The organism is Actinomadura decatromicini (assembly GCF_008121305.1).
Lineage (GTDB): Bacteria > Actinomycetota > Actinomycetes > Streptosporangiales > Streptosporangiaceae > Spirillospora > Spirillospora syzygii.
In genome coordinates this window covers 964,165-1,020,023 of sequence record NZ_VSRQ01000003.1, presented here as the reverse complement: position 1 = coordinate 1,020,023, position 55,859 = coordinate 964,165, and the positions used below count along the sequence as shown (strand labels likewise).

The window sequence follows — 55,859 nt, the reverse complement described above, 5'->3', positions numbered from 1 at the left end:
TCGCCGTGACGAGCGTGATCTGGTCGGGCAGGACGCGCGGCGTGACGGCCGCGCGCAGCACCCCGAACGCCTTGGACAGGACGAGCACCCCGAACGCGGCGGGCAGGAACGTGACCTGGTCGCCGTGCGGGAGCGCGCTCGCCATCGCCCAGCAGAGCAGCGCGCGGATCACGAACGAGCTGGCGATGGCGTACCGGCGGACGTGCCGGGCCCGGTCGAGCGCCGGGCCGATCAGCGGCGCGACCAGCGCGAACGGCGCCATCGTCACGACGAGGTAGAGCGCGATCTGGCCGCGCGCCTGGTTGACGTCCAGTCCGAAGAACAGCGTGCCCGCGAGCGCGACGGTGACGAGCGCGTCACCCGCCGCGTTGAACGCCGACGCCTCGATGAGGCTGCCGAGGCCGCTGCGCCCGGCGCCGTTCGCGTGCGTGACCCGGCGGGTCAGCCGCCCGGTCCCGAGCACGGCGGAGCGGGCGCCGCGCAGCGGCAGCGCCGATCGTCCGGCGGCGGCGTGCACGGCCCGCCCGAGCCGTGTCCGGTCACCCATGCGCCCTAACTCTCCCTGCGGTCGTTCGGGCCGTTCGCCGAGGTGCGCGCCCCCGAAGCGATTCGGCCGGTACGGCGACCCAACTGAGACTACGTTCCCCACGGCGATGCGGGCTCACCTCCGTTCCGGCGGTGGGGGTTTTCACGTTAGGGACGGGCGGGGTGCCCGGACACGTCGTTCCATGGGCGAGAATCGACATGTGAGCCCATTGCGTCAGACCAGCCCCGCGCGGTCCGCGTCCGCGCGCACCACCTCAGGGCCCGCCCGGCGGACCCGCACGCCCGCCGTCGACACCGCCTGCGCCGAGGCCGTCGACATCGCCCGCGAGGCCGCGGCGGACACGGCGAGTCCCGGCCAGGTCGGCGAGCATCTCGGCCTGCGCGCCGAGGGCGATCGCGTGGTCACGCACTACTTCGAGTGCCTCGACCAGGCGTACGAGGGCTGGCGGTGGGCCGTCACGGTGACGCGGGCGTCCCGCGCCAAGAACGTCACGGTCAGCGAGTGCGTGCTGCTGCCCGGCGACGACGCGCTGCTCGCGCCGCCGTGGGTGCCGTGGCTTGAGCGGCTGCGCCCCGGCGACCTCGGGCCCGGCGACCTGCTGCCGACCGCGCCGGACGACGTCCGGCTCGCGCCCGGCTACACCGAGGTCGACGACTCGGGCGACCGGCAGGCCGACTGGGAACTCGGGCTCGGCCGCGTCCGGGTGCTGTCCAGGGAGGGCCGGGACGAGGCGGCCGAGCGCTGGTACGACGGCGTCGGCGGGCCGCGCGCCCCGATCGCCGCGTCCGCCCCGGCGCAGTGCTCGACCTGCGGGTTCTACGTGGCGCTGGCGGGCGAGCTGCGGCAGCTCTTCGGGGTGTGCGCGAACGAGTACGCGCCCGACGACGGGCGGGTCGTGTCCGCCGACCACGGGTGCGGGGCGCATTCGGAGGCCGTGTCGATCCCGGCGGTGTCCGAGCACAGCCCGCCGGTGATCGACGAGCTGGGGTACGAGGTCGTCCCGGCGAGCCCGGCCGACGAGGCGGCCGCGGACGCCGCCGTGGACGACGCCGCGCCGCTGGACGACGAGGCCCTCGGCCACAGTTGAGCATGGACGCGTTCGGGACTCGGGCGCTGCGCACCCGGGTGCTGCGCGCGTGGAGCGAGTCGCCCGCCCGGTTCCGCGAGGACGCCAACGCCGAGGAGGACCACGCCCTCGGCGGCTACCGCGACCGCGTGGTGGTCGAACTGGCGCAGAACGCCGCCGACGCGGCGGCGCGTGCCGGTGTTCCGGGCCGTCTGCGCCTGACGCTGCGGGATTCCGTGCTGACGGCGGCGAACACGGGCTCGTCGCTGGATGCCGCCGGTGTGGAGGCGCTGTCGACCCTGCGCGCCTCCGCGAAACGCGACGACGCCGGTGCGGTCGGACGCTTCGGCGTGGGCTTCGCCGCCGTCGTGGCGGTTTCGGACGAGCCCGCCATCGCGTCCGGGACGGGCGGCGTGTTCTGGTCGCGTCGACGGGCCCAGGAGTTGGTGGACGCCGAACCCGCCCTTTCGGGGGAGTTGGAGCGGAGGAGCGGGCACGTGCCGCTGCTCCGGCTGCCGTTCGCCATGGACGGCCCGCCGGAGATCCCCGGCGGGTTCCACACGGTGGTGCGTCTCCCGTTGCGCGCGGACGCGGTCGAGGCCGTCCGGGAGCAGCTAGGCCAGGTCGACGCGGCGCTGATGCTCGCCTTGCCCGCCCTGGAGTCCGTCGAGATCGACGTCGACGGGGACGTGCGCGAGCTGACGGCCGAGCATCGCGCCTCGGGTGAAGTGGTCATCGACGGAGCCGTGTGGCGGACCGCCGAGGAACACGGCGAGACTCCGGTCGCGCTCTTGGAAGGCCGTCCGGTGGAGGAACGGGCACGGCCGTTCTGGCAGGTCCGGTGGGCGCTGCCCGAGGACGGCCTCCCCGAGGGCATGCCCGGTGTCGTGCACGCCCCCACGCCCAGCGACGAACGCCTGGATCTGCCCGCGCTGCTTCTCGCGTCGTTCCCGCTCGCGCCCGACCGGCGCCATGTCGCGCCCGGTCCGCTGACGGACTTCCTCATCGAGCGGGCGGCCGAGACCTATGTGCGGCTGTTGACCGGGCTTCCCGCTTCGCCGCAGGTGCTCCGGCTCGTGCCGGGGCCGGTCGGGGCGGGGGAGCTGGACGCCCGCGTCCGGCGCGGCGTCCTCGAACGGCTTCCCGAGGCGCCGCTGCTGCCCGACCGCACGCGCGGGCGCGACGCGCTCGCCGTGGACGCGCCGCCCGCCTTCGTGGAGGTCCTGCGCGACGGAGTGGTGGGCGGGCTGCTGCCGCCGGAGTGGCCCGCGCGGAGCCCCGCGCTCGCCGCGCTCGGGGTGCGCCGCGTCGAACTGGCCGACGTCGTCGACGAGCTGGCCGCTGTGGACCGCGAACCCGCGTGGTGGCACCGGGTGTACGAGGCGCTCGCCGGGGCCGCGACAGACGCTCTGGGCGCTCTCCCGGTGCCCCTCGCGGGTGCGGAGGGGCGGACCGTCCGCGGCCCGCGCGGGCTGCTGATCGCCGACGGGGTCGATCCGGCGGGCCTGGACGCGCTCGGGCTGCGGTTCGTCCACCCCGAGGCGGTGCATCCGCTGCTGACCCGGCTGGGCGCGGTCGAGGCGGGGCCGCGCGCCGTCCTCGCCGACGCCGCCGTGCGCGCGGCCGTCGAGGAGTCGTTCGACGCGGACGATCCCGACGCCGTCGCCGAGGCCGTCTTGGGTCTGGTCGCGTCCGCGCTGATCGAGCCAGGGGAGGAGCCTTGGCTGGCGGAGCTGGCCCTGCCCGGCGACGACGGAGATCTGTATCCCGCCGGTGAACTTCTCCTGCCGCACAGCCCGTTGCGGGAGCTCATGGCCGATGACGCGCCGTTCGGCGTGGTCGGGCCCGATCTGCTTGAGCGGTGGGGCGCGGAGACGCTCGTGGCGGTCGGCGTCCTGGACGGGTTCGCCCTCGCCAAGGCCGAGGACGTGAACCTCACCGCGCTCGCCGACGAGGCCGAGACCCTCGACCTGGACGACGAAGACCTCTGGGCGGACGAAGCGCTGCGGCGCGTGGGCCCGCAGGAGCTGCCGCCGCTCGTCCCCGAGTTCTCGGCCGTCCGCGACCTGGAGCTCGTGGACGACTGGTCCGCCGCGCTGTGCGTCCTCGCCGGGGCGCCGTGGCGGGCCGCGATCGTCGATCCCGCCCATGTGACCCTGCACAACGGGCGGCGCGTCTCCGTCCCGTCGTACACGGCGTGGTGGCTGAGCCGCCGTCCGGTACTGGACGGACGCAGGCCGGGCGAGTTCAGGCTGCCCGGCGACGACACCCTGTCCGGCCTCTACGACCTAGCCCCAGACGGATTCGACGAACGGTTGCTGCTCGCCCTGGGCGTCCGCACGTCGCTGGCGGATCTGCTGGACGAACCCGGCGGGGCCCAAGAGCTGCTCGACCGGCTCGGTGACCCCGCACGATCCGTGACCCGCTCCCAACTGGTCGGCCTCTGGACGGCCCTGGCCGACACCGCCGACCCGGATGTCGAGCCACCCGCCCACGTACGCGCGGTAGTGGACGGCGAGGTCGAGGTCGTGGACGCCGACGACGCCCTCGTCCTCGACGGTCCGGACGTCCTGCCGCTCCTCCAAGGGCAGCCGCTCGTCATCGCCGCCCAAGGCCGGGACGTCCACCTCGCCGAACTCCTCGACCTCCCCTTGGCCGGTGACGAGATTCCTGGGAACGTGCAGAGCGAGGGCGAGAAGCGTCCCGTACCGGACGTGGTGCGCGCCGTCCTGCCCGACGTGCCCGCCCACTACCTGGCACACGAACGCCTCATCGTGGACGGCCAGGACGTCCCGTGGTGGACGAGGGACGGCGAGATCCACGCGGGCGACGCGGCCGGGCTCGCCCGAGCCCTGGCGTGGTCCACCGGAAAGTGGTCCGAGCGGCATACGATTGAAGCGGTCCTGCGTGACCCGCGGAGGCTGCCGTTCCTGCTGGCCGAAGCGGAGCTGGAGCCTTAGCCGGGGAGCCTCAGCCGGACTCCCGCCTCGCCGCTCGCGCCGCCTCCTGGCCCGCCCGGCGGGACTGGAGCCGCGGGACGTACCAGACACCGAACGCGCCGCTCGCGGCACCCGTGACGCACACCCACAGCCACCAGCGATCCTCGGACGGCAGGCCGACGATGAGCAGGACGACGAACGCCACCGTCCAGGCGGCGGTCCCCGCGGCCGCGATGCGGACGTCGTTGGTCCGCATCGGGGGCGGGTCGGGACGGCGCGGTCGGGTCATGCGATCAGGCTACGCGGTGCGGCCGGGCCGCGCGGCCCGGCCGCGGCGGCGCGCGGCGCGCGCGACCTGGGAAAGCGGGCGGCCCGCTGTCGCAACCCGGCCCGGTTGCGGACATGCTTGTAAGGGGAGGGCGTCGCGACCTCTGCCCTCCCGAGACCGCCCTGGCGGGCGGGCGTCGGTGTCCTCCGGCGTCCACGACGGCGGCACAGGAGACCGATGACCATGACAACGCCACCGACCCGGGACCGCGCGACCTCCCAGCCGGGACTGGCCGAGGAGCTGCGCATCTCGATCGCGCGGCTGTCCCGCCGGCTGCGCACGCTGCGCGGGCCGGCGAGCGGCGACGCCGCGCGCAGCCCGCTGTCGCTCACGCAGTTCGCCGCGCTCGCCGCGATCGAACGGCACGGGTCGATGACGCCGCGCGAGCTCGCCGACCACGAGAAGGTGCAGCCGCCGTCGATGACGCGGGTCATCGCGTTCCTGGAGGAGCGGGGGCTCGTCGCGCGCAGCCCGCACCCGACGGACGGGCGCCAGGTCGTGCTGAACGCGACCGAGGCGGGCGCCGCCCTGCTGGCGGACGAGCGGCGGCGCAAGGAGGCGTGGCTGGCCAGGCGGCTCACCGAGCTGACGGAGGAGGAGCGGCGGATCCTGCGCCGCGCCGCGCCGATCATCGACAAGCTCAGCCGCTCCTGACCGGAAGGGGCGCGCTTGCCGGAATGACCGCGCCCTGATTATTGTTAGCAGGGTTAATGACTTCTGCTAACGAAAGCCTCGACGAGCCCGAGGGGGCCGCGCCGCGCGGATCCCGCGGGCGGATGCCGGCGCGCGCCGGCGGGTCCGCGGCGCTCCCCACCTCCCTCCCGCTCGCGTCCTCGCTCGGCTCCGGGGCGCGGGTGCGGCACCGTCCGGCGGCGCATCCGCCGGGACGGCACGCCGCGAAGGGCTGCGGGCCGCCCTCGCACGCGGACGAACCCGTCCGCGCGAAGGCGTCCGTCGAACGGCTTGGATCGCTCCAAGCGCCGAAGCCGCCGGAGACCCCCGAGCTGGAAACCCCCGTGCTGAAAACTCCTGAGCTGAAAACTCCCGAGCTGGAAACCCCCGAGCCGCCGAACACTGTGGACCCGGAGACTCCGGAGGCGCCGAACGGTCTGGAGCCGGAAGCCCTGGAGCCGGAAGCCCTGGAGCCGAACGCCCCGGAGCCGGAGGCCCCGGCCCCCGCTTCCGAGCCGCAGGGCGGCGACGCCGTCGAGGAGCCGAAGAGCGGCGGCATGTTCCGCTCCCTGCGCGTCCGCAACTACCGGCTGTACGCGGCCGGGCAGGTCGTCTCGAACACCGGGACGTGGATGCAGCGCGTCGCGCAGGACTGGCTCGTCCTCGAACTCGCGCACGGCAGCGGCACCGCGCTCGGCATCACCACCGGCCTGCAGTTCCTGCCGATGCTGCTGTTCGGCCTGTGGGGCGGCGTGATCGCCGACCGGTACCCGAAGCGCCGCATCCTCGTGCTGACGCAGGTGGCGATGGGCGTGCTCGCGCTCATCCTCGGCCTGCTCGCGGTGACCGGCACCGCGCAGGTGTGGCACGTGTACGTGCTCGCGTTCGGGCTCGGCCTCGCGACCGTCGTCGACAACCCGGCCCGCCAGTCGTTCGTGGTCGAGATGGTCGGCAAGCGCGACCTGCCGAACGCGATCGCCCTGAACAGCGCGACCTTCAACGGCGCCAGGCTGCTCGGCCCCGCCGTCGCGGGCGTGCTGATCGCGGTGATCGGGACGGGCCCGGTGTTCCTGGTGAACGCCGCGTCGTTCGGGGCCGTCCTGTTCGGCCTGTACGCGATGCGGCCGGAGGAGCTGCGCTCCGCGCCCCCGGTCAAGCGCGCCAAGGGGCAGCTCCGCGAGGGGCTCAGCTACGTCCGCGGGCGGCGCGACCTGATGCTGGTGCTGATCCTCATCGGGTTCCTCGCCATGTTCGGCATGAACTTCGCCACGACCGTCGCGCTCGTCGCCAAGGAGACCTTCCACACCGACTCGGCGGCGTTCGGCGTCGCGTCCAGCATGCTGGCGCTCGGCGCGCTGAGCGGCGCGCTGCTCGCGGCGCGCCGGGTGGCGAGGCCGCGGCTGCGGATGCTGGTCGCGATGGGCCTGCTGTTCAGCGTGCTGGAGGTCGTGACCGGCCTGATGCCGACCTACTGGACGTTCGTCGCCCTGCTCGTCCCGACCGGGATCGCGATGATGTCGATCATGACGGCGGCGAACGCGACCATGCAGCTCGGCGTGGCGCCGGAGATGCGGGGCCGCGTCATGGCGCTCTACATGCTCGTGTTCCTCGGGTCGAACCCGATCGGCGCGCCCGCGATCGGCTGGATGGCCGAGGAGTTCGGCGCCCGGTCGGGCCTCGTCCTCGGCGGGCTGATCTCCGCCCTCGCCGCGATCGCGGTCGGCGTGATGGCGCTGCCGCGCGGGTCGGTCGGCCCGGCGCTCGCGCGGGTCCGGCGGCGGCCGGGGCCGCCGTCCGCCGGTTCCGCCTCGCGGGAGGCCGGTTCCGCGTGACAACGGGTGCCATCTGCTGAAATGCTGACCAGGTGGCCCTCCGGACGCTCCCATGAGGCTTTTCGTGGCGCTCGTTCCGCCGCCGGACATCCTGGACGAGCTCGAGGAGGCCGTCCGCCCGCACCGCGAGTCGGTGCCGGAGCTGAAATGGGTCAGGCGTGAGCTGATGCACGTCACGCTGACGTTCCTCGGCGAGGTCGACGACCGCACCCTCGACCGGCTGCTGCCCCGGCTGGAGCGGGCCGTCGGGCGGCACGAGCGGATGGCGCTGTCGCTCGCGGGCGCGGGCGCGTTCCCCGGCAGCGGCGCGCACGCCCGCGTCCTGTGGACGGGCCTGTTCGGCGACCGCCGCCGGGTCGCGCGGCTCGCGGCGTCGACGACCGCGGCCGGACGCCGGGTCGGCACGATGCCCGACAAGCACCGGGGCTTCCGCCCGCACCTCACGTTGGCGCGGTCCAGAAGGCCGGTGGACGTGCGCCCGCTCATCGAGTCGCTGTCGGCGTTCGCGGGCGCCCCGTGGACGGCCGAGTCGGTCCAGCTCATCCGCAGCCACCTGCCCGGCAAGGACTACGACCAGCTCGCCTACGAACCGCTGAAGACGTGGTCGCTGCGGCAGAGCACCGGCGGTCAGAGCTCGGGCGGCGGCGGCGCGGGACGGTCGGCGTCCGGCGGCCCCCACGGCAGGCCGTAGCGCTCGCACGCGCGGCGCAGCGCGTCCAGGTCGGGCGGGAACGCGACCTGGCGTAGCACCCGCCCGGACGGGCTCCACACCACGAGCCGCGGCATCCGCTCGGCCGCCTCGTCGAGCCCGACGCCGCCGACCCGCTCGCGGCCGAGGTTCCACTCGACCCGGCCGCGCCGCGTGACGACGGCGAGCCCCGCCGACGACACCCGGAGCTGCGGACGGTTCCGGTCGTACAGCCAGTACCCGACGAGCCCGATGACCAGCCCGGCGGGCACCGACCACGACGCCGTCCGGTCGAACCCGCCGAGTTCGGGGCCGAGCCACACCGCGCCCAGCAGCGCCACCGCCTCGCACAGCAGGACGCTCATCCCGTACGTCCCGACGCGGGAGCGGCGGGTCGCGTCGAGGAGCGCGCCCGGCGCGGTGACCGGGTCGGGCGGCGCGGGCACGGTGAACGTCACGTCGTGCTCGTCCACCAGCTCCGCCTGCGGCGCCCCGCTCGACCCGCCGTCGCGCGCGGCGCTCTGCGCGGGCAGCGCCGCGGGCGCGGGCTCGGCCGGCTCCTCCTCCGGGACGGCCAGGGTCGATACGGCGGAGTGGAACGCGGCGCTCAGGTAGGCGTCGTACTCGGCGTCGTTCACCGGCAGCCCCGCGCGGCGGGCCGCGTCGCGCAGGTCGGTCCGGGAGATGCGGAGCGCGGACAGCGGCGCGGCGAAGAACTCGTCGCCGTCGGTGTCGTACAGCCGGACCCAGGCGTGCCCGCCGATCGTCAGCAGCTCGATGCCGCCGATGCGGTCCTCCGGCATCTTCAGCACGACGTCGCCCGCCGCGTCCGCCCAGCCGAGGCCGCCGTCGGCGACGACCAGCCGCCCGCCCGGGACCTGCGAGAACACCTCGGGCAGCCCCTCAAGGCCGTACTGCGGGCGGCGCGGCGCCCGCGCCCCCGGCGTGATCACCCGGTAGCCGTGGTCGTCGAGGGCGTGCGCGAGCTGGAAGCCGTCCAGACCGTGCGCGGGCAGCCGGGCGAGGAGTTCGAGCCGGTGCCCGAACGCCAGCGCGGCGAGGTCGGCGCGGCGCGGCTCGCCGCTCACCGGGTCGAGCCGCAGCCCGGGGCCGACGACGACGGCGGCGACGTCGCCCGCGCGCAGGTCCTGCGCCTCGCGGCGGCGGCCGGGACGCGCCCGCACCAGCAGCCGCTCGGCGGTGATCCTCCAGTGCACCCGGGCGGCGCGCAGCAGCCGGCGGCGCGCGGCGAGCACGCCGCCGATGGCGGCGAGCGTCCAGCAGCCGGCGGCGAGCCGGGCGCCGAACGCGCTCGTGCCGTCCACCGCGATCCGGACGATCATGACGACTCCGAGCAGCGCGGTCAGCGTGCCGAGGAGCACGACCCGGCGGCGGCTCGGCAGCGGCTCCGGGGTGTCGAGGCGCTGCTCGGCGCCCGTGCCGCGCGCGGACGGCCCGCCCGCCCGGACGGCCGGCTCGTGCGCCGCCGCCATGAGCGCCGCCTCCTGGTCGAGCAGCCGCCGCTCCGCCGCGTGGTCGCGGGGGAGGGTGCCGCCGCCGGGGACGTCGTCGTCCAGGCCGGGGACGCCGAGCGCCTCGTCCAGCGCGGGGTCGAGCAGGTCGCCGGCCTCGCCGTCCAGGACGTGCATGGGGATGCCGAGCCGCCGCGCCGTCACGAACACGGCGAGCGGCTCCAGGCCCATCGTGGTCAACCCGCCGACGGCGGTACGCCCGAAGCGGTGGAACACGGTCAGGACGCCGTCGCCGGTCGTGATGGCCAGGGCGTCGATCCTGGACCGCTCGTAGGAGACCATGTTCAGCCCGCCGGGCCCGATCTGCTCCAGCCCGGCCGCCGACAGCCGCCAGTACGGCCGGGGACGCCGCCGCCGCGCCTCCGGGACCGCGCCGAGCAGCCAGGGGATCGCCGCGACCGTCCCGATCAGCGCCGCCCACAGCCACACCGGCCGGATCGGCAGCAGCGCGAGCGCCACCGCCAGGAGGGCGAACGGCCCGGCCGCGACCGGACGCCACCGGCCGCCAGGACCCGCGAGGCCCACCAGCTCATGCTCCACAGTCCGCATCCTCACACGGGCCCCCGAGGGCCCGTCGCCCCCTTCCACGATCCGATCGCCCTCCGGAACCGACTTCCATCGCGCCGGTCAGGTCGGGCCGTCCGCTTGCGTCACTCGCGTCCCGCCTACGCCCCCCGTCTCCGCACCAACCCGTATCCCACGGCGCCCGCGATCGCGAGCGCCAGGAACAGGCCCACCCTCGTGTTCGTCGCGTCCTTGCGCCCGGATTCCGGGCCGCCCGCCTCTCCCGCGTTGTTCGGCCCCTTCCCGGACGGCGGCGACGACGGCCGCGCCTCCTTCGGCAGCGGGATCCGGTAGACCGGCTGGCCCTTGCCCTCGGAGCCCACCAGGATGGAGCGGCCGTCCGGCGTGTACGTCACGGACTCGCCCTGCTTCTGCATCGGCAGGTCGATCGTCTTGAGGGTCTTGCCGGGCCTGCCGTCCGGGCCGACCTCGTAGAACCGGGCGCCGAAGTACGTCCGGACGACGCAGGTGCGGCCGTCCGGGGAGAACGCGCCGTCGGTCGCGATGGGCGGCGCGTCGCCGATCTTGCGCATCGTGTTGAAGCCGCCGGTGCCGAGCCGCGCCGGGGCCTCGTAGAGCTTGCCGCCGAAGAGCTTGCTGGCGATGTAGAGCCGGTTCGTGCGCGGGTTGACCATGACGGTCTCGGCGTTGCGCGGGCCGTCGGCGTACTTGACCCGGAACGCGGTCGCGCGCAGCGTCTGGCTCCGCATCCGCGAGGGCTCCGGGACGCGGTACACCGTCACGTACGGCCAGGCGCCGCCGAGGTTGTCGCCGATGTCCGCGACGAAGATCGCCGGACGTCCGGCGGAGTCCTTGCCGAGCGCCATGCCCTCCCAGTCGCGGGCGCCCGCGCCCGCCACCGTGAACACCGCGCGGACCCGGCCGTCCATGCCGAGCGCGTAGATCCGCGGGACGCCGCCCGAGTCGTTGTGCGTGTACACGATGCCGGGGTGCCGCGTGCTGGCCGCGAGCCCGCTCGACTCCAGGATCCGCGGATCGTTGATCGTGAACGCGACCTCGTCGTCGTCACCCGCCGCCGCCGCGGCGGCCGGGGCGAGGGCGCAGCACGCCGTTCCGACGGCCGTCAGCGCGGCTCCGGCGCGTAGGGCCCACCCGTTGCCCGCCATGCCCCGATCATCCCCGTTCCGCGCCCCGACGATCATGCCCGCGCCATGGTCACTGGAGCAGCGCACCGACGACCACGGCCAGGAGGAGCGCGGTCAGCACGGTGGGGAGCAGCCAGCGGGGCGCGCGGTTCACGGGTCCGAGCTTATTCGGCCGCCCGAGCGACGCGAACCGTCCACCCATGATCTGCATCTCATCGTGCATGTGCGGATTGTTCGGGGTGGTTCGCTCTCCCTTCGCCGACGACCCGGGCCGGGCGTCGGACGTCTTCGTCACGCTGGGCGCGCTCGCCGAGGAGCGCGGCACCGACGCGGCCGGGCTGGCCCTGCTCGGTGACTGGCCGGGGCTCGGTGACTGGCCGGGGCTCGGTGACCGGCCGGGGCTCGGTGACCGGCCGGGGCTCGGCGGCCCGGACGCGGGCGGCGGCTGCCGCGTCGTGAAGGGCCGGGGCCGCTTCTCCGCGATCTGGCGGCCCGAGTTCCTGCCGGAGCTCGACCGCGCGCCCGTCGCGCTCGGCCACACCCGGTGGGCGACGCACGGCCCGCCGGTCGAGGCCGACGACGCGAGCCCGATGGTCGTCCCCGGGACGGCCGCGCTCCCGCGTCCCGGACGGCCCTCCGCCGGGGTCGTGGGCACGCACGACGGCGACGTCGACGCCGCCGACCTGCGGACTCGCCACGCGCTGCCGCCCGCCGCCGGAACGACCGGCGGCGAGCCGATCCAGCTCCTCGCGGGCTGCGCCGGGCCGTCCGACGTGGCGGGCATCCTCGCCGCGCTGGTCGGACGTTCCGCGCTGGCGTGGGTCGAGCGCGACCGTCCGACCGTGGTGCACCTGGCCCGCGCGGCGCTCAGCCCGTTGACCGTCGCCGTCGACACCGACCAGAACCTCTACTGGGCGTCCAACCCGCGCTGGTTCCGCGAGGTCGAGCGGCACACGCGGGTCGAGTTCGCCGCCGCCGTCATGCTGCGCGAGGGCACCTACCTGAAGATCGGCACGGAGACGCGCCCCGGCCGCCGCGACCGTCCCGGCGTCCTCGCGACGGAGAGCTTCGTGCCCACCGCCCGCGCCGCCGACCTCGACGACCGCGTCTGGACGGGCTTCACCGCCGCCGACGAGCACCGCGACCGCACCACCCTCCGCCACCGCCTCGCCACCCCGGCGACCCGTCCCGACCTGGTGACCGTCGCCTGAGGCGACCCGGCCACCGGTTACGGGACAGGCACGCGGAGCGAGCTCTGCGAGCGCAGCGGGCATGCCCGGCGCGCCGCGTCCCCGCAGCGGCGGGAGCGCCAGCGACCAGAGCGAGGAGACCCGTGCCGCGCAGCCGGGGGGTTCGGGGGGTCGCCCCCGATGGGCTAGAGGCGCTCGACCACGTAGTCGATGCAGTTCGTCAGGGACTCCACGTCGTCGGGGGCGATCGCGGGGAACATGCCGATGCGGAGCTGGTTGCGGCCGAGCTTGCGGTACGGCTCGGTGTCGACGATCCCGTTGGCCCGCAGGACCTTCGCGACGGCGGCGGCGTCCACCTCGTCGGTGAAGTCGATCGTGCCGACGACCTGGGAGCGCTGCGCCGGGTCGACCACGAACGGCGTCGTGTAGGACGTCTTCTCGGCCCACGTGTAGAGCCGCCCGGACGAGTCGGCCGTGCGGGACGTGGTCCAGTCGAGCCCGCCCTGGCCGTTCATCCACTCGATCTGGTCGGCGAGGAGCAGGAGCGTCGCCACGGCCGGGGTGTTGTAGGTCTGGTCCTTGACGGAGTTGTCGACCGCCGTCTTCAGGTTGAGGAACTCCGGGATGTACCGGTCGGACATGGCGATCTCGTTGATCCGCTCCAGCGCGGCCGGGGACGCGAGCGCCACCCACAGCCCGCCGTCCGCCGCGAAGCACTTCTGCGGGGCGAAGTAGTAGACGTCGGTCTCGGTGACGTCCACGGGGAGGCCGCCCGCGCCGGACGTGGCGTCCACCAGGACGAGGCCCTCGCGGGCGATCGTCCCGGCCGGGCGCGCGATGTTCAGGGCGACGCCGGTGGACGTCTCGTTGTGGGTGAGGGCGTAGACGTCCACGTCCTCTTCGGCGGACGCCTCGGGGTGCGTCCCGGGCGGGCTGGAGATGACGGTCGGGTCTCCGAGCCAGGGGGCCGACGTGGTGACCTTGGCGAACTTGCTGGAGAACTCGCCGAACGTCAGGTGCTGCGACCGCTGCCGGACGAGCCCGAACGCGGCGGCGTCCCAGAACGCGGTGGTGCCGCCGTTGCCGAGCAGGACCTCGTACCCCTCGGGTAGCGAGAACAGTTCGCCGAGGCCCTCGCGGATGCGTCCGACCAGGGACTTCACCGGCTTCTGCCGGTGCGACGTCCCCATGTAGGTCGAGCCGGACCCAGCGAGTGCGGCGAGCTGCTCCGGGCGGACCTTCGACGGCCCGCACCCGAAGCGGCCGTCCGCGGGCTTGAGGTCGGCGGGAATGTCAATGGCTGGATTCGCGCTGTCGGTCACTCACAGAAGGCTACTTCACCCGCTGCTTCGCCCTGTGCGCGACCCACGTGACCAGGGCCACCAGCGCGGCGGCGCAGATCCCGCCGATGACGGCGGGCGGGTAGATCCAGTCGTCGCCGCGCGCGTGGGCCCGGAGCGCGGTCCGCGCGGAGTCGTAGGTCAGGAAGGCCAGGAACAGCGCGACGAGGACGATCGCGACGCGCCCCGACAGGGCGTTGACCTCGCGGCGGCGCGCCTCCCGCTCCGCCTCGTAGCGCTCCGTCTCGTAGCGCTCCGACTCCGCCGGGTCTTCACTCATGCCGCCAATGATGGCAAAGTGGCCGGGTTTCCGATGTGATCGTCCCGTATCCGAAGGTTTCACCCCTTTCCAGGACGTACCGCCTCCAATGCGGATAAAGCGGGAGGGGTCTCGGGGCGGCGGCCGGAGGATCGACGGCAGGCGGGGAAAGCGAGGCGTGCGACATGGCGGGCGACGGCGACCGGGTCCTGAGCGAGGATCGGTTACGCGGGGTGCTCGACCTGTTCGAGCGGCTGCGGGAGCGGCCGCCGTGGCGGTGGCGCGAGCGCCTCCGGCCCCTGCTCCTGCTGCTCGGCCCGGCGCGGGCCACGTCCCACCTCGCGGAGACGCTCAAGTCGCGCTGCGAGGACGAGCGCGCCCCCGTCTCGCACATCGCCGCCGACACGCCCGCGACCGACGTCTCGGGCGTCCTGCGGGAGGCCAAGCGCGAGCTGTCGCAGCCGAGCAGCCACGGCCGCGGCGAGCCGCCGCTGCGGTTCCCCCTGCTGGAGATGGCGCTGTGGCTGCGCGACCTGCGCGAGATCCGGCTCGCCGGGGACCGCCCGGCGCCGCGCGGCGCGTCGGCGGCGGAGCGGGAGAACCACCTGCTCGTCCGGCGGCTGACGCACCCGCCGGTCGGCGACAACGAGAACGCGCGGCGCCGCGAGCTGAACCGGGTGATCCGCCGCCGCGGCCGGGACGTGCTGCGCGACCTGGAGGAGCGGCGCGGCCGTCCGGCGACGTTCCTGGCGTTCCTGGAGCAGATCGCGCCGATCGGGATCGCCGTCGTCGCGCTGGTCAGCGCCGGGACGGCCGCCGCCCTCGACCTCGCGGCGGCGGTGCTGGCCGCCGTCGTCGGGCTGGCGTTCGTGACCGTGCAGATCCTCGCGCGGACGCGCGGCTGGTACGGCGTGCACCAGTTCGCGTGGTTCCTCAAGCAGCCCTACGTCGACCACGACTCGACGGGTTTCCTCGGTTTCGCGCTGGGCGTGTTCGACCCGCGCCCGGTCGAGCCCGACGACCACGGCGCGCAGCTCGACCTGCTCCTCGTCGCCGCCTTCCTGGAAGATCTTCGGCGCAACTACCGGCGCGACTACCGGCGGGCGGCGTGGGCCCGGGTCCGCTACCCGGTGCTGATCTTCGAGCACCTGGCGGCCGGGCATCCGGGCGTGACGTTCGTGGAGCTGGTCGAGCGGGTCCGCGCCGACACGCAGGCGACGGAGGGCCTGCCCGGCTTCGACCCGCTGATCGTCACGGCCGGGGTCGACCCGAACGCGCCCGCCGCCGGCGACCCGGCCGGTTCCGCCGGGCGGCGGCTCGTCGACCGGCTCGCGGAGGCCGTCCGGGTGGACGTGTCGTCCGGCGAGCCGTGCGGCGTCGTCGCGGCGCGCGTCCTGTGGGACGGCTACACCCGCGAGCAGCGCCGGGTCGGCGCGCTCGGCTCGCGCCGGGAACTGCGCGTCGACATCACCCGCGACCCGGGCGGCGACCTGCCGCCGGTCCGGCCGGTGCGGCGCCGGCCGCGGCTCGCGCATCCGGCGCTGCCGTGGATCGCGATGGTCGCGATCGCGGCGGCGTCCGTCAGCGTCATCTCCGTCCAGGTGGTGCGGTACTGCTCGCCGTTCGGGATGCGGCGGATGGCGAACGGCGAATGCGTCGGCATCACGGACGGGTCGTTCCGTTTCGGCGAGAACTCCGGCGGCCGGAACAACGACAACAGGCTGAACAAGGTCCTGGACGCGATCGAGTCGCAGAACGACCACGTCAAGGAATCCGGAAAGCCGTACGCGACGGTCGTCTACCTCGGGCCCGTGACGGCCGACCCGTCCATCGAGAACCGGCGGATCGACCTCCTCGCCGGGGCGCAGGGCGAGCTGATCGGGCTGGCCGTCGCGCAGCAGCGGTTCAACGACGCGGCCGAGGGCGACGACCTCCGGTTGCGGGTGCTGATCGCCAACGCGGGCGCGAAGTTCCGCTACGCCGTGCACGTCGCCGAGCAGATCCGCAAAAGGGCGCTGAAAGACCGGACCGTCGTCGCGGTCATCGGTTTCGAGCAGAGCAGGCGGCAGACCCAGCAGGCGATCCAGTTGCTGGCGAAGTCGGCGCTGCCGCTGGTCGGGACGGCGAACAGCTACGACGGGACGGCCCTGCTCGACGGCGACGCGGGCTACTCGCCGTACTATTTCCGGCTCGCGTCCCCGAACTCGCGGACGGCGAAGCACGCCGCGTTCTGGGCGCGGAACGGCGACGTCGGCGGCGCGAAAGTGCGGGAGGCGGCGGTCGTCTACAACGGCGACCCGGACGACCTCTACAGCGGGAACATGGCGTCCGACTTCCAGAAGGCGTTCCGCCCGGGAACGGCGCGCATGCTGCCGTACCGGAACCCGGGAGATCTGAACAAACTGGTGCGGGAGGCGTGCCAGAAGCAACCAGAGATGTTCTACTACGCGGGCCGCGCCGACGAGTTCCGCTCGTTCGTCAACGTCCTGGAACTGTCGTGCCCCGAACGGCCGCTGGTCCTGGCCGACGACGAGATCGCGAAATACGTCAGCGACAACTCCTACGAACTCGGCCGCAAGAACACCTTCGACCTGTACTTCACGCCGCTCGCCGCCCGCGAGGCGTGGACGGCGCGCTGGATCGGCAACCAGTCGCCGCAGACGTTCTACTCCGACTACGACCCCGCCGTCCGGGCCATGACGGACGGGAACGCCGACCAGAGCAGGCAGCCCGCGATCACCCGCGCCGCCGTGTCCTACGACGCGGTGACCCTCGTCGCCAGCGTGGCGAGCCGCGTCTACTGGCAGGAGAAGGCGCTCCCGTCCGCGACGTCGGTGTTCGCCGCGCTGAACGACCCGGACCACGACGTCCTGCGGAACGGGGCGAGCGGCGTCATCCGGTTCAGCTCCCGCACGACCGGCCACCAGGTGCTCGACAAGCCGGTCATGCTCGCGGCGCTCAGGCCGGACGGCACCACCGAGGTCGAACAGGTCTGCGGGCGCCTGATCGCGGGGCGCCAGGGCCCCGCCCACTGCCCGCCCGGGGACGAAGCGTCCGACATGTGACCGGAGAACGAGCAAGGCCCCCGGTCCGGACCGGGGGCCTCAGGCGTTCGGGGGGCGACGCCGGTGTGTCAGCCGGCGTGACGCTTGAGGACCTCCGCCGCGCCCTGGACGTCGTCGATCGACCGCGTCCCGGGGCCGGTGTACCTGGCGCTCGGCCGGACGAGCCGGCCGGTGCGCTTCTGCTCAAGGATGTGCGCCGCCCAGCCGGCGGTGCGGCCACAGGTGAACATGGCGGGCATCATCGCGGTCGGGACCTCGGCGAAGTCGAGGATGACCGCGGCCCAGAACTCGACGTTCGTCTCGATCGGACGGTCCGGGCGCCGCTCGCGCAGTTCCGCGAGCGCGGCGTCCTCCAGGGCCTTCGCGGCCTCGAAGCGCGGCGCGCCGAGGTCCTTCGCGGTGCGGCGCAGCACCCGGGCGCGCGGGTCCTCGGCGCGGTAGACGCGGTGGCCGAAGCCCATCAGCCGGTCGCCGGAGTCGAGGATGTCGGTGACGACCTTGCGGGCGTCCCCGATCCGCTCCACCTTGTCGATCATCGGGAGGACGCGGGCGGGCGCGCCGCCGTGCAGCGGCCCGGACATCGCGCCGATCGCGCCGGAGATGCTGGCGGCGACGTCCGCGCCGGTGGAGGCGATCACCCGGGCGGTGAAGGTGGAGGCGTTCATGCCGTGCTCGGCGGCGGAGACCCAGTAGGCGTCGATGGCCCTGACGTGCTTGGGGTCGGGCTCACCGCGCCAGCGGACCATGAACCGCTCGGTGATCGTGCCCGCCGCGTCGATCCGGTGCTGCGGGACCATCGGCACGCCGATGCCGCGCGCCGACTGAGCGACGAAGGACAGCGCCGTGACCGACACGCGGGCGAGGTCGGCGCGGGCCTCCTCGTCGGTGATGTCGAGCAGCGGTCGCATGCCGTAGGCGGGGGCGAGGGTGGGGAGCGCGCTCTGCACGTCCACCCGGACGTCGCCGGAGGTGACCGGCAGGACGTGCGGGTCGGCGGGGGCGAGGCCGGGGTCGAAGCTGTCGTCCACGAGGAGGCCCCAGGCGTCGCCGAAGGAGACGCGGCCGACGAGCTCCTCGATGTCCACGCCCCGGTACCGGAGGGCCCCGCCCTCCTTGTCCGGTTCGGCGATCTCGGTCTCGAAGGCCACGACCCCCTCGAGACCAGGTTTGAAGTCGGACATGTCGTCCTGCCTTTCGTCTCCGGCGAGCATCCCTCGTCCGGCCCGTCCGCCGAGGCCGCGCGGCCGGTCCGCGCAGGCTGGGGGCGAGGGATGTTCGGTTTGATAAGGCGGTGCCGTGCCATTGAACCCTGTCTGCTTTACCGTCCAGTACCCAGGGGTCCCGTCAGTTGCACAAGGGCCAGGTGAGAGGCTCGGACGCTGTGAACTCCGCGACACCCGACCCCGCACGGCTCCGCAGATCCTACGAGGCGGGCGAAATGTCCGAGTCGGCGCTCCCCGCCGATCCGCTCGCGCTGTTCGCCGCCTGGTTCGCCGGGGTGCACGAGTCCGGCCTGGCGGAGCCGAACGCGATGATCCTCGCGACCGCGTCCGCGGACGGCGTGCCGAACGCGCGGACCGTCCTGCTCAAGGGGTACGGGCCGCAGGGCTTCCGGTTCTTCACGAACCTGACGTCCCAGAAGGGCGTGGAGCTGGCCGAGAACCCGCGCGCGGCGCTCGTGTTCCCCTGGCACGCCCTCTACCGGCAGGTCCGGGCCGGCGGGCCGGTGTTCGAGCTGCCCCGGGACGAGTCGGCCGCCTACTTCCGGACGCGCCCGCACGGCTCGCGGCTCGGCGCGTGGGCGAGCGAGCGCCAGTCCGGCGTCATCCCCGGGCGGGAGGTCCTGGAGCGCCGCTTCGCCGAACTGGCCGAGCGCTGGCCCGATCCGGCCGAGGGACGGCCCCCGGGCGCGCCGGACGCCGAGTCCGCCGAGGCCGTCCCGCTGCCCGACTTCTGGGGCGGGTACCGGCTCGTCCCGGAATGGATTGAGTTCTGGCAGGGCCGTCGCGACCGGCTGCACGACCGCATCCGGTACCGCCGCGAAGGCGAGCCGCCCGCGCTGGACGGAACCCTGGGGGAGACGGGGAGGTGGGTGATGGAGAGACTGTCTCCGTGAATCCGGAACAGCAGCCAACCCCCACCCACGCTCCTGACAACCTCTCCCCTCCCGACGACGCCGAGCCCGAACCCGAACCCGAACATCCGCTCACACCGCCCAAAGCCGGGCGGGGCGGGATCCTGCGCGGCCTGGCGATCGACACCCGCCCGCTGTCCAGCGGCCCGTACCGGCGGCTCTGGCTGGGGCAGGGCGTGTCCTTCATCGGGTTCCAGGTCACCGCCGTGGCCGTGCCCGTCCAGGTGTACGACATGACCCGGTCGTCGTTCTGGGTGGGCGTGGTCGGGTTCGTGAACCTCGTCCCGCTGATCGTGTTCGGGCTGTGGGGCGGCGCGGTCGCCGACCACATGGACCGGCGCAGGCTCCTGCTCGTCTCGTCCTACGTGATGTGGGCCGGGACGTTCCTGCTGCTCGTCCCGGCCCTGCTGGGCGTGCACAGCCTCGTCCTGATCATGGTCGCGGTGGCGGTCCAGGCGGTCGGGGTGTCGGTGTCGTCGCCGACCCGCAGCGCGATGATCCCCCGGCTGGTCGACGCGCCCCTCGTCCCGGCGGCGAACACGCTGAACTTCACCGTCATGCAGGGCGGCGGCCTCGCCGGGCCGCTGTTCGCCGGTGTGATCATCTCCCACTGGAGCTACGCCGTCGCGTACGCGCTGGACGCCGTCCTGTTCACGTTCGTGCTGTACGCGGCGCTGCGGCTGCCCCCGATGCCGCCGCTCGGCGAGCTCGCCGGCACGCCGGGCCTGCGGTCGGTGTTCGACGGCCTGCGCTACCTGTCCGCGCAGCCGGTGCTGATGATGTCGTTCGTCGTGGACATCATCGCGATGGCGATCGCGATGCCGCGCGCCCTGTTCCCCGAGGTCGCCGACACGAAGTTCGGCGGCGAGGGCGCGGTCGGCTACCTGTTCGCCGCGATCGCGATCGGCGCGCTCCTCGGCGGGATGTCGTCCGGCTGGATCGGACGCGTGCGCAAGCAGGGCATCGCGCTCATCGTGTCGATCGTGGTCTGGGGGCTCGCGGTGGCGGCGTCCGGGCTGGCCGGGCAGCTCTGGCTCGCCGTGGCCCTCCTCGCCGTGGGCGGCGCCGCCGACCTGGTGTCCGCCGTCTTCCGCCAGTCGATGCTCCAGACCTACGCGCCGGACGAGATGCGCGGACGCCTCCAGGGCGTGTTCACCGTCGTCGTCGCGGGCGGACCGCGGCTCGGCGACGTCCGCGCCGGGGCGACCGCGAGCGTCGCCGGGGCCACCGCGTCCTGGGTCGGGGGCGGGCTCGCCTGCGCGGCGCTGGTCGTGGTCGCCGGGTTCGCCGTCCCCGCGCTGCTCCGCTACGACACGCGCACCGCCGGAACGGTCCCGGTGGACGGGTGACGCCGCCTCAGCGCCGGCACCGCCTCAGCGCCGGCACCGCCTCAGCGCAGCGCGGACGCCACGACCTTGAGGTCGTCGAGGAAGCCCGCGTACATGGCCTCGCGGTCGTCGGCGCGCAGCACGGCGGACGGATGGATCGTCGCGACGAGCCGCGCGCCCGCCCCGTCCTCGGAGTTCTCGGACTCGCCGGACGCGGCCGGGGTGCCGATGTCCTCCAGATCGGGGAGCGGCAGCAGGCGTCCGCGCTGCTTGGTCACCCGGAACGACGACCCGAGCAGGGCCTTGCCCGCCGTCGCGCCCAGCGCGACGACCACGTCCGGCTCCAGGATCCGCAGTTCGGCGAGCAGCCACGGGCGGCAGGCGCGCAGCTCCCCGGCGTTCGGCGGCTCGTGGATGCGGCGCTTGCCGCCCTCCCGCCGCCGGAACTTGAAGTGCTTCACCGCGTTGGTGACGTAGACGTCGCCGCGCTCGATCCCGGCCTCCGCGAGCGCCCGGTCGAGGACGCGCCCCGCCGGTCCGACGAACGGGCGGCCCTGGCGGTCCTCCTGGTCGCCGGGCTGCTCGCCGACGAACACGACGCGGCCGCCCGGGGAGCCCTCGCCGAAGACGGTCTGGGTGGCGTTCTCATAGAGGCCGCATCCCCGGCAGCCCTCCGCCGCGCGGCTCAGCGCGCCGAGATCGGACCTTTCCTCCGGGGTGTCGGGAAGGAAGGGAAAAGCGTCATGGGAAGTTTTGGCGTTCATCTCGTGTTCCCCCTACCCGGCTTCAGGGGGATATTCGCCGGGCCCGGCGTCGAGAGGTCCGAGCAAGTAGACTCCTGCCCATAAGACTGGAGGGAGCTGTGACCTCACACGGCCTGATCGATACCACGGAGATGTACCTCCGGACGGTTTTCGAGCTCGAAGAGGAGGGGATCATCCCTCTCCGCGCGCGCATCGCCGAGCGGCTCTCTCAGAGCGGCCCGACGGTGAGCCAGACGGTCGCGCGGATGGAGCGCGACGGTCTCCTCCGGGTCGAGGGCGATCGGCATCTCGAACTGACCGAGAGCGGCCGCGGGCTCGCCACCCGCGTGATGCGCAAGCACAGGCTCGCCGAATGCCTGCTGGTCAACGTGATCGGGCTGCCCTGGGAGGACGTCCACATCGAGGCGTGCCGGTGGGAGCACGTGATGTCGGAGGACGTCGAGCGCCGCCTCGTGGCGCTGCTCGACAACCCCACCACCTGCCCGCACGGCAACCCCATCCCCGGCCTGGACGAACTCGGCGGGCACGGCGCGGACGGCGACCCGTCCCCGCTGTCGGTAATGACCGCCGTGGCCTCGTCCGCGGGCGCGGACGCCGTGATCCGCCGCATCAGCGAGCAGGTCCAGAGCGACAGCGACCTGATGCTTAGACTCAAGCAAATAGGGATACAACCGGGACGAGAGGTGACGCTTCGGGCGACCGATGACGGGGTGCAGGTGATCAGTGACGACGAGGCCGACAGTCCAGCGACGGAGCTGCCGCGCGACATCGCCGAACACGTCTTCGTCAGCAGGCGCTGACCCGGCCGGCGTGCGAACGGTGGGCGCGCGGTTCGCCGGGGGACGGGGCTCCTTCTCGTCGGTCTATACCGAAGATCTCCGTGGCTTCCCGCCTTTCGGGCGTATCCCGGCGGCCGGTTCGTCGTTCAATACGACGGAGGAGGTACGCGCGGCGTCCGCGCCGCGACGCCCGGTGATCATCGGGACGGGCGGCGCCGGGTGGCCGGGCGGCGGGCACGCGGCCACCGGCGGGCTTGGCACTGTTTTCGGGATGGGGAGATGAAGCACTGGGGGGAAGCGCCTGACGAGGCGCGTCTGCCGCCCGAGACCGTCCTCAACCAGATGGAGATGGCGGTCATCGTCTGCGACCGCTTCAGCAACGTCATCTACGGCAACGCCTTCGCGCGCCAGCTGTTCGGCTTCGGCGGGGACGAGGTCATCGGGCACTCCGTGCTGTCCCTCGGCATCGCCGAGGAGGACCACGAGCAGGCCACCGAGCTGGCCAAGCACGTCCTCAAGGGCGGCGTGTGGGAGGGCACCTTCTGCAACCTGCGCGCCGACGGCAGCACCGTGTACACGCGGGCGCACGCCGTCCCGCTGCGGCACCCGTCCGGCGCGGTCGACGGCGTCGTGATCTTCGCGCGCGAGGCGCTCCGCTCCAACCAGCGCGAACAGGACCGCTACGGCCTGATGGAGCGGATCGGGGAGCGGCTCGCCGGGTCCCTCGAACTGGAGAGCACGCTCCGCCGCGTCGCCGACACCCTCGTCCCGCAGTTCGCCGACCACTGCTTCATCGACCTCTACAGCGGCGACCGGCTCTACCGCCGGGTGTCGCGGCACGCCGGGAACTGGGAGCCGCCGCCCGGCACCTGGGCCGAGGTCGGCGAGCCGGTCAGCTACCCGCCCGGCCATTTCAGCGAGAAGGCGATGAGCCGCCGCGACGCCGTCCTCGTCGAGGACATGGTGCAGCACCGGTTCTCCGCGCCGTCCGAGGAGTCCCGGCGGCTCGGCGTCGAGATGGGCATCACCTCGGTGATCTCCGCGCCGCTGCTGGTGCGCGGCGAGCTGCTCGGCGTGATGAGCCTCGCGCTGTCCAACCTGTCGAAGCGGCCCGACCCGCACTACGACGGCTTCGACCGCGACCTGCTCGGCGCGATCGCCAGCCGGGTCGCGCTCGCCGTCGACAACGCGCTGCTGTTCGAGGAGGAGCGCGACACCGCGCTCGCGTTCCAGAAGCACCTGCTGCCCGGCGACCGCCCGCCCCGGCTGGACGGCCTCCAGATCGCCTGGCGGTACGAGCCGGCCCGGCCGCTCGAATCGCACGGGCACGGCATCCAGACGCAGGTCGGCGGCGACTGGTACGACGTGATCCCGCTGTCGGCGGGCCGCGTCGGCCTCGTCATCGGCGACGTGGAGGGCCGCGGCGCCCGCGCCGCCGCCGTGATGGGCCAGCTCCGCGCCGCGCTGCGCGCCTTCGCCCAGGACGACAAGCCGCCCGCCGACATACTGCGCAAGCTCGACGAGTGGGTGCGGACGATGACCCGTCCCGAGCGGATGCGGTCCGGCTGGAACAGCGACGACCTGGTCCGTCCGCCGCTCGTGTCCTGCACGTACTTCGTCTACGACGCCTGGTCGCGGGTGCTGGAGTTCGCGAACGCCGGGCACGACCCGCCGCTGCTGATCGTGGACGGCCACGTCGACGAGCTGCCGTTCGAGAGCCAGGGCGGCATGCTCGGGCTGCGCGCCCCGGGGCTCGGCGGCGAGATCCTCTTCAACGAGGAGACGACCGAGCTGAAGCCGGGGTCGACGCTCGTCCTCTACACCGACGGCCTGATCGACCGGCGGCCCCGCGACGACGGCGACTACTACACCCGCGAGGAGTCGCGGGAGATGGTCCGCAACGCGGTCGCGGCCGTCGCGCGCGGCGGCGTCGAGGCGATCGCGAACGCCGCCTACGAGGCGGTGCCCGGCGACATCGACGACGACGTCGCGATCGTCGTGATCCGCACCGCCGGGGACGAGCTGGCCGTCGCCGAGCGCACCTTCGACGCCGAGCCGATCATGGTGTCGGAGGCCCGCCGGATGGCCGCCGACACGTTCGCGTCCTGGGGGATGCTCGACGAGCAGTCCGAGCTGGCGTGCCTGCTGGTGTCGGAGGTCGTGACGAACGTCGTCCTGCACGCGACGGCCACGCCGACGCCGCGCCGCGAGCCGGTCGTGCCGGTGCCCGCCGGTCCGCCCGGACGGGGCGGGGAGCCGCTGGGCGCGCCGCCGCCCGTCCAGTTCAACACCGACTTCGGCGCGACGGCCCTCGACGCCGACCCGTTCGAGGGCCCCTTCGACGGCGGCGCGTTCGACGAGGACGACTGGAACCTCGGCGCCGACCTCGGCCGCCGCGAGCCGCCGACCAAGGAGTTCCGGCTCCGGCTGCGGCGCGGCGCGGACGCCGTCTGGGTCGAGGTGTTCGACTCCGACATGCGGCTCCCGCGCATCCGCAGCGCGGGCGAGACCGACGAGGGCGGGCGCGGCCTCTACCTGGTCGACCAGCTCGCCACCCGGTGGGGCGCGCGGCCGACGTCCGACGGCAAGGCCGTCTGGTTCGAGCTGCCGCTCGCCCCGTAGCGATGCGCGCCTGGACGGTGGAGACGCCGGGCCCGATCGCGTCGGGGCCGCTCCGCCGCGCCGACCGCGCGAGGCCGTCCCCCGGCCCGGGGGAGCTGCTCGTGCGGGTGCTGGCCTGCGGCGTCTGCCGGACGGACCTGCACGTCGCGGAGGGCGACCTGCCCGTCCACCTGCCGGGCGTGACGCCGGGGCACGAGATCGTCGGGGAGGTCGTCGAGGCGGGCCCCGGAACCCTGCACGGCGCGGGCGACCGGATCGGCGTGGCGTGGCTGCGCGGGACGTGCGGTGCGTGCCGGTTCTGCCGCCGCGGCGCCGAGAACCTGTGCCCGTACTCGGTCTACACCGGCTGGGACGCGCACGGCGGCTACGCCGAGTTCGCCGTCGCCGTGGACGCCTACGCCTACGCGCTGCCGCCGGAGCTGGACGACGTCCGCGCCGCGCCGCTGCTGTGCGCGGGCATCATCGGCTACCGGGCGCTGCGCCGCGCCGCCGTCCCGCCGGGCGGGCGGCTCGGGATCTGGGGGTTCGGCGGGTCCGCGCACCTCGCCGCGCAGATCGCGATCGCGGAGGGCGCGGAGGTGCACGTGTTCACCCGCAGCCCGTCGGCCCGCGAGCTGGCGCGCGAACTGGGCGCGGCGTGGGCGGGCGACTCCTTCGACACCGGGCCCGCGCCGCTCGACTCGGCGATCGTCTTCGCCCCGGCGGGGGAGCTGGTCCCGGCGGCGCTGGAGCGGCTCGACCGGGGCGGGACGTGCGCCGTCGCGGGCATCCACCTGAGCGACGTGCCGTCCCTGGACTACCAGCGGCACCTGTTCCAGGAGCGGACGCTCCGGTCGGTGACCGCGAACACCCGCGCGGACGGCGCGGAGTTCCTCACGCTGGCGGCCCGCCTCGGCGTCGCCGTCACCACCCGCGCCTACGGCCTGGACGACGCCGACCGCGCCCTCGCCGACCTCGCCGCCGACCGGTTCACCGGGGCGGCCGTGCTCGTCCCTTGACGGGAGGCGGGGTCAGGGGATGGGTTCGGCGGCGACGTGGGCCCAGGTCTGGGTGAACCACAGCTCGCCGCCGATGACGCGGGGCTTCGCGCCCGTCTTCGGCCCGCCGTCGACCTCGTCGACGAGCGCGGTGCGGATGCGCTCGGCGGTCGCGTCGTCGCAGGACCCGGCGAGCCACGGCTCGATGGGACGCTCCACCGTGAAGACGTCCAGGCGGCGGATGCTGCCGCCCGCCGAGGTGATCATCTCGGTGAGCCGGGCGATGGACGGGGTGCCGGGGTGGTCCGGGTCGCGGAGCCGCTCGATGCGGTCGCGGTCGGGCCCGGCGAGGTTGCCGCGGACGAGGTCCGCGATGATCACCCGTCCGCCGGGGCGGCAGACCCGCAGCAGCTCGCGCAGCACATGATCGGGGTCGCCCAGGTTGTAGAGCGAGAACCGGGCCGTGACCAGCGAGAACGTGTTGTCCCTGTAGGGCAGGGCGGTGGCGTCGGCCTTGACCCGGACGTGGTCGGGCCCGAGCGGATGCGGCACCCGGTCCTCGCGGGTGGTGGCGACGGGCGGCGAGTCGCCGTCCGCGATCCGGACTGGACCGGTCCCGAACTCGACCGTGCTCATCCGCCGCGACGAGCCCGCTCCGCGCTCTGCGGAGGGAACGGCGGCGGGCCCGGGCCGCGCCGCCGCGGGCATCGCGTCGACCGCGGTGAGGTGCCCCACCTGCGGGCCGAGCGCCGCGGGCATCGGGCCGCGGCCGCGCGCCACGTCCAGGCACACGTCGTCGCGGCCGGGTTCCACGAACTCCAGCAGTCGCCTCAGATGCGGGGCGATCGCGCCGCTCTCCCGGATCGCGGTCACCGGATGCTCTCCCTCGCTCGGACCGGCTCCGGCGGACGGGGTCACACTCGCGAGAAGCCGGTTTCGCCTGTTATGACTCTCCGCCGGGGCGGGAAGTTCGGGACGGCGGGCAATTCGTCCGGTCCGAGTCGCCCGCCGCTACCGCATGTGGTTGCCGAACATGGTCATCGCCACGAGGACGAACACGATGAGCACCGCTGACCGCGTGGGCATGGGCAGCCGGAGCCGCACGGCGGCCCAGCGGACGCAGAACGTGGCGAGGAGCGCCACGACGACGAGGCCGATCATGCCTTCCCTGGTGACCATGCTGACCTTCCGTCCGGGGGGAGAGCCGCCTCCAAGAACGATAGACCGGTGGGGCGCGGTTTCCCCCGCGTCCGGACGGCCCGGCCCAACCCGGCTAATCTCGCTCTGTGGCAGATGCGAAGGAAGTAGACGACCGGGACGAACTCGACGGCCGGGACCGGCTCGACGGCCTCATGGCGAACCTGGCGCGGGGCCGGATCGCGGTCGGCCTCGCGGCGCTCGCCGTGCCCCGGCTGACCGGCCGGGCCATGGGCATGGGCGGCGGCGCCGACCCGGGCCGGGAGTACCTCGTCCGGGCGTTCGGCGCGCGGGAGGTCGCGCTCGGCGCGGGCTACCTGCTGAGCCGCGACGGCTCCGGGCGGGCGCTGTGGGCGCGGGTCGGGCTCGCGGTGGACGCCGCCGACACGATGAGCGCCGTCCGGACGCGCCCCGGCCTGCCGCTGTGGGCCACCGCCGGGGCGGTCGGCATCGCGGGCGCGGCGGCCGGGCTCGGCGCCGCCAAGGTCGCCCGCGACCTGCTCGGCTGACGCCCGCCGGATCGGGCGGGGGCGGGCCTTGCGCCCCCGAACCCGTGGTCCGGACGTGATCCCGCCCGTGTCATGGGTAGATCCTCCCCGTTTGCTCAGGACGAGCGGGGAGCGGCGGCATGGCGGCGGAGACGGCGGCGGTGCGGGACGAGCGGGACATGCCGGTCGGCCGGGATCTCTATGTCATCCTCGGCGCGCTCATGCTGGCGATGCTGCTCGCCGCGCTGGACCAGACGATCGTGTCCACGGCGCTGCCGACGATCGTCAGCGACCTCGGCGGGCTGAACCACCTGTCCTGGGTCGTGACGGCGTACCTGCTCGCCTCGACCGCGTCGACGCCGCTGTGGGGCAAGCTCGGCGACCAGTACGGGCGCAAGCGGCTGTTCCAGACGTCCATCGTGATCTTCCTGGTCGGGTCGGCGCTGTGCGGGCTCGCGCAGGACATGACGGAGCTGATCGTGTTCCGCGCGCTGCAGGGCCTCGGCGGCGGCGGGCTGATGGTGCTGGTCGTCGCGATCGTCGGGGACGTCGTCCCGCCCCGCGAGCGCGGCCGGTACCAGGGGCTGTTCGGCGCGGTGTTCGGCGTGGCGAGCGTGTGCGGGCCGCTGCTCGGCGGCTGGTTCGTGGACAACCTGTCCTGGCGCTGGGTGTTCTACATCAACGTCCCGATCGGGATCGTCGCGCTGCTGGTGATCGCGGCGGTGCTGCACGCGGGCGGCGAGCGGGAGCGGCACCGCATCGACTACCTCGGCACGCTGCTGATCGTCGGCTGGGCGGTCGGGCTCGTCCTGATGACGACGTGGGGCGGGACGCGCTACGACTGGCTGTCCGCCCCGATCATCGGGCTGGCCGCCGGGTCCGTCGCGCTGATCGCGGTGTGGGTGCTCGTGGAGCGCCGGGCCGCCGAGCCGATCATGCCGCCGAAACTGTTCGCGAACTCGGTGTTCTCGCTCGGCGCGGCGATCAGCTTCGCGGTCGGCTTCGCGATGTTCGGCGCGCTGACGTTCCTGCCGATCTTCCTCCAGGTCGTGCACGGGGTGTCGCCGACGCTGTCCGGGGTGTACCTGCTGCCGATGATGCTCGGCATGCTGATCGCCTCGATCGGCTCCGGGCAGCTCATCACCCGGTTCGGCCACTACAAGGTCTTCCCGATGGCGGGCACGCCGATCATCGCGCTGGCGCTGTACCTGTGCTCCGGCCTGGACGAGGACTCGACCGTCCTCGCGATGAGCCTGCGGTTCGCGCTGCTCGGCTTCGGGCTCGGGCTGGTGCTCCAGGTGCTCGTGATCGCCGTGCAGAACGCCGTGCCGTACGAGGACCTCGGGTCCGCGACGTCCGGGGTCACGTTCTTCCGGCAGATCGGCGGGTCGTTCGGCGTCGCGGTGTTCGGGTCGATCTTCAGCAACCAGCTCGCCCGGCACATCACCGACCTCGGGCCGCGGCTGCCGCGCGGGTTCGACCCGGCGGCCGTCCAGGGGAACCCGAGCCTGCTCGACCGGTTCCCGGCCCCGGTGAAGGAGGGCGTGCTGCACGCCTACGCGCAGTCGATCGACGCGGTGTTCTTCTGGGCCGTCCCGGTGGCGGCCGCGGCGTTCGTGCTGACGTGGTTCCTGCGGGAGGTGCCGCTGCGGGCCACCTCGGCGGCGCGCGACTACGGCGAGGGGTTCGGGGCGGCGCCGACCGTCCGGTCGTCCAGGCACGAGATCGAGCGCTGCCTGAGCGAGCTGATGCGCAAGGACCCGAAGGCCCGCGAGCTCTACGACCGGCTCGCCGCCCGCTCCGGGCTCGACCTGCCGCCGGGCAGCGTGTGGGCGCTGTGCCGGATCGCCAAGGACGGCACGGTCCCCGGCGCCGACCTCGCCGAACGCGCCGGGGTCAGCGTCGAGCAGGGCCGCCCGTACATCGACCGGCTGGTGGACGACGGCTACGTCCGCCGCGTCGACGGGACGCTCACCGTCACCCCGTCCGGGGAGGACGCCGCCGAGCGGCTGTTCCGCACCCGCCGGGAGGGCCTCTCCCGGCACCTGGAGGGCTGGTCGCCGGAGGACCATCCCGAGCTGACCGGCGTCCTGCGGCGGCTCGCTGAGGAGTCCCTCGGGGACGACGCGGACGGCGGCGTCCTCGGCCGCCGCCCCCCGGCGGGGCAGAGCGGCCCGGCCTCGGGATAGCAGGCCCGAGACCGACTTCACAGCCCGCGCGACGCGCGGGCGATGTAACCTCGTAACAACAGACCGAATCTCGCTCGGTTTCCCGGGACGGAACCCACCCCACCACTTGGAGGCGCAGTGGCCGAGGCGTACATCGTCGGCGCGGTCCGTACCCCCGTCGGCACCAAGAAGGGCGCCCTCAAGGACGTCCACCCGGCCGACCTCGGGGCCCACGTGCTCAAGGAGCTCGTCAACCGCACCGGGGTCGACCCGTCCGCGGTCGAAGACGTGATCATGGGTTGTGTCATGCAGGTCGGCCCGCAGACCCTCGACATCGCGCGCACCGCGTGGCTGTCGGCCGGGCTGCCGGAGAGCGTGCCCGGCGTGACGATCGACCGGCAGTGCGGCTCGTCGCAGCAGGCGATCCACTTCGCCGCGCAGGGCGTCCTGTCCGGCACGCAGGACCTCGTCGTCGCGTCCGGCGTGGAGCAGATGGCCAAGGTGCCGATGGGCGCCACCATCGTCCAGGGGATGGACTTCCCGTTCGGCGAGGGCTGGGCCGAGCGCTACGGCATGCAGGAGATCTCCCAGTTCCGCGGGGCCGAGCTGATGGCCGAGAAGTGGGATTTCAGCCGCGAGGAGATGGAGCGGTTCGCGCTGGAGAGCCACCGGCGCGGCGCCGCCGCCATCGAGGCGGGCTACTTCGACCGCGAGATCGCGCCGATCGCGGGCCTGACCAAGGACGAGGGCGCCCGTCCCGACACGACGCTGGAGAAGATGGCGGGCCTCAAGGTGCTGCGCGAGGGCGGCCGGATGACCGCCGCGCTGGCCTCGCAGATCTCGATCGGCGCGTCCGCGCTGCTGATCGCGTCCGAGGCGGCGGTGAAGCGGCACAACCTGACGCCGCGCGCCCGCATCCACACGCTCTCGGTGACCGGCTCCGACCCGGTCTACATGCTGACCGGCCCGATCCCGGCGACGGAGCGGGCGCTGGAGCGGTCCGGGCTGAAGATCGGCGACATCGACGTGTTCGAGGTCAACGAGGCGTTCGCGCCCGTCCCGATGGCGTGGGCGCGCGACACGGGCGCGTCGCTGGAGAAGACGAACCCGAACGGCGGCGCGATCGCGCTCGGGCACCCGCTCGGCGCGACCGGCGGCATCCTGATGACCAAGCTCCTGCACGAGCTGGAGCGCACCGGCGGACGCTACGGCCTGCAGACCATGTGCGAGGGCGGCGGCCAGGCCAACGCCACGATCATCGAGCGGCTGTAGCCCCCGCCGCGGCCCGCCCGCAGGGCTGGACGGGCGGGCCGCGCGCGGCGGCTGGAAACGGGGCGGCGAATGGACGAGACGGTCCTCTACTCGGTTGACGATCGGGTCGCGCGCATCACGCTGAACCGGCCCGAGGCACGCAACGCGCTCAACGACCAGATGATCGGGGAGCTGCTCGCCGCCTTCGAGCGGGCGGCGGCCGACGACTCCGTCCGCGTAATCGTGCTGACCGGGGCGGGCGACCGGGCGTTCTGCGCCGGAGCCGACCTCGGCGGCCTCGGCCGGGACGACCTGGCCGTGGCCGACATCCGGGAGAGCGCCCCGTTCCGCCTGTTCACCGCGTTCCCGAGGCTCGGCAAGCCGATCATCGCGCGGCTCGCCGGGCACGCCGTCGCGGGCGGCCTCGGCCTCGCCGCCGCCTGCGACCTGGTGATCGCGGCGGACGACGTCAAGCTCGCGACTCCCGAGGTCAACGTCGGCCTGTGGCCCATGATGATCATGGCGATCATCGACCGGAACGTCGCGCCGAAGCACGCCTTCAAGTTGTACTACACCGGCTCCCGCATCACCGCCGCCGAGGGGCGCGAGATCGGCCTGGTCACCGAGGTCGTCCCGCGCGCGGAGCTCGACGCCCGCGTCGACGGGCTGGCCGCCGTGATCGCGTCCAAGAGCCCGGTCGGCCTGCGGCGCGGCCGCGACGCCTTCTTCGCGGTCCAAGGGTGCCCGCTGGAGGACCAGGTCGCCTACCTGCTCGGCGAACTCGTCGGGCTGGCCGCCACCGAGGACGCCAAGGAAGGGATCACGGCCTTCCTGGAGAACCGTCCGCCCGACTTCAAGGGCCGCTAGCGGCCCGCGCGGGTCTCGGACGGCGTGCGGCCGAACCGGGCCCGGAAGTGCCGGGCGAACAGCGCCTGGCTGGAGAAGCCCCAGCGGTAGGCGACGTCCGCGATCGTCGTGTCGGCCGCGCCCGGCGCGGTCAGCTCGTCGTGGGCGCGCTGGAGGCGGCGCTCCAGGATGTACTTGGCGGGCGTCGTCCCCGCCGACTCGAAGATCCGGCCGAGATGCCGCGACGACACCGCCATCACCCCGGCGACCTGGCCCGGGGTGAGGCAGATGTCGTGCAGGTGCCGCTCGATGTAGTCCTTGGCGACGATGAGCTGCGTCCGGTACGCGGCGGGCGCGTCGCCGCCGCCCGCGCGCTCGGTGGCGAGCATCCTGATCAGGTCGAGGACGGTGTTCCGGGCGCCCTCCGGGCCGTCCGCGCCCGGGTTCTCCAGGACGGAGCGGAGCGCGCCGAGCAGCTCGCCCTCGCGGGCCGTCCCGCGCCCGAACAGCATGGGCGCGGCGACGCCGCCCGACACGCACTCCTCGACGAACAGGTCGCGCGGGACGTCCACCAGGAACTGCCGCATCGACGACGAGAACCCGAACAGGTACGGGCGGCGCGTGTCGTACACGACGAGGTCGCCCGCGGCGGCCGACAGGCAGCCGTGCTCGTGCAGGAACACGGCCTCGCCCTTGACCAGCAGCGTCGCGAAGACGGAGTCCTTCGGCGTGGACCGCGCGACCTGCGGGGTCCGCTCGACGGCGTGGGCGTTGCCGCTGATCTCCGCCAGCCGGACGTCGCCCAGGTCGAAGTTGGACTGCCGGGCGAGCAGCCCGTGCTCCGAGTAGGCGGACACGGACAGCCCGACCAGCGCTCTGCGGTTGTACTCCTCCCAGAACTCGATCCGCTCGCGCGGATCGACGTCCTCCGTGCTGGCCTGGGAGATCATCTGTGCGGGTCCCGGCATTGGTCTCTTCCTCCCGGTGACGGGCGGCCTTAGACGGAGCCTACGCCGCTTTACCCGTCAAACCGCCAGGTAGCCTCCGTCCACCGGAAGGATCGCGCCGGTCACGTAGGACGCGGCGGGCGAACACAGGAACGCCGCGACCGACGCGATCTCGCCCGGCCGCCCGTACCGGCCCGCCGGGATCCGGGCCAGGACGGCCGCCGCGGCGGGCGGGTCGTCCAGCAGGCCCCGGGCCAGCGGGGTGACCACGAAGCCGGGCGCGATGGCGTTGACCCGGACGCCGTCCGCCGCGTACTCGGCCGCGAGCGACTTCGTGAGCTGCGATATGCCGCCCTTGCTCGCGCTGTAGGCGGGGCGGTCCCGGCTCCCCGAGAACGCGAACATCGACGACACGTTCACGATCGACCCGCCGCGCCGGGCGAGCGCCGGACGGGCCGCCTGGCACGCCACCATCGTCGCGGTCAGGTTGATCTCCAGGACGCGGCGCCACCGGCCGAGGTCGTACTCGTCCCGGTCGTGGCTGACGCCCGCGCAGTTCACCAGGACGTCCAGCGGGTCGGTCTCGGCGATCAGCCGGGTCAGCTCGCCGTCGTCCAGCACGTCGTGCTCGACGACCCTGACCGCGGCGTGGCGCGGCAGCTCGTCCTGGTCGGCCGGCAGCAGCCCGAGCGCCGTGACCTCCGCCCCGAGCTCGGCGAACAGCACGGCCGTCGCCGACCCGATCCCGGACGTCCCGCCGGTGACGAACACCCGCCGCCCGGCGAACAGCCCCGGCGCGAACCCCTCCGTGACGTCGGTCATGGCCGCACCAGCACCTTGATCTCCTCCATGGTGTTCAGCAGCGTCTCGAACCCGTCGCGGACGACCTCGTCCAGCGGGACGACCGAGGTCACGATGGACGCGAAGTCCATGCCCTCCTCGGACGCGAGCCGGATCAGCTCGGGATGGCAGTCCCGGTAGCCGACCGACGCGATGATCGACTGCTCGTTGTTGACCAGCGCGAAGGCGTCGATCGCGAACGTCCCGCCGAGGCCGAGCAGGACGACCCGGCCGCCGCGCCGGGTGGCGGCGAGGCAGTCGTTCAGCGTCCGCTCCGCGCCGACCGCCTCGAACGCGAGGTCGGCGACGCCGGACGGCAGCTCACCGGCATCCACGACGTCCGCCGCGCCGAGTTGGCGCGCCAGCGCGCGGCGGGTCGGGGACGGGTCGCACCCGATCACCTTCCCGGCCCCGTACCGGACGGCGAGCTGCACGACCAGCAGCCCGATCGGGCCGAGCCCGACGACCGCGACGGTCTCGCCCTCCTGGAGCCCGGACCTGCGGACGCCGTGCAGCGCGACCGCCGCGGGCTCGAACACGGCCGCCTGCTCCAGCGGGACGTTGTCCGGCAGCCGGTGCAGCATGTAGGACGGCACGACCGCGCGCTCGGCGAGCCCGCCGTCGCCCATCAGCCCGGCGAACCCGAAGTGGCGGCACAGGTTGTACTCGCCCGCCGCGCAGCGCGCGCACTCGCCGCACCGGTAGTGCGGCTCGACGGCGACGGGGTCGCCGGGCTCGAACCCGGTGACGCCGGGGCCGACGGCGGCGACCGTCCCGCAGAACTCGTGGCCGAGGGTCAGCGGGGCGGCCCGTCCCGACTCGGGGTGCGGCTCCTTGACCGGGATCGCGTGCGGCCCGTCCGCGTATTCGTGCAGGTCACTGCCGCAGATACCGCAGTACGCGACGGTGACCGACACCTCGCCGGGGCCGGGCAGCCGAGGCGCGACGTCCTCGACCCGCACATCCCGCGGCCCATGCCAGACAGCAGCCCTCACAGCGTCACCGCCTTACGTCGCAGCACGGCGGGAGCTGTCTCGCGGAGGCCGAACGACAGCAGCACCACGAGCGCCGCCCCTCCCGCGGCGATGAACATGGCCGCGTCCAGTCCCCAGATGTCGGAGGCCCGCCCGGCGACCAGCGGGCCGAGGAACCCGCCCGCCAGCTCGCCCACGCCCATGATCACGCCGAGCGCGGTGGCGAGCGCGGCGCGCGGCACGGTCTCGGCCGGGATCGTCGCCATGAACAGCGTGAAGCAGCCGAGCCCCGTGTAGGTGAGGATCATCAGCGTGCCGAGCAGCACCGGGCTGTCCACGTACACGACGGCGATCGGGCAGCAGACGGCGAGCAGCGTGAACCCGATCAGCGCCTTGCGGCGGCCGATCCGGTCGGAGATCCCCGGGGTCGCGAAGCCCCACAGCACCCAGGCGACGCCGAGGCAGGTCATGACGGCGCTCATCGTCCCGGAGCCCCAGTCCTTCTCGTCGGTCAGGTACTTGGGGGTGAACGTGATCAGCGTGACGAACCACGTCAGGTAGCAGGGCGCGATCAGCATGCAGATCACGACGTTGCGCAGCCGCAGGACGTCCTTGACGGGCGTCTTCTCGACCGGCGCGGCGGCTTCGGCCTTGGCCGCGCGGGGCGCCCGCTCCAGCACGAACTTCGCGATCAGCGCGGTCACGACCAGGCCGGGGACGATCGTGACGAAGAAGGCCGTCCGCCAGCCGAACGTGTCCGCCATCCACACGACGACGACCGGCGCGACGATCCCGCCGAGCAGGCCCGCCGACGACCCTTGCAGCAGGCCCATGTTCAGGCCGCGCCGCGACTCCCGCGACGCCTCGACCATGAGCGACTGCGCCATCGGCAGCACCGCGCCCTCCGCGGTGCCCATCAGCGCCCGCGCCGCGAGCAGCCCGAGGAAGCCGCTCATCAGCCCGGACGCCGACGAGAACAGCGAGAACAGCAGGACCGCCGCGATCAGGATCGGCTTGCGCCTGCCGAGGCGGTCCGACAGGCTCCCGGCGAACATCCCCGCGAGCGCCCATGTCAGCGCGAGCACCCCGGACAGGACGCCGAGCTGCGAGTTCGACAGGCCGAAGTCGTCGTCCATGTACGGGGCGAGGAACGCGAGGGCCTGCCGGTCGAAGAACACGAAGCCGAACGCCAGGAACAGGACGGCCAGCAACCGGTTCTCGTACCGGTCCGGCGTCGTCGCGGGCGATGCGCGCTTCAGCAGGGTGACCATGGGCTACCTGAACAGCGAGTCGATGTAGTCCGCGCCCAGTCCGACCTTGTCGTAGTGCTTGCGGCACATGTCGATGTAGTCGTGGACGTCGAAGTACCCGGCGGTGTCGCCGTTCTCGTCCAGCCAGATGAGCGGGCCCTTGACGATGAACAGCGTCTTCATGGGCTCTTCGTGCTCGTAGGCGACGAGCGTGTGGCCTTCGCCGGGGGACTCGTAGACGAAGTCGCCCGCCGTCGCCGTCCAGGGGCGCTCCAGGTAGCCCCACTTGCCGGAGATCGTGTAGGCGAACACCTCGTGCGGGTGGTAGTGCCGGTTGACGAGCCCGGCCTCCTTGGACCGCAGGACGTCGGACCAGGTGTTGTCCTTGACGTTGATCCACAGGGGGCGGGACCCGACCGTCTCGGTGAACGGCACGTAGTACCGGTCGTCGTCGGTGGCCACATTCGGGATGTAGACCTCCGGCAGCGCGTCCGGCTTGAGGGAGTTCTCGATCGGCTTGAGGTTCTTCCAGAACTCCGAACCGGGGGTTTCAGGCATGTGAACGGCTCCTTTCACAGCACGTTGCCGTGAGTGAACCTCGCGCTCCCCACCCCCGTCTTTCCTTTCCCGGACGCCGGCGTTTGCAGATCCAGGACATCAGCGGGCCGGACGGCCTACGGCGACGCCAGTTCCGCGAGCACGGCCGCGTGATCGGACGGCCAGACGCCGCCCACGGGCGCGTCCCCCACGCGGCGCACGGCCTGGACGTGCCCGGCCCCGCCCGGCCCCGGCGGGCCGACGTGGATGTAGTCGATGCGTCCGGGCGGCTCGCGGGTGAGCGCGGCGTAGGGGTTGGCCGGGTCCCAGGTGGTCGCCGGGGCGGCCGGGTCGGCGTACTCCCAGGCGTCCAGGAGGACCTGTCCGGGGACGGGCGGCGCGGTGCGGTACCCGCCGAGCAGCCGCATCTCGTCGGAGTCGGGGAGGGCGTTGTAGTCGCCGGTGAGGACAGGCGGGAAGGGCGAGCGGTCCCGGAACCCGGCGACGAAGCCGGCCAGGGCGGCGACCTGGGCGCAGCGGACGGCCGACTCGTGCGGCCCCGAGTTGAGGTGCGTCGTGAAGAACGGGACCGGGTGGACGGGCGCGTCCACGAGGGCGAAGAGGGCCCGGTGGCCGTCGTCGCGGCCGCCCTCGGCGGGCAGCCGCAGGACGGCGCGGTCGGTGATCGGCCAGCGGCTGAGGACGGCGTCCCCGACGTCGGCGGTCGAGCCGTCCAGGCGGGCGTGCCAGCGGCCCGGGCGGTCCGAGGGCGCCCACGTCCAGTGCATGCCGAGCCGGTCGGCGAGCCATCCGGCCAGGTTCTCCCCGCCGTCGTCCCAGACCTCCTGGAGGCCGACGAGGTCGCAGTCGAGGCGCGCCAGGGTGGACGCGATCGCCTCCCGGCGGGCCTCCCAGGGGCCGAACCGCCACCACACGTTCCAGCTCAGAACCCGCATTCGGCCGCCCTCTCCTGGAGTTTCCTGGCCATGCGGGCATTCTGGCCTATTCGGGTGAGAGGCCCTCGTAGTAGGCGACCTGGGCGGGGTAGTAGTCGTCGAAGTCGGGCTTGGGGGCGTCCGTCATGGAGGCGGTGAGCATGTCGAGGTAGTACTCCCAGCCCGGACCGGTCGTGGTGACGTCCGTTCCCGGGTCGAGGTGGTGGAGGAACGTCAGCGTCGTCTCGCCGTCCGCCTCGGTGAGCCGGGCCTCCAGGTGCCAGCGGCCGTACTCGTCGACCGTCTCGACCTCCAGGCGGTGGGGCGGCTCGCACGCGAGGATGGTCATGTCGCTCTCGGGTGCGCCCTTCTCGTGGACGAGCGTGAGCCGCACCGTGGCGCCGGGCCTGCCGTCGCCGGTCCAGCTCGCGAACCAGCGCGCCGTCCGCTCGGACTCGGTGATGCTGGCCCACACGTCCTCGATCGGGGCCTTGTAGTGGCGTGTCAGTTGCAGGTCGGAGCCGGTCGCGGTGGTGAGCAACCGGCCGGTCGGCGGTGGTGTCATCCTGCGCTCCTCTTCGCGGTGTCGGTCGGTTCGGCGGCGGCTGCCCGCCGGTCGCGCCGGGTGCGGTGGACCTCGGTGTCCAGGGCGTCGAGCCGCTGCTCCCACGCCTCCCCGCGGACGGCCGCCAGCCACCGGTCGATCTCCCGGAGCGGTCCGGGGTCGGCGCGGTAGTGCCGCTCGCGTCCCGCCGTCTCGGCCGTGACGAGGCCCGCCTCGCGCAGCACGCGCAGGTGGCGGCTCACCGCCGGACGGCTGATCTCCGGGAACGCGGCGGCCAGCGTGCCCGCCGTGCGCGGGCCGCCGGTGGCGAGCAGCAGCACGATCCGGCGGCGCACCGGATCCGCCGCGGCGGCGAAGGCGTCCATGGGAACATGTAACCATCGTGTTACACGTCTTGTCGAGCGGGGCGGGACGGTCTACCCGCGCCAGGCGAACGCGCGGCCCGGGTTGACGGCCAGGATCGTGTGCACGGCGTCCTCGCCGACGCGGCGGGCGAGGGCGGCGGCCGTGTCGGTGAGCAGGGCGGCCGGGCCTGGGCCGCCGTTGGGGGCGCGGCGGTCGGCGGTGGGGGTGTCGGCGCCGAGCATGATCCGGTCGCCGTGCCCGGCCTCAAGCAGCGCGCGGACGAGGTCGCCGAGCCGCCAGTCGGTGGCGTGGGTGTCGCGGCGAGGGCCGTCGTAGGCGAGGTAGGCGCCGGAGGCGGCCAGTTCCGTGTGCAGGGCGGCGTCCGGGTTGCGGGCGAGGTGGCCCAAGATCACGTGCTTGGGCGGCACTCCGGCGGCTTCCAGCCTGGCGAGCACCGCCGGGCCGTGGGTGCCCAGTTCGAGATGGACGCAGACCGGCGCGCCGGTGGCCCGGTGGGCGGCTCCGGCCGCGTCCAGCGCCCGGCGTTCGTGCTCGTCCGTGCCGTGGTAACCGGCCGCCACCTTGATCACGCCCGCGCGTGCGGGGGCCGCCGCCGGGTCCGGTGCGCCGTCGTCGCGGCGCATGCCGACGGTGAGCTCCTCGGTGAAGAGCGCGGCGAGTGCGGCCGGTTCGAGAGCGGCGGGCCAGCGGGGCCGGGCCTGGGCCGTGGCGGTGTAGTGGCGTGCCTGGTGGAGGCCGGTGGCGGCGATGATGTGGACGCCCGTCCGCGCGGCGATGCCGGGCAGCCATTCGGCGCGGCGGCCCATCCCCGGCGGTGTCCACTGGACGAGGGTCTGCCCGCCCGCCGCCTTGAAGTCCCGCGCCATGGCCGATGCGGTGGGCTCCCGGTCGAGCGGGCCGCCGGTGAACGCGGGGGTTTCCAGCAGCAGGTGGTCATGGGCGTCGGTGACCCCCAGCTCGCCGGGTGGAAGGTCACCCCGCACGGTGCGGACCAGGCCCCTCATGCGTCCGTCCTCAGGTGTCCCTCGATGGCGGCGACGGTCAGGCACCAGGCCGCGATTCCGGTCATCTCCGGCCTCGCGTGCTCGCCGAAGCGCGATGTCGCGTCCTCCGCGATCACCAGCCGGTAGTCGCGGGCGCTCGCGTCGTAGATCGTCGCTCGCGGACAGTTCGGGTAGTTGCATCCGGCCACGACCAGCGTGTTCACGCCGAGATCGGCAAGGTGGCGCTGGAGCGGGGTGCGGTGGAAGGCGCTCCATCTCGGCTTGTAGATGACGTGCTCTCCCTCGGCGAGCCGCTGGGGTTCGTCCGACAGCAGGCGGTCGGGGTCCAGGGGCGCGGCGCCCGGCGGGGCCAGGTCGTCGGCCAGGCGAGAGCCCGGCGAGTGCGGGGCGACCAGGCGGGCGCCGGACGCGATCAGCGACCGGCGGCTGAGGTCGGCGTCGCCGCCGTCCGGCAGGTACAGCCGGACCAGGTGGACGATGGGGCGGCGGGCGTTCCGGAACGCGCGCGCCAGCCTGGCCACCGCCGGGACGACCCGCTGGGTGCCGGGCACCGCGTGCGGGCCCGAGATGAAGTCGGCCTGCATATCGATGGTGAGGAGGGCGGCGCGGGCGAAGTCGGGTCGCGTGTGCTCGTCGCCGGGCAGCGGGTGGTTGAGGGCGTCTTTCTCGATCACCCGGCGGACGTTACGGTTCGTCGGCGGGACGGGCTTGTACGTCGTTGCGCGTCCGTCCGGCGCGGGCGAACCGCCCGGGGGCGGCGGCGAACGTCCGGCGGAAATGGCGGTGCAGGTGGGCCTGGTCGTAGAAGCCGCTGTCGGCCGCCGCCCTGGCGACGCTGTGGCCCGCCGTGAGCAACTGCTGGGCGTGCCGGAGCCGGAGCGCGAGCAGGTAGCCGTGCGGGGTCACGGTGGTCACGGCACGGAACGCGCGAAGCAGGGTGAAACGTGGCATTCCGGCGAACTCGGCCAGTTCGGCGAGGCTCGGCGTGCGTCCGATGTCGGCGGCCAGATACGCCTGGACTCTGCGGATCTCGGCCGGCCAGGAGGTCTCGGACGGCAGGGCTCGCCCGCGTGTCGCATGCCTTTCCAGCACGAGCGTCAGCACATGGTGAAGCTGCTCGTAGGCGGACAGCGGAGAGGTGCCCGGCTCGTCCTCCAGTGACTGGTGTGTCCGGGTCAGGCGGGCGGCCAGCTCCGGGTCCTGGACGGTCGCGGCCGGGAACGTCGGCCGCCGTCCCGCGATCTCGGCGAGCAGATCGGCGGGCACGTAGAAGACCCGGTAGTCCCAGCCCTGCGGCACGGCGGGACGCCCGGCGTGGATGACCTCGGCGTCCAGCAGCAGCAGACCGCCGGCACCGACGCGCTCGTCCGCGCCCCGGTAGCGCACCGCCTCCACACCGCGGCCGATGACCGCGATGGCGTACTCGCTGTGCGCGTGCGGGACGAAGTGGTGCGTCCGGAACGACGCCGTCACCAACCGCACGTCACTGGCGCCGGGCGCGTACCGATGCCGGACCCGGTCCGCCGCGGACCGCTCACCTTTCATGCCGTCCACCATTATCAGCCCGGCGCACGGCTGACCGCACCGCCGACCGCACCGCCGACCGCGAGGGCGATCGGCGGTGCGGGCCGTATTCGGGACGGTTCGGTGGTGTTCATGGCGGGCCTCTATATTCCCAAAAGTGTTACTAATGCCGGTCCAGCTTCCGGTAAGGCTTCGTTTCGAATGAAATGAGATGTTGATGACCTACGCATGGGAACTTCGGCATGCATTCGGAAGGCCCCGAACGCGCGGCGGCCCCCTCGCGGCAGAGAGCCCACTCGCGGGAGAGGGGCGACGAGCGTTCTGCTGGTCGGCGCGCTCGGCTTCGCCGCGCTGTCGGGCTGCAGCGGCGACAACGAGCATCCGGCGGGGCAGCGGGGGGCGACCGAATCGGCCGCTCCCGGATCGAGCCGGTTCACCGTCGCGGGGACCGGCGATTTCCTTCTCCATGAACCCGTCACCAAACAGGCCGCCGCGGACGCCCGTGCCAGGGACAAGAAAGGCTTCGACTTCACGCCGATGCTCGCGCAGCTCAAGCCTTATATCGGCAAGGCGGATCTGGGCGTCTGCCATGTCGAGACGCCTTTGGCCCCACCCTCGGGGCCTTTCGAGGGTTATCCGATGTTCAGTTCACCACCGCAGATCGCGGACGCGATCCGCGGGGTGGGCTACGACACGTGCTCCACGGCGTCCAACCACTCGCTTGACCAGGGCGAACCGGGTGTCCGCCGGACGATCGACGACCTGAACAGGGTGGACCTCCGGCATGCCGGGACGGCCCGGAGCCCGGAAGAGGCGAAGCAGATCAACCTCATGACGGTGAAGGGCGTCAAGGTCGCGCAGCTCTCCTACACCTATGGGACCAACGGCATTTCGGCGCCCGGCGGGAAAACCTGGCTCGTGAACACGCCGATCAACCCCGACAGGGTCCTCTCGGACGCGGCGCGTGCCAAGCAGGCCGGGGCCGAGGTCGTGATCCTCAGCCTCCATTGGGGGACGGAATACCAGCACGCGGCCACGCCCGAGCAGCGACGCCTGGCGAGAACATTGCTGGCCTCCAACAACGTCGACCTGATCATCGGCTGTCATGCTCACGTCGTGCAGCCTTTCGAGCAGATCAACGGCAAATGGGTCGTGTACGGAATGGGGAACCAGGTCGCCAACCCGACCGCGAACGAGCAGACCACCCACGAAGGGCTCATCGCCTGGCTGACCTTCAGCCGGGACGCCCAGAAGCGGTGGAGGGCGCAGCCCGCCTTCGTCCCCACTCTCGTCACGGCGGGGCCGCCGATCAGACTCCGGACGCTGGGCAAGAATTCCGGTAACCAGGCGACCGTGGACCGCACGACCAAGGTCGTGCGAAGCCTCGGATTCAACGTCCCGATCGCGTCGCCGCCGAAATAGACCGTCAGCGGCGGGCCGCCCGCCGACGAGCCGCCTCGTGCGCCTCGCCCAGAAGGCGGACCGCCAACGAACTGGTCTCCGCGCCGGGATTGACGATCGAGACCCACCCCTGCGCGCGATACACGGGGTGGGGCAGGAGGGTGTCGGCCATCGCGAAGTCGACCGGCGAGTCCGCCTCCTCGCGCGGATCCTCCCCGAGGAGCTCGGTGAACGCGGGCCTGCCGACGTGGATGTTCAGCCGCCACCGATCGGGGCCGTCGAGGTCGCTCAGGCTGTCGTCGGGGTAGTTCTTCGTCACGATGGTGGCGTAGGGCTGCTCGCGCCGCGGCACCCGTCCATCGGGCGCGTAGTAGAAGAAGTGGTCGCCCCAGGCGATCTCCGGGAACTCGCTTCCCTCGGACGGCGCCAGCTCAAGCACCCCGTCGAACGCGCGGACCGCCGCAAGAATCTGCTCCATCATCATGGTTCAAGCGTGAACTTGAAGTACCTATGGAGGGTTCGGTCGTGAGCCACGATGTCCCGGCGGTGAAACCGCTGAGTACCGCGGCCGTGGCGGCGGCGACGGGCTATTCGGTCCAGCAGATCCGCGACCTGGAGGCGCGCGGTGTCATTCCGGCCGCCTCCCGGACGCCCAACGGCTACCGGGGCTTCTCCGCGATCCACGTTCGCGACCTACGCGCCTACCGGAATCTCGCCCACGCGGTGGGCCCCGTTGAAGCACGTCGAGCGATGCGCGACATCCGTTCGCTGCCGCCAGACCAAGCGGCGGCCCTCCTCTGTTCTTTCCACGCCCGCCTCAACCATGAACGAGAACAGGCACTCGCCGCCCGCGAGGCGCTGCGCGCCATTCGCGCGGAAGCGACGACCGACGCCGAACCCGGCGAAGCCGACTCGATGACCATCACCGAACTGTCACGAGCGCTGGGCCTGCGCGCGTCCACGCTTCGCTTCTGGGAGCAGATGGGCTTGGTAGCCCCAGAGCGGCTGAGGACACGAGCCGGAACGGCCCGCCGCTATCACCTCGCCGCGATCCGCGAAGCCCGCATCACCGCAGCCCTGCGAGCCGCCGGATACCGCATCCCGGACGTGCAACGAGCCGTTACGGCGATCCGAGACCTCCACGACGTGAAGCATTCCCTAGAGGCGCTCGACGCTCGCCTGAACACCATCGCCCAACGCGCCCTGTCCCTCCTGCGCGCAGGAACGACACTCTCTGAAATCGTCCAGCCAACCTCAGAGCAGCGAATTATCGCCTCTGAAAATTAAGGAATGATCAGTCGAGTCGTCGTCCCATTTTCGCCGACTGCCGATTGTATCCCTTCGTGTCCCACCATTCTTCCAGATGAGTGTGGACGAGGTGGACGAGCTGCCGGAGTCTTTCGGGAGAGGGCGCGGGCGAGGTGAGAACGTCCACCCAGGACTTGTCATGCCAGGGGAGCGTGACCACCCAGTGTTCATCTGGCCGGCCTTGGCGGCGTACGGTCAGCCGGTACGTCAACGTCGGCCCTCGGTCCGGATCGTGCTCGACCGAAAGGTCGGTGATGTCGAAACGGACCCCGTCGGCGGTGACGTACGAGCGACTCAGGGCCTGCTCGGCCTGCGTCTGTTCTTCCACAGGACCACCATTTCACCTCGTCCCGCGCCCGAACGCGGGCTTAGCAGGCCGACCCGGTCGTTGCGAGCTGGTTGACCGGGTAGGCGGTCAGAAGGTCGTTGCTCCCCGCCGGAGTGCCGATGATGGTGCGGAACTTCTCCCTCCGCGGGCACTGATTCGTGTAGGTGGAATAGCCGCCGCGCCCGTTCGGGTCACCGGACCAGATCGCGGTGCCGATCTTCCGGTCCATCGTTCTGTTCCAGCCGTGACGTGCCTTGATGTGCTTCCAGCCCCACGTTCGCGTGCCGCAGCGCAGGGTGAAGGTCTGCGGCCCCCGGTAGTACCTCTTGAGAATGTAATTGCGGCTGTGACTCCTGCACTTGGCGTCAAAACTGGTGGCCGCGCTGACGGTCTTCCCGGAGGTGTGGGACGCCGCGGACGCCGAAGCGCCGGTCGGAATCAGCAGCGCCGACGCGACGACGGCGGTCGACAGCCCTACCTTGACGGAAGTGGTGAGAAGCATGCTTTCCCCTCTGTTTCCCCGTAGTCACCAGGTCGTGAAGAGCCTTCTTCGGTGACCTTGCACAGGGTTCCAGCGCCGCCCACTCGTCGTCAATTTTTTAAATTTCAATCCAAAAATGAAGCATGTCAGTTCCCCTTTGTCGGGGTAGAGGTGTTTTTCGCCTTAGAGCGGCAGGTCAGCGATGCAACCGGCTGGGCGTTCCCGGCGGCCAGCGGAGCTGGTGACCGCGCATGCGAGTCAACGTCGGCCACCGCACGGACACCCCGTCCTCCACGCCCAGGCGCATGTAGAAGGCGAAAGCGAAGAAGCCCCCGAGGCCCGCGCTGCCGAACAGGAACGGCCGCAGCGCGTCCCCGGCAGGAATCATCAGCAGGACGCAGAGCACCGCGCTCACCAGGCACCCCACCGACAGCCACCGAAAAAGCCGCTGTCGCCGCCGTGCCCTCGCCAGCGAAGAAACCCGCACGGTCAGCGTCCTGCCGCAGGCGGAACACTGCAACCGCGTGTCCTCACGACCGTGCTCTGGCCGCTCCACGGGGACGGGATGAACGAGCCACTCCCGCTTGGCCACAAAGACACCAGAGGTAGTGGACGCTAAATGGCCATACCCGATCCCCGGCTTAGATCCCAAGGGCAGTTTGCTCATCGCCGCTCCTCCTGGCAGACACCTCAACGCTAGCCACGCCGTTCCACGTGTCCATTCCAGTATCTAGCCGATCCCGGCCAAGAAGGCGACCCCACAGCCCGGAGCGGCCGCCACTGTAACTGATCTAGCGCGATGAGTTACCAGTTTTGATCTGCCGGAAAGCCTGGCTAACCCGTCTCGCCCCATATGAATGACAGCCCCACCCGGATCAACGCAGTCCCGAACGTTTGACGAGATTGGTGCCGACGCCGTCCGGCTGAACCGGGGATCGAGGCTCCGCGGGGCGGTTCCGCCCTGCCGGCACGCAGATTGCGACCCGTGTGCTTACGAGGTGCCGCCAAGGCATCGAGGGGGCGCGCTGCGGTGTGGGGAGTTCATGGCCGGAGTGCGGCCGCTTCTTGGCTCGCACCAGCCTACATTACTGTATGTGATTAAACTTAACTCTAAGTGGTCGCTCCTCTTTGCGGGAGCAACGACGGCCGCGGCGCTGGCACTCGTGCCGGGCGCCGCACACGCGCAGCAGGTCAGCCGGACGTTCGCCTACACCGGAGCGCCGCAGACGTTCACGGTCCCGGAAGGGGTCTGCGAGCTGACGGTGGACGCCTTCGGAGCCGCGGGCGGCGACGCCGTCTACGGGTCTCCCGGAGGGCGGGGCGGTGAGGTCATCGCCACTGTCCCGGTCACTCCCGGGGACACACTGACGATCGACGTCGGCGGCGCGGGCACCGGCGGAGACGCCAATACCCGAACGCCCGCGCGCGGCGGCTACGGCGGGGGCGGCCAGCCCGGCGCGTTCAGCCAGGAGCGCATTCCCGGCAACGGCACCGTCGGCGGCGGAGGCGGTGGGGCGACGAAGGTCAGCGTCGCCACGGAACCGCTCATCATCGCAGGTGGAGGCGGCGGCGGTGCGGGCAGTTTCTCCGACACCTCAGAGGGCCGCGGCGGGGACGGCGGTCGTACCGGTACCAACGGCGGTACCCCGGCCCATCCCGGCGCGGGCCAAGGCGGCACCTCCGCGGGCAAGGGCGGCGCGGGAGGGCAACCGGTCTCGGAGTCCGACCAGGCCGGCCTCCCCGGCGGCGACGCGGTCGACGGCGTCGGCGGAGACGGCGCCGTGAACCTCCAGGACCCGCACATGGGAACGGGCGGCGGGGGCGGCGGAGGCGCGCAGGGCGGCGGCGCCGGCGGCTCCTCCTCGGCCAGCACCATGTATGCGGGCGGCGGCGCGGGAGGCTCAAGCCTCGGCCCCGCCGATGCCACCTACAACACCGGCGTCCGCCAAGGTGACGGTGAAGTGACACTCACCTACGACACCGAGTCGTGCGGCGTCCCGCCGACGCCTACGCCGACGCCGACGGAACCCACGCCGACGCCGACGCCGACAGAACCGACGCCGACGCCGACCAAGCCCTCTCCTACACCGTGTCCGAACGAAAAGCTCAAGGTCGAGAAGACCGCCGACCGGGCCAAGGTGCCGGTCGGAGGGACGGTGCACTATCGCATCCGCGTTACCAATACCTGCTCCGGCGTCTTCCGCAAGGCCGCGTTCACCGATGACCTGGCCGACGTCCTCGACAACGGCCGTCTCAAGGGACCGATCCACGCCAGCGTCGGCACCGCCCGCCTGACCGGCCACACCCTGACCTGGACGGGTGATCTGCAACCCGGTCAGACGGCCGAGATCACCTACACGGTGATCGCCTGCGACCCGGGGGTGCTGCGCAACCTTCTCACCTGGCACTGCAAGTCATCCGACAAGCGATGGAACTGCGTCGTGAAAACCAGCACCAAGGTTCATCGCAAGCACTGACCCATGGCGCAAGGGGCCCTGGGAATACCCGGGGCTCCTTGCCCATGGCCGAAAATGAGAAAGCCCCCTCCGTAGAGGGGGTGGATTCCAGGGGTCGTCGCAACACTGATGTCAGTTGGCTGGTGCCAGGAGCCTAGCGAGACGCTCGGCTGGGGTGTCCCAGCCGAGCGTTTTGCGTGGGCGGGAGTTGAGTTCGGCGGCGACGGCGTCCAGGTGCTGGCGGGTGTGGACCGACAGGTCGGTGCCCTTGGGAAAGTACTGGCGCAGCAGTCCGTTGGTGTTCTCGTTCGAGCCTCGTTGCCAGGGGCTGCCCGGGTCGCAGAAGTAGATCGGGATGTCGGTGGCCAGGCTGAAGGTATGGTGGGCTGCCATCTCCGCGCCCTGGTCCCAGGTCAGCGACTTGACCAGGTGCCGTGGCAGGGCGTGGACGGTGTCGGTCAGGGCGTCGCGGACGCGTTCGGCGTCGCGGCCGTGCGGCAGGTGCAGCAGCGTCACATAGCGGGTGGCCCGTTCCACCAGGGTGCCGATGGCCGACACGCCGTCCTTGCCGATGATGAGGTCGCCTTCCCAGTGGCCGGGTACCGCGCGGTCTTCGACGTCGGCGGGACGCTCGCTGATCATGACCATCGGGTGGGTGAAGCGGGGCTGACGGCGGGCGGCCTGACGGTGCGGTCTGCGGCGGGCGCGGCCCGACCGCAGCGCGCGGGTCAGCTCGCGGCGCAGTTCTCCGCGTCCCTGCACGTAGAGGGCCTGGTAGATCGTCTCGTGCGCCACGCGCATCTCCGGCCGGTCGGGAAACCGTCTGACCAGAGCGTGGCAGATCTGCTCGGGGCTCCACCGCTTGGCCAGGTGGTCATGGATGAAGTCGCGCAGTTCGAGGTTCTGCGGGATCTTGCCGGGCTTGGGCCGCAGCCGGCGGGCGTCGGCCCGGGCCTGTGCCGCGTAGGGCCGGTAATGCCACTGCTCGCGGGTCCCCTCGGTCCGGTTGCGGCGGACCTCCCGGCTGATCGTGGACGGACTACGGCCCAGCTCGGCGGCGATGGTGCGCAGGCAGGCGCCCTCACGCAGACGGTCGGCGATGTGGATGCGCTCGTCCTGGCACAGGTAACGGCGCGAGGCCGAGGCGGCCCGCACGGGTCGTGCGGGCCGCCTCGGCCTCTTCCTGCCTCCTTCGGGCCGACCGTGACGCCACTCTCGGCCGGTCCGCTCATGCACGCCCACCAGCCGGGACGCTTCCCTGTTGCTGTAGCCCTGTCGCACGAGCCGGAAGTATTCCGCTCGTTCGGCGCGCAGCTGCTTACGCCCCTGCGGCCTGCGGTCACCACGGATCTCGAAATCCATCGCACCCCTCGAACTGGGGTGTTGCGACGACCACTAGAACCTGAGGGGGGCCTGTGGGGGACGGCTATCGGTCGAGTTCGGCGGCCTTGATGCGGCTGATGAGCCCGGCTACGGCCGGGCGGCTGAACTGGAGGACGGGGCCGTGGGGGTCGGTGCTGTCGCGGACGCCCACGGTGGTGCCGAGGTCAGCCAGTTCGACGCAGGTACCGCCTTCCTGGCCGGTGTAGCTGCTCTTGCGCCAGGCGGCGTGTTTCAGGTCCTTCACAAGCCCTCCATCACCTCTCGGATCAGAGCTTCTGAGGCCATTTCGGTCATGGCCGCACTGCTGATGAGGTCCCACAGCTGTCGAAGCTGCTCCACATGGGAGCTTAGTTCGATCACGCGGCCGGTACCGCCTGCGCCTTCCACGAAACCGATCTCCGGCTCCCCCTCGCAGCCGAACAGCGTGAACCCGCTGGAAGGAAAAAGCTGAGCCTCAGCAGGGACGATCCGGATGCTGATGTTGGGCTCCTTGCCCAGTTCCAAGAGCCGAGCGAGCTGGGCCTTGGTGATTTCGTTGTCTCCGACGATCTTTCGGATCGTCGCTTCCTGCATTAGGACCACTATCCAGGGCGGGTTCTCCTGCTCCAGGATCTCCTGCCTGGCCATTCGCGTGCTCACCGCGCGGTCGAGCACGCTGGTGCGTTGCCCGGGTCGAAGCACGGCGCGCGCGTAGTCCTCGGTCTCGAACAGCCCGGTCACGGCGATGGACTCGTAGACGCGGATGGCGTTGGCGGTGCTCTCCAGGCTGGCGTAGGGGCGGAAGAAGGAGGGGATGCCCTCCTTGGCGGCGAGGGGCTGGAGCTCCTGGAACTGGTCGTCGGTGCCGAAGTGGGCGTCCAGGCGCTCGGCCAGTTGGAAGGACGGGGCCTGCGCGGCGGTCTCGACCTTGGAGATCGTGTCGTTGGAGTAGCCGATCGCGTCCGCCAGTTGCGACTGGGAAAGTCCGGCTTTGTCGCGAAGCTTCCGGAGCTTTGCCCCGAAAAGTGCTGCCGCCGACTCGGTCGGGTCGAGTTGCTTCCGATTCACCACGAGTTGCCCTCCGGAACTATCGAGTTCAACAAAACCGACCCCACTTCCGACGATAACGGGAACCTCCCACGATGTGCAGCGGATTGCTCACAAGAAGCGAAGGGAGTGGTGGGAGAAATGATCGTTTGGCGGAATGAGGTGGGGCGGGGGTTCGACATAACGGGATGTTTGGTTCGAGTGGAAAGGACGGTGGCGGCGCCGCGCGCGTTCCGGCGGGGCCTTCAGGCGGTGCCGGAGGCCGTCCGGGAGGGGCGGCTGATCGTCGAGGCGCAGGCGTTGCAGTGGGGGCTCGCCCGCGAGACGGTCGGCGCGGCCGTGCAGGTCGCGTCGGAGCTGCTCACGAACGCCGTCCACGCGACCCCCTATCGCGGGATCACCCTGCGGATGGGGCTCGCGGACGACGGCCTCTGCGTGGAGGTGTGGGATTCCTCGCCGGTGTGGCCGCGGCCGTCCACGCCCGACATGTCGGTTCCGCGCGGTCCCGTGGCGGACGACGCTCCCGACCCCGGCGGGTGGGGGCTCGGAATCGTCGACGCGCTCTCGGAGAAGAGGGGGTGCGGGACGAGTTCGAAGGAAAGTGCGTCTGGGCCGTCCTCAAGGCGAAGTTTCGGTAACCAACCGTTGGGTGTGCCCTGGGGCCGTCCGCGGAAGGTCTGCGACGTGGAGGACTGGTTCACACGGGAGATCACGGACGCCGGGCGGCTGCGGCTTTTCTGCTTCCTGGTGGCGTTCATCGCCGGTTTCCTCTTCATCCGGGTCAGCGTCCGGATGATCAGGGCGCAGGTGCGGTGGTGGCCGGGGAACGTCACGCCCGGTGGGCAGCACATCCATCACGTGGTGTTCGGGCTCGTCTTCATGTGCGTCGGCGGCGTGGGCGGGCTGGCCGTCGAGGACGGGTCGTCCGGCTGGGCGGCGGCGACGGCGGCGGTCTTCGGCGTGGGCGCGGCCCTGGTGCTGGACGAGTTCGCCCTCGTCCTGCACTTGGAAGACGTCTACTGGAGCCAGCAGGGACGCCTCTCAGTAGAAGTCGTGTTCATCACGATCGCGCTGTGCGGGCTGATGCTGCTCGGCCTGCGTCCGCTGGGCGTGGACGACGCCGCCGGAGACGGCTTCTGGGCCCTGGTCCTCGTCCTCCTGTTCGACATGTGCGTGGCCGTCGTCGCCCTGGCCAAGGGCAAGGTCTGGACGGGCCTCATCGGCGTGTTCATCGGCATCGTCGCGATCGTCGGGGCCGTCCGGCTGGCCCGGCCCGGGTCGCCGTGGGCGCGCCGCCGGTACTCGCCGGGCTCCCGCAAGGCCCGCCGCGCCGAGGTGCGGGAACGCCGCTACCGGCAGCCCCTCCAGCGGCTCGGGGACAGGCTGAGCGACCTCGTCGCGGGCCGTCCGTCGGCCAAGTAGGCCCGCAGGGCGACGGCGTCGAAGGCGACCGGCGTGAACGCGGGTGCCGATGTCCGCTGACGTGGTTTCCCGCGCCGACGTCGACGGCGGCTGACCAGGGGACGAGAAATCGTATACGGGAAACGCGAACTCTCCGGGGGGTGTGGACGTCTGACTGTTCGGTGGCCGTGGACGTCGGGGGACCCACGGCCACCACAGACCCCTCCCGGCGACGACCCGCCGATCATGAAGCCCGTGCTCTCCGCCTCCGCGCTGCTACTCTTCGTGTCAATTCAATGACTCTGAGTAAGCGAGGTAGTCGCATGAGTGCTCTCACCCGCTGCGTCACCGTGGCCGCGCTGGCCACGGCCGCCGTCGCCGCGCTGGCCCTGCCCGCCAGCGCCGGGCCCGCCGCCGCCAAGCCCGACCCCGCCAGCGTGATCAACTGCACGCTCTCCTCGGCGTCGAACACCGGGAGCGCGAACCTGGTGCCTCTGGTCACGGCTCCCGTCCACTGCCTGAGCCTCTGAGCCCGCGTTCCCGCCAGGCACCGGGCCCCGGCGCCCACGCGATCCGGCCCCGCGCTCACGTGCCGTACATGTCTTCGGCGCCATCTCACGAAGTGATATTCAGGTGGGAATGTCCGATCCGTTTGGCATGCTTGTTGCGTGAGCGCACACGCGATGAGTCCCATCCTCGTCGGCAGATCGGTCGAGTGGGCGCGGTTGGACGACGCCCTCGCCGCCGCGCCCGGGGCCGTGCTCGTCGGCGGTGAGGCCGGGCTCGGCAAGACGCGTCTGATCCGCGAGTTCGCCGCCGCCGTGGACGGCCGCCGCGCCCGCGTCCTCAGCGGCGGCTGCCTGGAGCTCGGCTCCAACGGACTGCCGTTCGCGCCGTTCACGACCGTGCTGCGCGGCCTCGTCCGGGACGTCGGCATCGACGGGATCGCCGGGCTCGTCCCGCGCGGCGACACGAGCTGCCTCGCCCGGCTGCTGCCCGAGTTCGGCGAGCCGGAGTCCGACGCCGCCTCCGACGAGGAGCGCGCCCGCCTCTTCGAGGTCATGCTCACCCTGCTGGAGCGGCTCGCCGAGAGCGGCCCGGTCATGCTCGTCATCGAGGACGCCCACTGGGCCGACCGCTCCACCCGCGACCTGCTGTCCTTCCTGATCCGCAACGTCGCCGACGCGCCCGTCCTGATCGTCGTGACGTTCCGCTCGGACGAGCTGCACCGCGCCCATCCGCTGCGCCCGCTGCTCGCCGGGCTGGAGCGGGCCGAGCGCGTCCGCCGGATGGAGATCGGACGGCTGTCCCGCTCCGACATCGCGTCCCTCGTCACCCAGCTCCTCGGCGACACCCCGCCCGCCGGGCTCGTCGACCGCGTCACCGCCCGCAGCGAGGGCAACCCGCTGTTCATCGAGGCCCTGCTCGACGACGACGGCACGATGCCGTGCCTGCTGCCCGAGTCGCTGCGCGACCTGTTGCTCGCGGGCGTCCAGCGGCTGCCCGAGGAGACGCAGGAGGTGCTGCGCGACGCGAGCGGCGGCGGCACCCGCATCGACCACGCCCTGCTCACCGCCGTCACCGGGCTGGACGACGCCGAGCTGACCCGCGCGCTGCGTCCGGCCGTGGCCGCGAACGTCCTGGTGGTGGACGGCGACGGCTACGCCTTCCGGCACGCCCTGATCCGCGAGGCCGTCAGCGACGACCTGCTGCCCGGCGAGTACACGCGGCTGCACAAGCGCTACGCCGAGGCCATGGAGAAGGACCCGGGCCTCGTCCCGCCCGGACGCCTCTGGGTCGAGCTGAGCTTCCACTGGGAACGGGCCCACAACAGCACGTGGGCGCTGGTCGCGTCCTGGCGGGCCGCCGCCGAGGCCCGCAAGTCGCTCGCCTACGCCGAGTGCCTGACCATGCTGTCCCGCGTCCTCAGCCTGTGGGACCAGGTCCCCGACGCCGTCGAGCGCATCGGCGCCGACCAGATCAAGGTCCTCCAGGACGCCGCGACCGCCGCCGACCAGGCGGGCGAGTTCGACCGCGGGATCAAGCTCGTCAACGCCGCGCTCCGCGAGCTGGAGTCCCGCGGCGACGAGCCCGAGCTGCGCGCCGGGCTGCTGGAACTGCGCGGCCGGATGCGCTACCAGATGGCGCGTCCCGGCTTCGTCGAAGACCTCAGCGCCGCCGTGGACGCGCTGCCCGTCGACCCGCCGAGCGCCCTGCGCGCCCGCGCCCTGTCGACGCTCGGGAACTACGTCCGCATCACCACCGACATCGCCAAGGCCCGCCAGACGGCGGAGGAGGCGCTCTCCATCGCCCGCGCGCTCGGCGACCCCGTCACCATCGCCGAGGCGCTGATCACCCGGTTCTGCGCCGACATCGACTACGAGTCCGACACCGGGCTGCTGGAGCTGGAGGAGTCCGCGGAGAACGCCGGGACGCACCGGGTGCTGCTCCGCTACTACGTGATCAAGTCGCACTTCCTGGAGGGCGCGGGACGGCACGAGGAGGCCGCCGCCATCGCCGCGCGCGGCAAGGAGCTGGCCCGGGAGTACGGGGTCGAGCGGACGCAGGGCACCTTCCTGTCCATCAACCAGGCCGAGCCGCTCGTGTCGCTCGGCCGGTGGGACGAGGCGCTCGCCGTCCTCAACCACGCCATGGAGCAGGACCCCGCCGTCACCACGCGGACGTCGCTGCTCGTCCTGTCCGGGTGGGTGACGCTGGCGCGCGGCGACATCGGGACGGCGCGGGCCCGGCTCGTCCTGTCCCGCGAGATCATGAACCTCAAGATGAAGTGGATGAAGACGCAGGACTACTTCACCACTCTCTGGCTGGAGGCGAACATCCTGCTCGCCGAGGGCGACGCCCGCGCCGCGCTGGACGCGGTGCGTCCCGTCCTCGACCACTCCGGCCTGCCGGACGACGCCCGCTACGCCTGGCCGACGCTGATCGCCGCCGCGGCGGCCTGCGCCGACCTCGGCGCCGCCGCCGACGACGACCTGCGCCGGGTGGAGGAGCGCGCGGCCGGGCTCGCCGTCTGCGGCCCGCTCCAGCGGGCGCACCAGCTCATGTTCGCCGCCGAGGTGGCCCGCGTCCGCGGCGTCCTCGACCTCGCCGCCTGGGACGCGGCCGCCGCCGCCTTCGAGGCGCTCGGCAACCCCTACCACCGGGCCCGCGCGCTGTTCCGCGCGGCGGAGGCCGCCGCCGCGGGCGGCGACCACGACGCGGCGACCGTCCGGCTGGAGACGGCGGCGGAGCTGGCCGCCGGGCTCGGCGCCGTCCCGCTCGGCGAGCTGTGCGCCGACCTGCTGCGCCGCACCCGGACGTCGCGGCGCGGCGACCCGTCCGCGCCGCTCGGCCTGACGCCGCGCGAGTACGAGGTGCTCCGCCTCGTCGCGCAGGGGCGCAGCAACCGCGACATCGCCGGGGCGCTGTTCATCTCGGTGAAGACGGTGAGCGTCCACGTCTCGAACATCCTCGGCAAGCTGGACGTGACGAGCCGCGGCGAGGCCGCCGCCACCGCCCACCGCCTCGGCCTGTTCGGCCCCGGCGACGGCAACGGCCCCGCGACCGGCACTGCGACCGGCGCTGGCATGGGCATCGGGGACGGCGCCGGGACGGGGAACGGGAACGGCCATGGGCGGGGCGCCGCCGCGGCGAACGGGCGCCGGATGCGGGCCGACCAGATGCGCGCCTGACCGGGCGCGGGCCTGAGGCGGGTCTGATCCGGAGGCGGGGATCTCCCCTCCCAGGATCCCCGCCGCCGAACCGTCGGACCACACGGGAACCAACGTGGCCGGCCGTCGCGGCCGCGGCCCGCGGAAGCAGGCGGTGCTTCTCCGCCCGGAGAGGCGACCCGGGGACCGTTCCGGCCACTGCCCAGTCTCCAGGTCGGAGGCCCTCCGGGCATCGGTCGACATACCGATCGGGGCGGACGAAAAAAGACGACGGGAACGGGCTGTGTTTCGTGACCCGTTCCCGTCGCCCGAAGATTCGGCTGGGAGACGGCCTCCGCGGCGTCCAGGAGACCCGCGAGGCGCAGTAAGCCTGGGTGAGGTCAGCGCGGCACGCGGGCCACGCAGAAGACGGTCTGGCCGAACGGCGGGCGGACGAACCGCTCGATGCCGCGCGTCAGCGGCACCACCGTCCGGTCGTAGATCTTGACGAGCTTCGGGTCGGGGTAGCCCGCCCCGCCGCGGCGGACCGCGAACCACCAGGCGATCCCGCCGAGGAAGTTGATCGGCTTCAGCACCTCCGGGACGAGCCCCGCCTCCCGGACGGACGCCTCCAGCGTCGCGGGCGTGTACCGGGTGACGTGCCCGACCTTCCGGTCGAAGTCGCCGTAGAGCTGCATGTAGCCGGGGACCCAGATGACGATCCGGCCGCCCGGCTCGGTGACGGCGGCGAGGTCGCGCAGCGCCTGGACGTCGTCCTTGATGTGCTCCAGGACGTTCATCATCACGACGGTGTCGACCTTGCGCCGGATCTTGATCTCGGCGGGCAGGGCGAGGTCGATGACCTCGACGTCCTCGTTGCCGTCGTGGCGCTTGCGCAGCTCGCCGACGCAGTACGGGTCGTTGTCGCTGACGACGAGGTAGTCGAGCCGTCCGGCGAACTGCTCGGAGAAGTGCCCGAGCCCCGACCCGACCTCCAGCATCGACCGGCCGACGTGCGGCGCGACCGTGTCGTACTCGTACTTGCGGTAGTTGCGGGCCTCGTCCCCGCCGAGATGGTTCTCCAGGGCCCCCTCACCCGCGGCGGGCTGGACGACGTCCCCGTCCGGGGCGGGCCCCGGCGCGGGCCGTTTCTGGCGGCTGCCGACGAGGTTGAGGAGAGTGCCTGCGATGGACTTCTTCTGACCAGATGACTGCATACTTCCCGCTCGCTGGGTGCGTGGGCGTTGGCTTCTTTTTCGCCGGATCGCTGACCTGATCCGCTTGAACCGGTCCGATCTCTGGCGCGAAGGCCGCTCAGTCTACAGTCGCCTTGATCTCCGTCGTCCGGGTTGGACGGCGGCGCGCCTGATACGGGTCATCCGATAATGCGGTGCACGTCGTCCCTCTCGCTCGGCCCCGGATCGCTTGGAGCGATCCACGGCCCGGGGATGGACGGGTCGAGGACGCCCTGCTCCACCCAGGTGAACTCACCGTCGAGGACGGCCCGCGCGAGCTTCACGTCCAGCGCGTCCGTGTTCCGCCACAGCCCCTCGAACAGCTCCTCGACGCGGACGCGCGCCTGCCGGCAGAACACGTCCGCGAGCTTCAGAGCGGAGGGCCCCGGCGCCGCGCCGTCCATCCCGAGCCCGCCGCCGTCGGCTTCGGCGTGGGCGCGGACGCACACCGCGCTCATCGCGAACAGCTCGGCGCCGATGTCGACCATCCGTCCGAGGAAGCCCTGCTTGTATTCGAGGCGGCCCTGCCAGCGTCCGGCCGCGTAGAAGATCGACCGGGCGAGCTT

The 55,859-nt window shown here is 72.6% G+C and carries 53 protein-coding genes (2 of these 53 only partly in view); 22 read left to right on the top strand and 31 right to left on the bottom strand.

All coding sequences use genetic code 11. From position 1 onward, the window contains the following. Positions 1-547, bottom strand: the beginning of a protein-coding gene (locus FXF68_RS18395) for an MFS transporter (RefSeq protein WP_148760657.1). 917 nt of this gene lie to the left of the window's left edge; the window shows 547 of its 1,464 coding nt (coding positions 1-547); its start codon is at positions 545-547; its stop codon lies beyond the left edge, outside the window. 208 nt (positions 548-755) lie between these two features. Here FXF68_RS18395 and FXF68_RS18390 point away from each other — a divergent pair, with 208 nt between their 5' ends. Both FXF68_RS18390 and FXF68_RS18385 read left to right on the top strand, forming a co-directional pair. Then, positions 756-1,634, top strand: a complete 879-nt coding sequence (locus tag FXF68_RS18390; RefSeq protein WP_342787142.1) for a DUF3027 domain-containing protein — start codon at positions 756-758, stop codon at positions 1,632-1,634. 2 nt (positions 1,635-1,636) lie between these two features. Then, a complete protein-coding gene (locus FXF68_RS18385; protein WP_148760653.1) occupies positions 1,637-4,573 on the top strand; it encodes a sacsin N-terminal ATP-binding-like domain-containing protein in 2,937 nt (978 codons plus the stop codon). A 10-nt stretch (positions 4,574-4,583) separates the two neighbouring features. Here the strand turns inward: FXF68_RS18385 and FXF68_RS18380 are convergent, their stop codons facing one another. Further along, the gene (locus FXF68_RS18380) at positions 4,584-4,841 is read right to left on the bottom strand and encodes a DUF2530 domain-containing protein (protein ID WP_148760651.1); all 258 of its coding nucleotides are present in this window, start codon (positions 4,839-4,841) and stop codon (positions 4,584-4,586) included. A 222-nt stretch (positions 4,842-5,063) separates the two neighbouring features. On the opposite strand from FXF68_RS18380, the gene FXF68_RS18375 reads away from it, so the two are divergent. From FXF68_RS18375 to thpR, 3 genes are all read left to right on the top strand, one after another. After that, complete coding sequence (locus tag FXF68_RS18375; RefSeq protein WP_148760649.1) at positions 5,064-5,534, top strand: MarR family transcriptional regulator; 471 nt, start codon at positions 5,064-5,066, stop codon at positions 5,532-5,534. Between the two features lie 122 nt (positions 5,535-5,656). Then, positions 5,657-7,384 carry an MFS transporter gene (locus FXF68_RS18370; RefSeq protein WP_425458602.1) on the top strand — a complete coding sequence of 576 codons (1,728 nt, stop codon included), beginning with the start codon at positions 5,657-5,659 and terminating at the stop codon, positions 7,382-7,384. 52 nt (positions 7,385-7,436) lie between these two features. After that, on the top strand, positions 7,437-8,075 hold the full coding sequence (gene thpR / locus FXF68_RS18365) for an RNA 2',3'-cyclic phosphodiesterase (protein WP_148760647.1): 639 nt from the start codon (positions 7,437-7,439) through the stop codon (positions 8,073-8,075). On the opposite strand, the gene FXF68_RS18360 is transcribed toward thpR, so the two are convergent. The 3 genes from FXF68_RS18360 to FXF68_RS42415 all read right to left on the bottom strand — a co-directional run bounded on the left by FXF68_RS18360 (position 8,012) and on the right by FXF68_RS42415 (position 11,497). After that, on the bottom strand, positions 8,012-10,144 hold the full coding sequence (locus FXF68_RS18360) for a hypothetical protein (RefSeq protein ID WP_148760645.1): 2,133 nt from the start codon (positions 10,142-10,144) through the stop codon (positions 8,012-8,014). The two genes, thpR and FXF68_RS18360, sit on opposite strands and share 64 nt — an antisense overlap. A 125-nt stretch (positions 10,145-10,269) precedes the next feature. Further along, positions 10,270-11,295 carry a hypothetical protein gene (locus FXF68_RS18355; RefSeq protein ID WP_148760643.1) on the bottom strand — a complete coding sequence of 342 codons (1,026 nt, stop codon included), beginning with the start codon at positions 11,293-11,295 and terminating at the stop codon, positions 10,270-10,272. Between the two features lie 49 nt (positions 11,296-11,344). After that, positions 11,345-11,497, bottom strand: a complete 153-nt coding sequence (locus FXF68_RS42415; RefSeq protein ID WP_187437988.1) for a hypothetical protein — start codon at positions 11,495-11,497, stop codon at positions 11,345-11,347. A gap of 16 nt (positions 11,498-11,513) precedes the next feature. Between FXF68_RS42415 and FXF68_RS18350 the strand changes: the two genes are divergently transcribed. After that, complete coding sequence (locus tag FXF68_RS18350) at positions 11,514-12,485, top strand: class II glutamine amidotransferase domain-containing protein (protein WP_187437987.1); 972 nt, start codon at positions 11,514-11,516, stop codon at positions 12,483-12,485. A 164-nt stretch (positions 12,486-12,649) separates the two neighbouring features. Here FXF68_RS18350 and serC read toward each other — a convergent pair whose 3' ends face one another. Further along, positions 12,650-13,786: a phosphoserine transaminase gene (gene serC, locus FXF68_RS18345; RefSeq protein WP_148760639.1), complete on the bottom strand. Its 1,137-nt coding sequence runs from the start codon at positions 13,784-13,786 to the stop codon at positions 12,650-12,652. Between the two features lie 10 nt (positions 13,787-13,796). Further along, the gene (locus tag FXF68_RS18340; protein ID WP_148760637.1) at positions 13,797-14,084 is read right to left on the bottom strand and encodes a hypothetical protein; all 288 of its coding nucleotides are present in this window, start codon (positions 14,082-14,084) and stop codon (positions 13,797-13,799) included. 164 nt (positions 14,085-14,248) lie between these two features. On the opposite strand from FXF68_RS18340, the gene FXF68_RS18335 reads away from it, so the two are divergent. Further along, positions 14,249-17,128: a type 1 periplasmic-binding domain-containing protein gene (locus tag FXF68_RS18335; RefSeq protein ID WP_148760635.1), complete on the top strand. Its 2,880-nt coding sequence runs from the start codon at positions 14,249-14,251 to the stop codon at positions 17,126-17,128. Between the two features lie 68 nt (positions 17,129-17,196). Here FXF68_RS18335 and FXF68_RS18330 read toward each other — a convergent pair whose 3' ends face one another. Continuing rightward, positions 17,197-18,309 (bottom strand): citrate synthase 2, encoded by a 1,113-nt coding sequence (locus tag FXF68_RS18330; RefSeq protein WP_148760633.1) that lies wholly within the window; start codon positions 18,307-18,309, stop codon positions 17,197-17,199. Positions 18,310-18,509: 200 nt separating this feature from the next. Here FXF68_RS18330 and pdxH point away from each other — a divergent pair, with 200 nt between their 5' ends. Together pdxH and FXF68_RS18320 are read left to right on the top strand one after the other, a co-directional pair. Continuing rightward, complete coding sequence (pdxH, locus tag FXF68_RS18325) at positions 18,510-19,244, top strand: pyridoxamine 5'-phosphate oxidase (protein ID WP_222869988.1); 735 nt, start codon at positions 18,510-18,512, stop codon at positions 19,242-19,244. Then, the gene (locus FXF68_RS18320) at positions 19,241-20,611 is read left to right on the top strand and encodes an MFS transporter (RefSeq protein ID WP_246178773.1); all 1,371 of its coding nucleotides are present in this window, start codon (positions 19,241-19,243) and stop codon (positions 20,609-20,611) included. The genes pdxH and FXF68_RS18320 overlap by 4 nt, the downstream gene beginning before the upstream one ends. 41 nt (positions 20,612-20,652) lie before the next feature. On the opposite strand, the gene FXF68_RS18315 is transcribed toward FXF68_RS18320, so the two are convergent. After that, complete coding sequence (locus tag FXF68_RS18315) at positions 20,653-21,354, bottom strand: UdgX family uracil-DNA binding protein (protein ID WP_148760629.1); 702 nt, start codon at positions 21,352-21,354, stop codon at positions 20,653-20,655. A gap of 98 nt (positions 21,355-21,452) precedes the next feature. Here FXF68_RS18315 and FXF68_RS18310 point away from each other — a divergent pair, with 98 nt between their 5' ends. The 3 genes from FXF68_RS18310 (at position 21,453) to FXF68_RS18300 (ending at position 25,753) form a co-directional block, all read left to right on the top strand. Next, positions 21,453-22,154 (top strand): iron-dependent transcriptional repressor DtxR, encoded by a 702-nt coding sequence (locus FXF68_RS18310; RefSeq protein ID WP_148351642.1) that lies wholly within the window; start codon positions 21,453-21,455, stop codon positions 22,152-22,154. A gap of 258 nt (positions 22,155-22,412) precedes the next feature. Then, a complete protein-coding gene (locus FXF68_RS18305; protein WP_148760627.1) occupies positions 22,413-24,755 on the top strand; it encodes an ATP-binding SpoIIE family protein phosphatase in 2,343 nt (780 codons plus the stop codon). Positions 24,756-24,757: 2 nt separating this feature from the next. Next, positions 24,758-25,753 (top strand): zinc-dependent alcohol dehydrogenase family protein, encoded by a 996-nt coding sequence (locus tag FXF68_RS18300; RefSeq protein ID WP_148760625.1) that lies wholly within the window; start codon positions 24,758-24,760, stop codon positions 25,751-25,753. A gap of 12 nt (positions 25,754-25,765) precedes the next feature. Here the strand turns inward: FXF68_RS18300 and FXF68_RS18295 are convergent, their stop codons facing one another. Both FXF68_RS18295 and FXF68_RS42410 read right to left on the bottom strand, forming a co-directional pair. Then, positions 25,766-26,605: a class I SAM-dependent methyltransferase gene (locus tag FXF68_RS18295; protein ID WP_148760623.1), complete on the bottom strand. Its 840-nt coding sequence runs from the start codon at positions 26,603-26,605 to the stop codon at positions 25,766-25,768. Between the two features lie 138 nt (positions 26,606-26,743). Beyond that, on the bottom strand, positions 26,744-26,911 hold the full coding sequence (locus tag FXF68_RS42410; protein ID WP_187412423.1) for a hypothetical protein: 168 nt from the start codon (positions 26,909-26,911) through the stop codon (positions 26,744-26,746). A gap of 107 nt (positions 26,912-27,018) precedes the next feature. Here FXF68_RS42410 and FXF68_RS18290 point away from each other — a divergent pair, with 107 nt between their 5' ends. The 4 genes from FXF68_RS18290 to FXF68_RS18275 all read left to right on the top strand — a co-directional run bounded on the left by FXF68_RS18290 (position 27,019) and on the right by FXF68_RS18275 (position 31,703). Beyond that, on the top strand, positions 27,019-27,438 hold the full coding sequence (locus tag FXF68_RS18290; RefSeq protein WP_187437986.1) for a hypothetical protein: 420 nt from the start codon (positions 27,019-27,021) through the stop codon (positions 27,436-27,438). 119 nt (positions 27,439-27,557) lie between these two features. Further along, positions 27,558-29,606, top strand: coding sequence for a DHA2 family efflux MFS transporter permease subunit (locus FXF68_RS18285; RefSeq protein WP_222869987.1), 2,049 nt, complete (start codon positions 27,558-27,560; stop codon positions 29,604-29,606). Positions 29,607-29,723: 117 nt separating this feature from the next. Beyond that, positions 29,724-30,857: an acetyl-CoA C-acetyltransferase gene (locus tag FXF68_RS18280; protein ID WP_148760621.1), complete on the top strand. Its 1,134-nt coding sequence runs from the start codon at positions 29,724-29,726 to the stop codon at positions 30,855-30,857. A 69-nt stretch (positions 30,858-30,926) separates the two neighbouring features. Beyond that, positions 30,927-31,703, top strand: coding sequence for an enoyl-CoA hydratase/isomerase family protein (locus FXF68_RS18275; protein ID WP_148760620.1), 777 nt, complete (start codon positions 30,927-30,929; stop codon positions 31,701-31,703). On the opposite strand, the gene FXF68_RS18270 is transcribed toward FXF68_RS18275, so the two are convergent. From FXF68_RS18270 to FXF68_RS18220, 11 genes are all read right to left on the bottom strand, one after another. After that, the gene (locus FXF68_RS18270) at positions 31,700-32,650 is read right to left on the bottom strand and encodes a helix-turn-helix domain-containing protein (protein WP_148760618.1); all 951 of its coding nucleotides are present in this window, start codon (positions 32,648-32,650) and stop codon (positions 31,700-31,702) included. The genes FXF68_RS18275 and FXF68_RS18270 overlap by 4 nt on opposite strands. A gap of 57 nt (positions 32,651-32,707) precedes the next feature. Next, positions 32,708-33,451: an SDR family NAD(P)-dependent oxidoreductase gene (locus FXF68_RS18265; protein ID WP_148760616.1), complete on the bottom strand. Its 744-nt coding sequence runs from the start codon at positions 33,449-33,451 to the stop codon at positions 32,708-32,710. Further along, positions 33,448-34,464: a 2,3-butanediol dehydrogenase gene (locus tag FXF68_RS18260; RefSeq protein WP_148760614.1), complete on the bottom strand. Its 1,017-nt coding sequence runs from the start codon at positions 34,462-34,464 to the stop codon at positions 33,448-33,450. Before FXF68_RS18260 ends, FXF68_RS18265 begins: the two co-directional genes overlap by 4 nt. After that, positions 34,461-35,714, bottom strand: coding sequence for an MFS transporter (locus tag FXF68_RS18255; RefSeq protein WP_148760612.1), 1,254 nt, complete (start codon positions 35,712-35,714; stop codon positions 34,461-34,463). Before FXF68_RS18255 ends, FXF68_RS18260 begins: the two co-directional genes overlap by 4 nt. A gap of 3 nt (positions 35,715-35,717) precedes the next feature. Then, positions 35,718-36,251, bottom strand: a complete 534-nt coding sequence (locus tag FXF68_RS18250; RefSeq protein WP_148351652.1) for a 2,4'-dihydroxyacetophenone dioxygenase family protein — start codon at positions 36,249-36,251, stop codon at positions 35,718-35,720. Positions 36,252-36,367: 116 nt separating this feature from the next. Further along, entirely contained in the window at positions 36,368-37,186 is an 819-nt protein-coding gene (locus tag FXF68_RS18245; protein WP_148760610.1) for an endonuclease/exonuclease/phosphatase family protein, read from the bottom strand. A 46-nt stretch (positions 37,187-37,232) separates the two neighbouring features. Next, positions 37,233-37,730: an SRPBCC family protein gene (locus FXF68_RS18240; protein WP_148760608.1), complete on the bottom strand. Its 498-nt coding sequence runs from the start codon at positions 37,728-37,730 to the stop codon at positions 37,233-37,235. After that, positions 37,727-38,095, bottom strand: a complete 369-nt coding sequence (locus tag FXF68_RS18235) for an ArsR/SmtB family transcription factor (protein ID WP_148760606.1) — start codon at positions 38,093-38,095, stop codon at positions 37,727-37,729. Before FXF68_RS18235 ends, FXF68_RS18240 begins: the two co-directional genes overlap by 4 nt. A gap of 51 nt (positions 38,096-38,146) precedes the next feature. Continuing rightward, positions 38,147-39,100: a phosphotriesterase family protein gene (locus tag FXF68_RS18230; protein ID WP_148760604.1), complete on the bottom strand. Its 954-nt coding sequence runs from the start codon at positions 39,098-39,100 to the stop codon at positions 38,147-38,149. Further along, positions 39,097-39,774, bottom strand: coding sequence for a cysteine hydrolase family protein (locus FXF68_RS18225; protein ID WP_148760602.1), 678 nt, complete (start codon positions 39,772-39,774; stop codon positions 39,097-39,099). The genes FXF68_RS18230 and FXF68_RS18225 overlap by 4 nt, the downstream gene beginning before the upstream one ends. A 10-nt stretch (positions 39,775-39,784) precedes the next feature. Continuing rightward, entirely contained in the window at positions 39,785-40,645 is an 861-nt protein-coding gene (locus FXF68_RS18220; RefSeq protein ID WP_148760600.1) for an AraC family transcriptional regulator, read from the bottom strand. Between the two features lie 207 nt (positions 40,646-40,852). Between FXF68_RS18220 and FXF68_RS18215 the strand changes: the two genes are divergently transcribed. Then, on the top strand, positions 40,853-42,046 hold the full coding sequence (locus FXF68_RS18215; RefSeq protein ID WP_148760598.1) for a CapA family protein: 1,194 nt from the start codon (positions 40,853-40,855) through the stop codon (positions 42,044-42,046). A gap of 4 nt (positions 42,047-42,050) precedes the next feature. Here the strand turns inward: FXF68_RS18215 and FXF68_RS18210 are convergent, their stop codons facing one another. Next, a complete protein-coding gene (locus FXF68_RS18210; protein WP_148760596.1) occupies positions 42,051-42,509 on the bottom strand; it encodes a DUF6194 family protein in 459 nt (152 codons plus the stop codon). Between the two features lie 41 nt (positions 42,510-42,550). Here FXF68_RS18210 and FXF68_RS18205 point away from each other — a divergent pair, with 41 nt between their 5' ends. Beyond that, positions 42,551-43,312: a MerR family transcriptional regulator gene (locus tag FXF68_RS18205; RefSeq protein ID WP_246178772.1), complete on the top strand. Its 762-nt coding sequence runs from the start codon at positions 42,551-42,553 to the stop codon at positions 43,310-43,312. Between the two features lie 7 nt (positions 43,313-43,319). Here FXF68_RS18205 and FXF68_RS18200 read toward each other — a convergent pair whose 3' ends face one another. The 3 genes from FXF68_RS18200 to FXF68_RS18190 form a co-directional block, all read right to left on the bottom strand. Beyond that, positions 43,320-43,661, bottom strand: a complete 342-nt coding sequence (locus FXF68_RS18200; RefSeq protein WP_148760594.1) for a hypothetical protein — start codon at positions 43,659-43,661, stop codon at positions 43,320-43,322. Between the two features lie 40 nt (positions 43,662-43,701). After that, positions 43,702-44,163, bottom strand: coding sequence for a hypothetical protein (locus FXF68_RS43080; RefSeq protein ID WP_222869986.1), 462 nt, complete (start codon positions 44,161-44,163; stop codon positions 43,702-43,704). A 175-nt stretch (positions 44,164-44,338) separates the two neighbouring features. After that, positions 44,339-44,557, bottom strand: coding sequence for a hypothetical protein (locus FXF68_RS18190; RefSeq protein ID WP_148760592.1), 219 nt, complete (start codon positions 44,555-44,557; stop codon positions 44,339-44,341). 628 nt (positions 44,558-45,185) lie between these two features. On the opposite strand from FXF68_RS18190, the gene FXF68_RS18185 reads away from it, so the two are divergent. Beyond that, the gene (locus FXF68_RS18185) at positions 45,186-46,619 is read left to right on the top strand and encodes a DUF7927 domain-containing protein (RefSeq protein ID WP_187437984.1); all 1,434 of its coding nucleotides are present in this window, start codon (positions 45,186-45,188) and stop codon (positions 46,617-46,619) included. A gap of 111 nt (positions 46,620-46,730) precedes the next feature. Here the strand turns inward: FXF68_RS18185 and FXF68_RS18180 are convergent, their stop codons facing one another. From FXF68_RS18180 to FXF68_RS18170, 3 genes are all read right to left on the bottom strand, one after another. Beyond that, positions 46,731-47,960, bottom strand: a complete 1,230-nt coding sequence (locus tag FXF68_RS18180) for an IS30 family transposase (RefSeq protein ID WP_148760588.1) — start codon at positions 47,958-47,960, stop codon at positions 46,731-46,733. 64 nt (positions 47,961-48,024) lie between these two features. After that, the gene (locus FXF68_RS18175) at positions 48,025-48,225 is read right to left on the bottom strand and encodes a DUF397 domain-containing protein (protein WP_148760586.1); all 201 of its coding nucleotides are present in this window, start codon (positions 48,223-48,225) and stop codon (positions 48,025-48,027) included. Beyond that, positions 48,222-49,031 carry a helix-turn-helix domain-containing protein gene (locus FXF68_RS18170; protein ID WP_187437983.1) on the bottom strand — a complete coding sequence of 270 codons (810 nt, stop codon included), beginning with the start codon at positions 49,029-49,031 and terminating at the stop codon, positions 48,222-48,224. The genes FXF68_RS18175 and FXF68_RS18170 overlap by 4 nt, the downstream gene beginning before the upstream one ends. A 189-nt stretch (positions 49,032-49,220) precedes the next feature. Here FXF68_RS18170 and FXF68_RS18165 point away from each other — a divergent pair, with 189 nt between their 5' ends. The 3 genes from FXF68_RS18165 (at position 49,221) to FXF68_RS44500 (ending at position 54,100) form a co-directional block, all read left to right on the top strand. After that, positions 49,221-50,429: an ATP-binding protein gene (locus tag FXF68_RS18165; protein ID WP_187437982.1), complete on the top strand. Its 1,209-nt coding sequence runs from the start codon at positions 49,221-49,223 to the stop codon at positions 50,427-50,429. Positions 50,430-50,731: 302 nt separating this feature from the next. Next, positions 50,732-50,938, top strand: coding sequence for a hypothetical protein (locus tag FXF68_RS18160; protein ID WP_148760580.1), 207 nt, complete (start codon positions 50,732-50,734; stop codon positions 50,936-50,938). Positions 50,939-51,076: 138 nt separating this feature from the next. Beyond that, positions 51,077-54,100, top strand: coding sequence for a helix-turn-helix transcriptional regulator (locus tag FXF68_RS44500; protein WP_281292216.1), 3,024 nt, complete (start codon positions 51,077-51,079; stop codon positions 54,098-54,100). A gap of 359 nt (positions 54,101-54,459) precedes the next feature. On the opposite strand, the gene FXF68_RS18150 is transcribed toward FXF68_RS44500, so the two are convergent. Together FXF68_RS18150 and FXF68_RS18145 are read right to left on the bottom strand one after the other, a co-directional pair. Continuing rightward, complete coding sequence (locus FXF68_RS18150) at positions 54,460-55,275, bottom strand: class I SAM-dependent methyltransferase (protein ID WP_148351666.1); 816 nt, start codon at positions 55,273-55,275, stop codon at positions 54,460-54,462. A gap of 158 nt (positions 55,276-55,433) precedes the next feature. Further along, positions 55,434-55,859, bottom strand: partial view of an acyl-CoA dehydrogenase family protein gene (locus FXF68_RS18145; RefSeq protein ID WP_148760578.1) — the 3' portion only. The gene runs 1,515 nt beyond the window's last position; the window shows 426 of its 1,941 coding nt (coding positions 1,516-1,941); its start codon lies off the right edge, out of view; its stop codon occupies positions 55,434-55,436.

Bases quoted from the DNA above. Each gene is read 5' to 3' on its own strand.
- FXF68_RS18385 (WP_148760653.1), top strand. From the start codon at position 1,637: ATGGACGCGTTCGGGACTCGGGCGCTGCGCACCCGGGTGCTGCGCGCG.
- FXF68_RS18380 (WP_148760651.1), bottom strand. From the start codon at position 4,841: ATGACCCGACCGCGCCGTCCCGACCCGCCCCCGATGCGGACCAACGAC.
- FXF68_RS18375 (WP_148760649.1), top strand. From the start codon at position 5,064: ATGACAACGCCACCGACCCGGGACCGCGCGACCTCCCAGCCGGGACTG.
- FXF68_RS18370 (WP_425458602.1), top strand. From the start codon at position 5,657: ATGCCGGCGCGCGCCGGCGGGTCCGCGGCGCTCCCCACCTCCCTCCCG.
- thpR (WP_148760647.1), top strand. From the start codon at position 7,437: ATGAGGCTTTTCGTGGCGCTCGTTCCGCCGCCGGACATCCTGGACGAG.
- FXF68_RS18355 (WP_148760643.1), bottom strand. From the start codon at position 11,295: ATGGCGGGCAACGGGTGGGCCCTACGCGCCGGAGCCGCGCTGACGGCC.
- FXF68_RS42415 (WP_187437988.1), bottom strand. From the start codon at position 11,497: ATGCACGATGAGATGCAGATCATGGGTGGACGGTTCGCGTCGCTCGGG.
- FXF68_RS18340 (WP_148760637.1), bottom strand. From the start codon at position 14,084: ATGAGTGAAGACCCGGCGGAGTCGGAGCGCTACGAGACGGAGCGCTAC.
- FXF68_RS18335 (WP_148760635.1), top strand. From the start codon at position 14,249: ATGGCGGGCGACGGCGACCGGGTCCTGAGCGAGGATCGGTTACGCGGG.
- FXF68_RS18330 (WP_148760633.1), bottom strand. From the start codon at position 18,309: ATGTCCGACTTCAAACCTGGTCTCGAGGGGGTCGTGGCCTTCGAGACC.
- FXF68_RS18315 (WP_148760629.1), bottom strand. From the start codon at position 21,354: ATGAACGCCAAAACTTCCCATGACGCTTTTCCCTTCCTTCCCGACACC.
- FXF68_RS18305 (WP_148760627.1), top strand. From the start codon at position 22,413: ATGAAGCACTGGGGGGAAGCGCCTGACGAGGCGCGTCTGCCGCCCGAG.
- FXF68_RS18300 (WP_148760625.1), top strand. From the start codon at position 24,758: ATGCGCGCCTGGACGGTGGAGACGCCGGGCCCGATCGCGTCGGGGCCG.
- FXF68_RS42410 (WP_187412423.1), bottom strand. From the start codon at position 26,911: ATGGTCACCAGGGAAGGCATGATCGGCCTCGTCGTCGTGGCGCTCCTC.
- FXF68_RS18285 (WP_222869987.1), top strand. From the start codon at position 27,558: ATGGCGGCGGAGACGGCGGCGGTGCGGGACGAGCGGGACATGCCGGTC.
- FXF68_RS18275 (WP_148760620.1), top strand. From the start codon at position 30,927: ATGGACGAGACGGTCCTCTACTCGGTTGACGATCGGGTCGCGCGCATC.
- FXF68_RS18270 (WP_148760618.1), bottom strand. From the start codon at position 32,650: ATGCCGGGACCCGCACAGATGATCTCCCAGGCCAGCACGGAGGACGTC.
- FXF68_RS18265 (WP_148760616.1), bottom strand. From the start codon at position 33,451: ATGACCGACGTCACGGAGGGGTTCGCGCCGGGGCTGTTCGCCGGGCGG.
- FXF68_RS18255 (WP_148760612.1), bottom strand. From the start codon at position 35,714: ATGGTCACCCTGCTGAAGCGCGCATCGCCCGCGACGACGCCGGACCGG.
- FXF68_RS18250 (WP_148351652.1), bottom strand. From the start codon at position 36,251: ATGCCTGAAACCCCCGGTTCGGAGTTCTGGAAGAACCTCAAGCCGATC.
- FXF68_RS18245 (WP_148760610.1), bottom strand. From the start codon at position 37,186: ATGCGGGTTCTGAGCTGGAACGTGTGGTGGCGGTTCGGCCCCTGGGAG.
- FXF68_RS18240 (WP_148760608.1), bottom strand. From the start codon at position 37,730: ATGACACCACCGCCGACCGGCCGGTTGCTCACCACCGCGACCGGCTCC.
- FXF68_RS18235 (WP_148760606.1), bottom strand. From the start codon at position 38,095: ATGGACGCCTTCGCCGCCGCGGCGGATCCGGTGCGCCGCCGGATCGTG.
- FXF68_RS18230 (WP_148760604.1), bottom strand. From the start codon at position 39,100: ATGAGGGGCCTGGTCCGCACCGTGCGGGGTGACCTTCCACCCGGCGAG.
- FXF68_RS18220 (WP_148760600.1), bottom strand. From the start codon at position 40,645: ATGAAAGGTGAGCGGTCCGCGGCGGACCGGGTCCGGCATCGGTACGCG.
- FXF68_RS18215 (WP_148760598.1), top strand. From the start codon at position 40,853: ATGGGAACTTCGGCATGCATTCGGAAGGCCCCGAACGCGCGGCGGCCC.
- FXF68_RS18210 (WP_148760596.1), bottom strand. From the start codon at position 42,509: ATGATGATGGAGCAGATTCTTGCGGCGGTCCGCGCGTTCGACGGGGTG.
- FXF68_RS43080 (WP_222869986.1), bottom strand. From the start codon at position 44,163: ATGCTTCTCACCACTTCCGTCAAGGTAGGGCTGTCGACCGCCGTCGTC.
- FXF68_RS18185 (WP_187437984.1), top strand. From the start codon at position 45,186: ATGGCCGGAGTGCGGCCGCTTCTTGGCTCGCACCAGCCTACATTACTG.
- FXF68_RS18180 (WP_148760588.1), bottom strand. From the start codon at position 47,960: ATGGATTTCGAGATCCGTGGTGACCGCAGGCCGCAGGGGCGTAAGCAG.
- FXF68_RS18160 (WP_148760580.1), top strand. From the start codon at position 50,732: ATGAGTGCTCTCACCCGCTGCGTCACCGTGGCCGCGCTGGCCACGGCC.
- FXF68_RS18150 (WP_148351666.1), bottom strand. From the start codon at position 55,275: ATGCAGTCATCTGGTCAGAAGAAGTCCATCGCAGGCACTCTCCTCAAC.